The 57,671-nt window shown below is 49.4% G+C and carries 53 protein-coding genes (2 of these 53 cut by a window edge); 20 read left to right on the forward strand and 33 right to left on the reverse strand.

Translation table 11 applies throughout. The features are described from left to right. From AAHB90_RS14830 to surE, 3 genes are all read right to left on the reverse strand, one after another. Positions 1–1,613 carry the 5' portion of a DUF7133 domain-containing protein gene (locus AAHB90_RS14830; protein WP_342085990.1) on the reverse strand. 706 nt of this gene lie to the left of the window's left edge, so the window shows 1,613 of its 2,319 coding nt (coding positions 1–1,613); the start codon lies at positions 1,611–1,613; its stop codon lies off the left edge, out of view. 50 nt (positions 1,614–1,663) lie between these two features. Continuing rightward, positions 1,664–2,962, reverse strand: coding sequence for an MFS transporter (locus AAHB90_RS14835; RefSeq protein WP_342085991.1), 1,299 nt, complete (start codon positions 2,960–2,962; stop codon positions 1,664–1,666). Positions 2,963–3,133: 171 nt separating this feature from the next. After that, positions 3,134–3,868, reverse strand: coding sequence for a 5'/3'-nucleotidase SurE (gene surE, locus AAHB90_RS14840; RefSeq protein ID WP_342085992.1), 735 nt, complete (start codon positions 3,866–3,868; stop codon positions 3,134–3,136). A gap of 85 nt (positions 3,869–3,953) precedes the next feature. Here surE and AAHB90_RS14845 point away from each other — a divergent pair, with 85 nt between their 5' ends. The 3 genes from AAHB90_RS14845 to AAHB90_RS14855 all read left to right on the forward strand — a co-directional run bounded on the left by AAHB90_RS14845 (position 3,954) and on the right by AAHB90_RS14855 (position 6,297). Continuing rightward, entirely contained in the window at positions 3,954–4,856 is a 903-nt protein-coding gene (locus AAHB90_RS14845) for a diacylglycerol/lipid kinase family protein (RefSeq protein WP_342085993.1), read from the forward strand. A gap of 110 nt (positions 4,857–4,966) precedes the next feature. Further along, entirely contained in the window at positions 4,967–5,971 is a 1,005-nt protein-coding gene (locus AAHB90_RS14850; protein ID WP_342085994.1) for an NAD(P)/FAD-dependent oxidoreductase, read from the forward strand. 2 nt (positions 5,972–5,973) lie between these two features. Continuing rightward, positions 5,974–6,297 carry a 2Fe-2S iron-sulfur cluster-binding protein gene (locus AAHB90_RS14855; RefSeq protein WP_342085995.1) on the forward strand — a complete coding sequence of 108 codons (324 nt, stop codon included), beginning with the start codon at positions 5,974–5,976 and terminating at the stop codon, positions 6,295–6,297. A 74-nt stretch (positions 6,298–6,371) separates the two neighbouring features. Here the strand turns inward: AAHB90_RS14855 and AAHB90_RS14860 are convergent, their stop codons facing one another. Then, positions 6,372–7,064 (reverse strand): SGNH/GDSL hydrolase family protein, encoded by a 693-nt coding sequence (locus AAHB90_RS14860; RefSeq protein WP_342085996.1) that lies wholly within the window; start codon positions 7,062–7,064, stop codon positions 6,372–6,374. A gap of 53 nt (positions 7,065–7,117) precedes the next feature. Continuing rightward, entirely contained in the window at positions 7,118–7,951 is an 834-nt protein-coding gene (locus tag AAHB90_RS14865; RefSeq protein ID WP_342085997.1) for a maleylpyruvate isomerase N-terminal domain-containing protein, read from the reverse strand. 104 nt (positions 7,952–8,055) lie between these two features. On the opposite strand from AAHB90_RS14865, the gene AAHB90_RS14870 reads away from it, so the two are divergent. Next, the gene (locus AAHB90_RS14870) at positions 8,056–8,778 is read left to right on the forward strand and encodes a peptidase (protein WP_342085998.1); all 723 of its coding nucleotides are present in this window, start codon (positions 8,056–8,058) and stop codon (positions 8,776–8,778) included. A gap of 28 nt (positions 8,779–8,806) precedes the next feature. Here AAHB90_RS14870 and AAHB90_RS14875 read toward each other — a convergent pair whose 3' ends face one another. The 7 genes from AAHB90_RS14875 to pdxA form a co-directional block, all read right to left on the reverse strand. Next, the gene (locus tag AAHB90_RS14875) at positions 8,807–10,189 is read right to left on the reverse strand and encodes a M28 family peptidase (RefSeq protein ID WP_342085999.1); all 1,383 of its coding nucleotides are present in this window, start codon (positions 10,187–10,189) and stop codon (positions 8,807–8,809) included. Positions 10,190–10,278: 89 nt separating this feature from the next. Then, a complete protein-coding gene (locus AAHB90_RS14880) occupies positions 10,279–12,600 on the reverse strand; it encodes an efflux RND transporter permease subunit (RefSeq protein ID WP_342086000.1) in 2,322 nt (773 codons plus the stop codon). A 71-nt stretch (positions 12,601–12,671) separates the two neighbouring features. Next, on the reverse strand, positions 12,672–13,856 hold the full coding sequence (locus AAHB90_RS14885; RefSeq protein WP_342086001.1) for a class I SAM-dependent methyltransferase: 1,185 nt from the start codon (positions 13,854–13,856) through the stop codon (positions 12,672–12,674). 72 nt (positions 13,857–13,928) lie between these two features. Then, positions 13,929–15,731 (reverse strand): tetratricopeptide repeat-containing sensor histidine kinase, encoded by a 1,803-nt coding sequence (locus AAHB90_RS14890; protein WP_342086002.1) that lies wholly within the window; start codon positions 15,729–15,731, stop codon positions 13,929–13,931. Between the two features lie 70 nt (positions 15,732–15,801). Next, positions 15,802–16,425 carry a DNA-3-methyladenine glycosylase gene (locus AAHB90_RS14895; RefSeq protein ID WP_342086003.1) on the reverse strand — a complete coding sequence of 208 codons (624 nt, stop codon included), beginning with the start codon at positions 16,423–16,425 and terminating at the stop codon, positions 15,802–15,804. Next, entirely contained in the window at positions 16,425–17,312 is an 888-nt protein-coding gene (locus AAHB90_RS14900) for a YicC/YloC family endoribonuclease (protein WP_342086004.1), read from the reverse strand. The genes AAHB90_RS14895 and AAHB90_RS14900 overlap by 1 nt, the downstream gene beginning before the upstream one ends. A gap of 33 nt (positions 17,313–17,345) precedes the next feature. Then, positions 17,346–18,452 (reverse strand): 4-hydroxythreonine-4-phosphate dehydrogenase PdxA, encoded by a 1,107-nt coding sequence (pdxA, locus tag AAHB90_RS14905; RefSeq protein WP_342086005.1) that lies wholly within the window; start codon positions 18,450–18,452, stop codon positions 17,346–17,348. 8 nt (positions 18,453–18,460) lie between these two features. Between pdxA and AAHB90_RS14910 the strand changes: the two genes are divergently transcribed. Next, complete coding sequence (locus tag AAHB90_RS14910; protein ID WP_342086006.1) at positions 18,461–19,474, forward strand: 2-hydroxyacid dehydrogenase; 1,014 nt, start codon at positions 18,461–18,463, stop codon at positions 19,472–19,474. Positions 19,475–19,534: 60 nt separating this feature from the next. Here AAHB90_RS14910 and AAHB90_RS14915 read toward each other — a convergent pair whose 3' ends face one another. Genes AAHB90_RS14915 through AAHB90_RS14935 form a run of 5 tightly spaced genes read right to left on the reverse strand, consistent with a single transcriptional unit; the run spans position 19,535 to position 23,050 of the window. Continuing rightward, complete coding sequence (locus AAHB90_RS14915) at positions 19,535–20,101, reverse strand: 50S ribosomal protein L25/general stress protein Ctc (RefSeq protein WP_342086007.1); 567 nt, start codon at positions 20,099–20,101, stop codon at positions 19,535–19,537. Positions 20,102–20,136: 35 nt separating this feature from the next. Beyond that, positions 20,137–21,081, reverse strand: a complete 945-nt coding sequence (locus AAHB90_RS14920; protein WP_342086008.1) for a ribose-phosphate pyrophosphokinase — start codon at positions 21,079–21,081, stop codon at positions 20,137–20,139. 38 nt (positions 21,082–21,119) lie between these two features. Then, positions 21,120–21,698: a phosphatase PAP2 family protein gene (locus AAHB90_RS14925; RefSeq protein ID WP_342086009.1), complete on the reverse strand. Its 579-nt coding sequence runs from the start codon at positions 21,696–21,698 to the stop codon at positions 21,120–21,122. Further along, positions 21,695–22,672 (reverse strand): tryptophan--tRNA ligase, encoded by a 978-nt coding sequence (gene trpS, locus AAHB90_RS14930; protein WP_342086010.1) that lies wholly within the window; start codon positions 22,670–22,672, stop codon positions 21,695–21,697. Before trpS ends, AAHB90_RS14925 begins: the two co-directional genes overlap by 4 nt. A 42-nt stretch (positions 22,673–22,714) precedes the next feature. Next, positions 22,715–23,050 (reverse strand): hypothetical protein, encoded by a 336-nt coding sequence (locus AAHB90_RS14935; protein WP_342086011.1) that lies wholly within the window; start codon positions 23,048–23,050, stop codon positions 22,715–22,717. Positions 23,051–23,166: 116 nt separating this feature from the next. Between AAHB90_RS14935 and AAHB90_RS14940 the strand changes: the two genes are divergently transcribed. The 5 genes from AAHB90_RS14940 (at position 23,167) to AAHB90_RS14955 (ending at position 28,622) form a co-directional block, all read left to right on the forward strand. Further along, entirely contained in the window at positions 23,167–23,838 is a 672-nt protein-coding gene (locus AAHB90_RS14940; protein WP_342086012.1) for a DUF2461 domain-containing protein, read from the forward strand. 29 nt (positions 23,839–23,867) lie between these two features. Further along, positions 23,868–27,518, forward strand: coding sequence for a DNA polymerase III subunit alpha (gene dnaE, locus AAHB90_RS14945; RefSeq protein WP_342086013.1), 3,651 nt, complete (start codon positions 23,868–23,870; stop codon positions 27,516–27,518). An 85-nt stretch (positions 27,519–27,603) separates the two neighbouring features. After that, positions 27,604–27,936 (forward strand): thioredoxin, encoded by a 333-nt coding sequence (trxA, locus tag AAHB90_RS14950; RefSeq protein ID WP_090157505.1) that lies wholly within the window; start codon positions 27,604–27,606, stop codon positions 27,934–27,936. A gap of 108 nt (positions 27,937–28,044) precedes the next feature. Then, on the forward strand, positions 28,045–28,230 hold the full coding sequence (locus AAHB90_RS32805; protein ID WP_446717905.1) for a type II toxin-antitoxin system HicA family toxin: 186 nt from the start codon (positions 28,045–28,047) through the stop codon (positions 28,228–28,230). After that, positions 28,227–28,622 (forward strand): helix-turn-helix domain-containing protein, encoded by a 396-nt coding sequence (locus tag AAHB90_RS14955; protein ID WP_342086014.1) that lies wholly within the window; start codon positions 28,227–28,229, stop codon positions 28,620–28,622. The genes AAHB90_RS32805 and AAHB90_RS14955 overlap by 4 nt, the downstream gene beginning before the upstream one ends. A gap of 15 nt (positions 28,623–28,637) precedes the next feature. Here the strand turns inward: AAHB90_RS14955 and AAHB90_RS14960 are convergent, their stop codons facing one another. The 7 genes from AAHB90_RS14960 to AAHB90_RS14990 all read right to left on the reverse strand — a co-directional run bounded on the left by AAHB90_RS14960 (position 28,638) and on the right by AAHB90_RS14990 (position 36,054). Next, positions 28,638–29,516: an aldose 1-epimerase family protein gene (locus AAHB90_RS14960; protein WP_342086015.1), complete on the reverse strand. Its 879-nt coding sequence runs from the start codon at positions 29,514–29,516 to the stop codon at positions 28,638–28,640. Between the two features lie 5 nt (positions 29,517–29,521). Then, complete coding sequence (locus tag AAHB90_RS14965; RefSeq protein ID WP_342086016.1) at positions 29,522–30,733, reverse strand: aspartate aminotransferase family protein; 1,212 nt, start codon at positions 30,731–30,733, stop codon at positions 29,522–29,524. Between the two features lies 1 nt (position 30,734). Next, positions 30,735–31,928, reverse strand: coding sequence for a hypothetical protein (locus AAHB90_RS14970; protein ID WP_342086017.1), 1,194 nt, complete (start codon positions 31,926–31,928; stop codon positions 30,735–30,737). Further along, a complete protein-coding gene (locus tag AAHB90_RS14975; RefSeq protein WP_342086018.1) occupies positions 31,921–32,763 on the reverse strand; it encodes a type 1 glutamine amidotransferase in 843 nt (280 codons plus the stop codon). Before AAHB90_RS14975 ends, AAHB90_RS14970 begins: the two co-directional genes overlap by 8 nt. 123 nt (positions 32,764–32,886) lie before the next feature. Further along, entirely contained in the window at positions 32,887–33,984 is a 1,098-nt protein-coding gene (locus tag AAHB90_RS14980) for a carboxylate-amine ligase (RefSeq protein WP_342086019.1), read from the reverse strand. A gap of 28 nt (positions 33,985–34,012) precedes the next feature. Next, entirely contained in the window at positions 34,013–35,314 is a 1,302-nt protein-coding gene (locus AAHB90_RS14985; RefSeq protein ID WP_342086020.1) for an ATP-grasp domain-containing protein, read from the reverse strand. Positions 35,315–35,340: 26 nt separating this feature from the next. Next, positions 35,341–36,054 carry an esterase family protein gene (locus AAHB90_RS14990; protein ID WP_342086021.1) on the reverse strand — a complete coding sequence of 238 codons (714 nt, stop codon included), beginning with the start codon at positions 36,052–36,054 and terminating at the stop codon, positions 35,341–35,343. A gap of 133 nt (positions 36,055–36,187) precedes the next feature. Between AAHB90_RS14990 and AAHB90_RS14995 the strand changes: the two genes are divergently transcribed. Further along, entirely contained in the window at positions 36,188–36,976 is a 789-nt protein-coding gene (locus tag AAHB90_RS14995) for an alpha/beta hydrolase (protein ID WP_342086022.1), read from the forward strand. On the opposite strand, the gene AAHB90_RS15000 is transcribed toward AAHB90_RS14995, so the two are convergent. Beyond that, the gene (locus tag AAHB90_RS15000) at positions 36,973–37,998 is read right to left on the reverse strand and encodes an acyl-CoA reductase (protein ID WP_342086023.1); all 1,026 of its coding nucleotides are present in this window, start codon (positions 37,996–37,998) and stop codon (positions 36,973–36,975) included. The two genes, AAHB90_RS14995 and AAHB90_RS15000, sit on opposite strands and share 4 nt — an antisense overlap. Positions 37,999–38,127: 129 nt before the next feature. On the opposite strand from AAHB90_RS15000, the gene AAHB90_RS15005 reads away from it, so the two are divergent. The 3 genes from AAHB90_RS15005 (at position 38,128) to AAHB90_RS15015 (ending at position 41,401) form a co-directional block, all read left to right on the forward strand. After that, positions 38,128–38,475 (forward strand): 4Fe-4S binding protein, encoded by a 348-nt coding sequence (locus AAHB90_RS15005; RefSeq protein ID WP_083769031.1) that lies wholly within the window; start codon positions 38,128–38,130, stop codon positions 38,473–38,475. Between the two features lie 346 nt (positions 38,476–38,821). Then, a complete protein-coding gene (locus tag AAHB90_RS15010) occupies positions 38,822–40,021 on the forward strand; it encodes a porin (protein ID WP_342086024.1) in 1,200 nt (399 codons plus the stop codon). A gap of 60 nt (positions 40,022–40,081) precedes the next feature. Continuing rightward, on the forward strand, positions 40,082–41,401 hold the full coding sequence (locus AAHB90_RS15015) for an ammonium transporter (protein ID WP_342086025.1): 1,320 nt from the start codon (positions 40,082–40,084) through the stop codon (positions 41,399–41,401). Positions 41,402–41,902: 501 nt separating this feature from the next. Here AAHB90_RS15015 and mtaB read toward each other — a convergent pair. Both mtaB and AAHB90_RS15025 read right to left on the reverse strand, forming a co-directional pair. Then, positions 41,903–43,231, reverse strand: coding sequence for a tRNA (N(6)-L-threonylcarbamoyladenosine(37)-C(2))-methylthiotransferase MtaB (gene mtaB, locus AAHB90_RS15020; RefSeq protein WP_342086026.1), 1,329 nt, complete (start codon positions 43,229–43,231; stop codon positions 41,903–41,905). A gap of 36 nt (positions 43,232–43,267) precedes the next feature. After that, positions 43,268–45,103 (reverse strand): LTA synthase family protein, encoded by a 1,836-nt coding sequence (locus tag AAHB90_RS15025; RefSeq protein WP_342086027.1) that lies wholly within the window; start codon positions 45,101–45,103, stop codon positions 43,268–43,270. Positions 45,104–45,251: 148 nt separating this feature from the next. On the opposite strand from AAHB90_RS15025, the gene AAHB90_RS15030 reads away from it, so the two are divergent. After that, positions 45,252–47,438: a glutamine synthetase III family protein gene (locus AAHB90_RS15030; RefSeq protein WP_342086028.1), complete on the forward strand. Its 2,187-nt coding sequence runs from the start codon at positions 45,252–45,254 to the stop codon at positions 47,436–47,438. A gap of 29 nt (positions 47,439–47,467) precedes the next feature. Then, on the forward strand, positions 47,468–48,019 hold the full coding sequence (locus AAHB90_RS15035) for a hypothetical protein (protein ID WP_342086029.1): 552 nt from the start codon (positions 47,468–47,470) through the stop codon (positions 48,017–48,019). A gap of 132 nt (positions 48,020–48,151) precedes the next feature. On the opposite strand, the gene AAHB90_RS15040 is transcribed toward AAHB90_RS15035, so the two are convergent. Further along, positions 48,152–49,162, reverse strand: coding sequence for a glutamine synthetase beta-grasp domain-containing protein (locus AAHB90_RS15040; RefSeq protein WP_342086030.1), 1,011 nt, complete (start codon positions 49,160–49,162; stop codon positions 48,152–48,154). 394 nt (positions 49,163–49,556) lie between these two features. Here AAHB90_RS15040 and AAHB90_RS15045 point away from each other — a divergent pair, with 394 nt between their 5' ends. The 3 genes from AAHB90_RS15045 (at position 49,557) to AAHB90_RS15055 (ending at position 51,863) form a co-directional block, all read left to right on the forward strand. Then, positions 49,557–50,267, forward strand: coding sequence for an RsmE family RNA methyltransferase (locus AAHB90_RS15045; RefSeq protein ID WP_342086031.1), 711 nt, complete (start codon positions 49,557–49,559; stop codon positions 50,265–50,267). 56 nt (positions 50,268–50,323) lie between these two features. After that, positions 50,324–50,983: a DUF4159 domain-containing protein gene (locus tag AAHB90_RS15050; protein ID WP_342086032.1), complete on the forward strand. Its 660-nt coding sequence runs from the start codon at positions 50,324–50,326 to the stop codon at positions 50,981–50,983. 133 nt (positions 50,984–51,116) lie between these two features. Continuing rightward, positions 51,117–51,863: an acyl-CoA desaturase gene (locus AAHB90_RS15055; RefSeq protein WP_342086033.1), complete on the forward strand. Its 747-nt coding sequence runs from the start codon at positions 51,117–51,119 to the stop codon at positions 51,861–51,863. A 372-nt stretch (positions 51,864–52,235) separates the two neighbouring features. Here AAHB90_RS15055 and AAHB90_RS15060 read toward each other — a convergent pair whose 3' ends face one another. The 5 genes from AAHB90_RS15060 to AAHB90_RS15080 form a co-directional block, all read right to left on the reverse strand. Then, positions 52,236–53,618: a sensor histidine kinase gene (locus AAHB90_RS15060; RefSeq protein WP_342086034.1), complete on the reverse strand. Its 1,383-nt coding sequence runs from the start codon at positions 53,616–53,618 to the stop codon at positions 52,236–52,238. 3 nt (positions 53,619–53,621) lie between these two features. Continuing rightward, on the reverse strand, positions 53,622–54,299 hold the full coding sequence (locus tag AAHB90_RS15065) for a response regulator transcription factor (RefSeq protein ID WP_342086035.1): 678 nt from the start codon (positions 54,297–54,299) through the stop codon (positions 53,622–53,624). Next, entirely contained in the window at positions 54,296–54,829 is a 534-nt protein-coding gene (locus tag AAHB90_RS15070) for a 5' nucleotidase, NT5C type (protein WP_342086036.1), read from the reverse strand. The genes AAHB90_RS15065 and AAHB90_RS15070 overlap by 4 nt, the downstream gene beginning before the upstream one ends. Continuing rightward, a complete protein-coding gene (locus AAHB90_RS15075; protein WP_342086037.1) occupies positions 54,829–56,136 on the reverse strand; it encodes a dihydrolipoamide acetyltransferase family protein in 1,308 nt (435 codons plus the stop codon). Before AAHB90_RS15075 ends, AAHB90_RS15070 begins: the two co-directional genes overlap by 1 nt. 65 nt (positions 56,137–56,201) lie before the next feature. Next, positions 56,202–57,473, reverse strand: coding sequence for a competence/damage-inducible protein A (locus AAHB90_RS15080; RefSeq protein ID WP_342086038.1), 1,272 nt, complete (start codon positions 57,471–57,473; stop codon positions 56,202–56,204). 107 nt (positions 57,474–57,580) lie between these two features. Here AAHB90_RS15080 and AAHB90_RS15085 point away from each other — a divergent pair, with 107 nt between their 5' ends. Further along, positions 57,581–57,671, forward strand: partial view of a DUF4197 domain-containing protein gene (locus AAHB90_RS15085; RefSeq protein ID WP_342086039.1) — the start only. It continues 635 nt past the right edge of the window; only the first 91 of its 726 coding nucleotides appear in the window; its start codon is at positions 57,581–57,583; the stop codon falls past the right edge of the window.

Consider the following 57,671-nt stretch of genomic DNA (forward strand, 5'->3'; position numbering starts at 1 on the left):
GCGGTCGCAAACTGCTGGTAAGTGCTTGGCGTGATTACGGCTGTGGACGCGTAAAGCCCCTGTGAGCGGAAAGGCCAGGCCGTTTGCCGGATCCAGCTCAGTGCCTCTTCGGGTTTCAGCGAGTTCAGTCCTTCGAGCGTCCATAATGCGTGGATGGCCAGCAATGGATCGGCTGTTTGTTTTATGGCCTCACGGAGTGCGGGCACTGTCTGGTTGTATTTCCCGTCGATCAGTTTTTGTTGCGCGCGATCGCGTACCCAGCCGTTGGGGTGCCCGAGCAGTTTCACCAGTTCCTGTGCGCCGTCAGGAATCATCACCGGCTTGGATTGTGAACCTTTGGGAACGATCTTGTAAATACGGCCGGCCGAAAGGGGTTGGGTAAGGTCCCGTTTACCGATCTGATCTTTCAGGTAAGGCGTCAGGTAAGTTTTGTGCTGGATAATGCCGCGGTACATGTCGAGTACGATCATACTGCCGTCGGGAGCATTGTAAAGGCTTACCGGACGAAAACGCTCGTCGGTACTGGCGAGGAACTCCTTGCCTTTGTAAGCAATATCGCCTTTTACAACATAGCCTTTTTCATTAAGGAAATCGCGTTTGATCAGGTTCGCCGAAGGCTCCGGTACAAATGCGTTGAAATCATAGTTCTTTCCAAACAGATCGCCACGGTAAATGACCGGCGCAGCGGCTGCTGTAAACTCATTCAGGCGAAGGCTGTCGTCGAGGACATTCTTCATGTAGCCGCGGTTGACACCCGGAGTAGGGTGCAACGGGTATACTTTGTTATTTGCCACCGACTTTTCGTTGTAGCCGGCCACGCCTCTCTGGTTTTTATTCCATGCTCCAAGGCCGGCCGGGAAGTAATCGCCAAGCAGGTTCTGGGAGTTGTTGTTGTAATAAAGCCGGCCATAGTTGTCCTGGCAAATCCCCCATTGTCCGCGGAAATGGGTATGCTCGATCACCCACTTGCCACCCACATGGCGGTAGCGTTTGTCGGATTTCGCATTGTAGATCCAGTTGTCCATCGCGCGGAGCAAACCATTTGGCTGGTGCTCCACATTGCCGCCTTCGGTGTATTTGGGATCGACGAGTGTCTTTTTGACGACCCGGTCATTTTTCAGTTCATAAAACCAAAGGTTGGTGGGCTCTGCCACCAGGATGCCGTTTTCGATCAGGCAAATCGCGCGTGGGAGCACGAGCGAGTCGATCACCACTTTGCGGTCGTCGTAAACGCCGTCTTTATTTTTATCATCGAGGATCACGATGTTACCATTGCGAATATCCTCGCCGGTGCCGACGGTGTCGGGCATGTAGCCTACCATTTCTACGACCCACATTCTGGCTTTGTCGTCAAACTGCATGGCCACAGGCGCGCTGACGAGCGGCTCGGCAGCAATAAGTTTTACCTCAAATCCATCTTCGATCACCATTTTGCCAATGGTTTCAGAAGCCGGTATAAAAGGCGATTTGCCGGTTGCCTGAGTGGGTTTCTCCTCTTTTGCGACGGTTGTGGCAGTAGAGGCAGTTTGCTGGCTGGTTTGTTTATTGGTTTTACAATACACCAATAAAAACGAAACCGCCAGGATAAAAAGAGGATAACGGTACTTCTTCATCAGAATGCTATGCTAGCAGTTGTTAACGGCTTTAATGATTTTTTACGAGATCAGTTTTTTAACGATTCTTCCACCGGTTTCATGCGGCTGGTCAGGAAATGGATGATCAGCCAGGCGATAATGTAGGCCAGTCCACAGATAATGAACAGGATATTATAACCCGCACCGATTTTTCCCAAACCCTTGTAATAATCCAGCAGTGCGCCTACCAGCAGCGGGAAGAAGGTTGAGCCCAGCGAACCGGCCATTCCCCCGATGCCCACGACGGAGCTTACCGCCCGTTTTGGGAAAATATCGGATACGATGGTGAAAATATTGGCGCTCCATGCCTGGTGAGCAGCGGTAGCGATGGCTATAATGCCCACGACCGTCCAGATGTCAGTCGCGAATTGGGCCAGGATGATCGGCATCACGGCGAATGCCATCAGCAGCAAAGTAGTTTTACGTGCCCTGAGGGGCGCCCAGCCTTTTTTGATCAGGTAGGACGACAAATACCCGCCGCCAATGCTTCCGAATGTAGTGGCCGTATAAACGATGGCCAAATGCAGGCTCGGTTTCTTCAAATCCAATGCAAATGTGGTGGCAAAGTAGGAGGGTAGCCAGAAGAGGAAGAACCACCATACAGGGTCTGTCAGGAATTTACCTACAATAAAAACCCAGGTTTGTGGCAATGTAACCAGTTTGGTCCAGTGAATGGGCTGCTGGTTTTCGCCATCGCCCGCTTCGTTGTCGCTGTGGATGAACTCGTATTCCTCGGCTTTTAACTTTTTATGGCGGGAAGGGATTTCGTACATCAGCCACCAGAATATCAGCCAGATAAAGCCGAGCGCACCGGTGATCAGGAACGCGCCTTGCCAGCTGTAAGTAGCCAGCAGCCAAGGTACCAGGATAGGCGCGGCCACAGCACCTATACTCGTTCCGGAGTTGAAAATACCAGTTGCCAGCGCGCGTTCGCGTTTGGGGAACCATTCGGCTGTCGCTTTTACTGCCGCAGGGAAGTTACCGGCCTCGCCAAGTCCCAGAACCGCACGCACGGCACCAAAACCAATAGTGCTTTTTACAAATGCGTGGGCGACAGCCGCCACACTCCAAATAATAATGGACACGGCGTAACCCAGCTTCGAGCCAATTTTATCGATGATATTTCCGAAGACAATATAGCCTGCCGCATAACAGCCGGCGAACACCATCACGATGTTGGCGTAGTCAGTTTCTGTCCAGTTGAATTCTGTTTCTAAGGTCGGTTTTAGTAATCCAAGAATCTGTCTGTCGATGTAGTTGATGGTAGTTGCAAAGAAGAGTAACGCGCAAATAACCCAGCGATAATTGCCAATATTGGTTTGTTTCATGATGGGGAATAACTGATTTCTTGGATTCAGGAATTTAGTAAAAATACGTCTGTCTTGGAGATAAGACTGCATTTTAGCCATTCTACCCCTTAATGTATTTGTAAAAGACTTTAACAAAAAGAATCCCGCACCTGGCTGGCGCGGGATCAGGAAGTTGTATGCGGGATCAATTTATGTGATCGGATAGGCCAGCTGGGCCTTTATCAGCTCGGCTTCGTTGGTCAGGTCGAGGCGAAGAGGTGTAATGGAAACGAAATTGTTTTCAATGGCCCAGCGGTCGGTGCCTTCCTCGGCGGGCTCCAATGGCACCACGGTGAACCAGTAATGTTTGCGGCCCATGGGGTCAAGGGCGGGTACAATGTTGTTGTCGTAAAGCCGCACCGACTGCCGTGTCCAGCGCACACCTTTGGGATCGTGGGGAAAATTGACGTTCACCAGGTTCAAATGCGGGTTTTTGAACAATAGGTCCAATGCCTTTTCCACAAATGGATCGAGGGCGTTAAAATCGGGTTCGATGTCGGTCGGCGTGCTTAATGCAATGCCTTTAATGCCGAACAGTACGGCCTGCTTGGCTGCGGCGAGTGTGCCCGAATGCCACATCGCATTCCCCAGGTTTGGCCCCAGATTGATCCCGGAAAGTACCACATCGGGTTTGTCCCAGAGGTGCTGCCCCAGTGCCACGCAGTCGGCGGGCGTCCCGTTTACGCGGTAAGCATCGATATCTCCGAAGTCTATCGGCGATTTTTTATAGGAAAGCGGTCGGGATGCCGTAATCGCGTGACCCATAGAGGATTGTTCCACATCCGGGGCCACGATTTTCACTTCCCCGAACCGGGAGGCTATTTTAGCAAGCGCGGCAAGGCCGGGGCTGTATATTCCGTCGTCGTTCGTTACCAGAATTTTCATAACGTATAGCGTTTTCAGGAGGTTGTTAATAAAATTATGCCTGGTATGTTTTTTATAAAACCGAGGGTATGCTACACATCCTGATATGAAAAAAACGACCCTTTTGCACAACCCGACAGCCGGGGATAATGATTTTTCCAAGAAAGAACTGGTCAAACTCATTCGAAAAGAAGGTTTCGAATGCACCTATGCCTCCGTGAAGGAGGAAGGCTGGGATACATTCGACAACAACACCGATTTCCTGATCGTAGCCGGCGGCGACGGCACGGTCCGGCGTGCCGCCAAAGCGCTTATGAAGCGAAAGCGGCTCGATAAGCATTTCCCGCTGGCATTGTTGCCGCACGGGACAGCCAACAACATCGCGACCGCATTGCAGATCGACGGGCATCCGAAGGACATTATCCCGCATTGGCATAAATACCGCCTCCAGCCATTCGATATTGGCCGCGTGCATGGTGTGGGGGAAGATCTTTTTTTCCTGGAAGCATTTGGTTATGGCATCTTCCCCAGATTGATGAAGGTGATGGCTAAAATCGAAGGTGACATTGGTGATACGGCAGAGGAGAAGCTCAAAGCAGCCCGGGCGGTACTGCTCGAAATCGTGCAAACCTATGAAGCCCGGCCTTGCACCATCGTAGCTGACGGCGTAGAACATTCGGGCAATTATATTATGGTCGAAATCATGAACATCCGTTCGATAGGCCCCAACCTGGTGCTTGCCAGTGAGGCGGATCCCGGCGACGGGCTGCTTGATGTCGTGATGGTTTCGGAAGAAAGCCGCAACAAATTCGAATCGTTCCTGCTCAGCCGTATCAACAGCGAGGACAAGGAATTCAGTTTTTCCACCATCCGCGCCAAGAAAGTGAAGGTATTCTGGGACGGAAAAGACGCCCATGCCGACGACGAGCGGTTGAAAATAGAGAAGCCCGTCGAGGTCGAGATTGAAATATTGCCTGATATGCTGCAATTTATGCTCGCCGAAAGTTGATCCCATAACTTTTGGTTATAGCAGATAACCATTTGTGATTGGCACCTGATGTGAATGACCAGTACTTTTGGATCATCAAAGTATTCCAAAATTCTCATTCACATCAGGTTATGATTCATACAGACATTTGTATTATCGGCGCGGGGCCAGTAGGGCTTTTTGCGGTTTTCGAGGCCGGACTACTCAAAATGCGTTGCCACCTCATCGACGCGCTGCCGGTGGTGGGCGGGCAACTTGCCGAAATTTATCCCCAAAAACCTATTTATGACATTCCTGGCGCTCCGGCCATTATCGCCGAAGACCTGGTGAATAACCTCATGAAGCAGATTGAGGAATTCAAACCCGGTTTCACTTTGGGTGAAAGGGTGGAAGCGCTCGAAAAACAGGACGATGGCAGTTATATTGTCCGTACCAACGAAGGCACCGATGTGCATTGCCAGGTGGTAGTAATCGCTGCTGGGCTGGGCAGCTTCGAACCGCGCAAGCCGGCCGTGGAGCAGCTGGAATATTTTGAAGGGAAAGGTGTGCATTATATGGTGAAAAAGCCGGAGCAATTCCGGGGGCGGAACGTGGTGCTCGCAGGTGGAGGCGACTCGGCGCTGGACTGGACGATTTTCCTGGCCGATATCGCTTCCCGCGTTACGCTTGTGCATAGGGGAGACACTTTCCGCGGTGCACCCGATTCGGCCGAAAAAGTATACGAGCTGGCAGGAAAAGGGAAGATCGACCTCATTCTTCAGGCGCAGGTGAACAAGCTGGGCGGCAATGGCGTGCTCAAAGAGGTTTCTATCCTGGGCAATGATAAATCGCTCACTACCATTCCTACCGACGATTTTATCCCGCTTTTCGGACTCAGCCCCAAGCTCGGCCCAATCGCCGACTGGAACCTCGGCGTGGAAAAATCCGCAGTCGTAGTTGACACTTTCGACTATTCGACAAATGTCGAACGCATTTACGCCATTGGCGACATCAACACCTATCCGGGGAAACTGAAACTCATTTTATGCGGCTTTCACGAGGCGGCGATTATGATGCAGAGCGCATTCAAGTACGTTTATCCCGACCAGAAATTAAGTTTCAAATACACCACTGTTAACGGTGTTAATCCATTTTAGCCATGATCAATATATTCATAGAGAATGATTTAGGTGAGCGTCAACCGCTGGAAGTTCCGACCGACATGGGTTTCAATCTGATGGAGATTCTCAAAGCATACGAATACGACATCCAGGCCACCTGCGGCGGAATGGCGCTCTGCGCGACCTGCCATATCGAGGTGTTGGAAGGAATGAGCAAGCTCCCGGGGTCCAACGATAACGAACTCGATACGCTGGATACATTGCCGAATGCCGATGCCAATAGCCGGTTATCATGCCAGCTCAGGCCATCGGAGGAAATGGACGGCATTGTGATCCGCCTGAAAGCCTTGCAGGAAGCTTGAAATAAGGTTATTAGAATTTTGGAATAATAGTACATAAACCTCCGCTGGTCATGCAGCGGAGGTTTTTAGTTTTATTAAAATAGCTGCTTAACCCTTGAAAGCGCTTGGTTTACCCAAAGCCGGTACATTTTGCCCGAAAAATGCAGTTGGTCGCTGGCGATCATGGTCGGATCGTTCAATGCGGTACGGGATGTGCCGGTAATGTCGATAAAGACGATTTTCAGCTTGTCGCATTCATCCTTTGCAATGGCGTTGAAATTGTCTATTTCGCTGGAAATGTGGTCGCGGTTGCCTTCACCCAGGGCGGTTACTCCCCAGTCGGGGATGGAGAGCACAAACACATTGCCGGCATCGTCGCCGGCATAGGCGATCGCCTTGACGAGCAACTGACGAAATTCGATCCGGTACTCTTCCATATTCCTACCCTGGTACTGATTGTTGACGCCAATCAGTAGCGACACGAGGTCAAAAGTGCCGGTGGGCGGACTTTGCTCCAATGCGTCGAGCAGGTTGCGTGTCGTCCAGCCGGTCCTCGCGATGATTTCCGGTGTCGCGACAGGTTTTCCCGCTTTTTTAAGCTCGTCGGCCAGTATGACGGGCCATCGCTCATCCGGTGCCACGCTTTGCCCGATTGTGTAGGAGTCGCCCAGGGCCAGGTAATGGGGCTTGCCCGTTTCATTGGCAGGATCGGGGCTGGCCGGTGCAGGGCTCTGGCCGCCGTCGCAGGACAGCAAGCAAAGTAGGATCGTAATTTGATACAGTTTCATGCCCTATATACTGTTTTGCAGCCTGTTTCGGATCGAAAGTCTTTCGAGTTTAGCTATGCCATTACCGCAATCAGGTTGAGTGTAATGCCTGCAAGTTCCTTATTACCAGTTAAATGTGCTTTTGTTAGCGCTTCATTTGGTTTGATGGCCTTCGTAAAAAGCTTCCATGCAGTATCGGCATCCAGGGTTACTGAGGCTTCCGGCGAATTTTCGGAAGTTTCATCAATGATCCACCCATTTTCTTTTTTAATCAAAAACCATTCAAATGTCTCGCTGAGCGCGATGCGTATGCGCACGGTTGTGCCCTCGGCTGCGTGGGTGTGCCTGTACGTATGAGGAAGCCCGCGCAGGAAAGTTTCGATGAGCGGGCGGAACAGTCGCGGCGTCATAATGCCGCTTTGCAGATCCGGCCTGCCTGTTGCGTCGCGGATCTGTTGCTGATGGTGCCACTTTTCGGTGTATTCACGGGCGATGTGAAACCAGTTTCTGGAAACGCCTTCTCCGGCCCATGAGACTGGGAAGACCGCATCGGATTCCATGTCCTGCTGCTGCATGATGGTCGTGTATTGCTTGCCGGTCCTTTCGAGGAATTCGGTAAGTAATGCCGGGCTCATCCGTTTGCAGGCCTTAACCCAGTCGGCATTCAACTGGTTTAAGTAGGCGACCAAATCCTCATAGCCATTGATTTCCTGCTCTGGCGCGGTAAAATGACCGTCGCGGTACATGGAAATTACGCGAATGTTGCCGTCGAGCAAATGCGCGGCTACATCGCGAACTTTCCAGCGCCTTGCCACCGTTGGTTTTTCCCAGTCCTCTGGCGAGAGCGATCTGAGTAGCGTAATGAGGTATTCGTCGAGTTCAGCGAAGAGGTGAACGGTGTGAATCATGGCGGTGGCGTAGACTTGTTTACCTTAAATATCGATGAAAAAGCGATTTATTGCGATGTTCAGGATGTGATTTGGTAATTTTGGGCTGGTTCAAAGTGTAGAATATGACTTATTGCTTAGGAATAAAAGTGAAAGAGGGCCTTGTTGCCCTGGCCGATACGCGGATCACCGCAGGCACGAATACCACCACAAAAAAGAAAATGTATGTAACCCAGCAGGACAACTATTCGATGTTCATTATGACCAGCGGGCTGAGGTCGGTGCGGGATAAAGCAGTACATTATTTTGAAGAGCTCATCAGTGAAGGCGTCGTTTACAACAAGCTTTACAAGGCGGTGAATGCATTCGGAGAGCAGATTAAACGAGTGGCCGAGGAAGACAAAGCTAGCCTGGAAAGGTCGGGCCTTAAATTCAATCTCAATACGATCGTGGGAGGCCAGCTCAAAGACGACAAGGACCACAAGCTGTTCCTGCTCTATTCGGAAGGTAACTGGGTGGAGCTCGACGAAGGCTCCCCGTATGTGATCATAGGCAACTCCGGCCAGGGGAAAGCCATACTGAACCGCGTGCTGAACGAAAACTCGACGATGAAACAGGCGCTGAAAGCCGGGTTTTTATCATTCGATTCAACCCGTGTGAGCAATAATGACGTGGATTTTCCGATCGACGTCGTATTGTATAAAAAGGATAGTTTCGCCATCGTCGAGCATCGGTACGAGCAGAAGGATATGGAAGAGATATCCAGGATCTGGGCCGAAAAGCTCAAACAGGCGCTGGACGACATTCCGGAAGAATGGATGGAAAAGACTTTCGAAAAAATGGATTAACAATAAGGGGACCGAAGTCCCCTTATTGTTAAAGGCCATATTTATCAATAAGGTATAGCATGGAGGCCATGGCGGCCGCTCCCAGTTCGAGCTCACGCTTGCTTACCGCCTCAAATTTATCATTCGCGGCATGGTGGTAGTCGAAGTACCGTTGGGTATCGGGGATTAGTCCCAGTAACACGGTGCCCTGCTGCGCCAGCGGGCCAATGTCCGCACCGCCACCGCCCGGGCCCAGCTCGTGAATACCGTAAGCTGCAAAAAGCTTCGTCCATTGCTGGATTTTAGCCTTTTGCGCAGGATTACCCACGATCCCGAAACCACGGGGTGAAAACCCACCATGATCCGATTCAATGGCGGCTATGTGAGTTTCTTGTTTGGATTTCGCCGAATCCGCGTAAGTAATGCCGCCCTTCATGCCATTTTCCTCATTCATAAACATGACGGCGCGTAACGTGTTATTGGGCTGGTAACCCAGTGTTTTCAGGATGCGGACAGCCTCCATGGATTGCACGCAGCCGGAACCATCGTCATGTGCCCCCTGGGCCAAATCCCAGGAGTCCAGATGCCCACCTACGGCGATAAACCTGCCGGGACTGCTCTTGCCTTTCAATTCCCCGATCACATTATGTGAAGGGGCGTCGGGAAGTGTCTCACAATACTGTTCGAAGTAGAATTCGGTGTCAGGATTATCTTTCAATGTTTTGCTGAGCAATTCTGCGCCATTCGTGCTGATCGCTGCCGCCGGAATCATAGGCGCACCCGCTGCATAGCGCATGCTACCCGTGTGCGGGAAATCGTCCAGCCGGGTGGTCATCGAGCGAGTAATGGAGCCTAATGCACCCAGCTTGGCCGCCTCGCTCGCGCCCGCCGCGCGCTGCTCGACTGCACCCGCGTAGGCTTCGAAGGTATTGATTTTGGTAGGATCCATCGGCCGGTTGAAGAACACGATCTTGCCTTTTACTTTCTCGATACCAAGGTCGCGGAGTTGCTGAAAGCTTTTCACCTCTATCACCTTTCCTTTTACACCGCCCTTCGGCGTAGCAATGGAGCCGCCCAGTGCGGCAATCGGAACGTCTATTTTTTGTTTGAAAGTGATGATCTGCGCTTTTTCCTTGGCACCGCGTACCCAATGCGGAACCATTACATTTTGCAGAAACACATTGTCGAAATGCTCGCCTTCCATTACCGATCGTGTGTATTCGACTGCTTTCGCAGCTCCTTCCGAGCCGCTTAGCCTTGGGCCAACCTGCTGGGTAAGGTGCCGCAGCCATTCATAGGGCTTACCTTCGGAAAGGGCAGTGTCGTAGATTTTGCGGATAAAGATAGAGTCGGCCTGAAAGTCGGTTTGTGCCGTAACGGGAAGCGCTATCCCCGTAACTGAAAGGGATAGCGCTGCGAAGAATTTTTTCATGTAGTGACAGGAGTTTGGAGTTTATGAGTTAAAAGTTTATGAGTCTAAAGTAAACATGAAACCCATAAAGTTTTAACTCATAAACTCATTTAGGTCGGTTTTACCTCTTTTCCCTGCCGCTTCGCGATCGAGAGCAGCAATGCGGGCAGCAGGATCAGGTTCGTACACATCGCAACGAGCAGTGTGATAGAGACCATCACGCCCATCGCGGCCGTTCCACCGAAACTAGACGCGGAGAAAATGGAGAAACCACAGAACAGGATCACAGCAGTATAAATCATACTTAACCCCGTACCGAAGATCGAAGCCGTTACGGCTTTGGACGGCGTAAGGCCGTTTTTGTAAAGTTCCTCGCGGTAGCGCGTCAGGAAGTAAACCGTTCCATCGGATGCGATACCGAACGTAATGCTGAAAATCAGGATCGTAGTCGGTTTGAAATAAATGTCGAAGTACCCCATGATACCGGCCGTCAGGGCGAGTGGGATCAGGCAGGGCAGTTTGGATAACAGGATAATGGGGATCGAACGGAACAGCACCATTCCCACAATGGCAATCAGCACGATTGCGATCAGCAGGCTTTCATACAGGTTGCTCAGCAGGTAATCGTTGCTTTTGAGAAATACCAGACTGTGGCCGGTTAGGCTGACCTTGTATTTTTCCGGACTAAAAATCGAATCCACTTTCGGGCGGATACGGTTCATCAATTCCTTGATACGTTCCGAGCCGACGTCTGCCATCTGGAAACTGACCCTGGTAACGCTCTTGTCCTCATTCAGGAACGATGTAAGCTGCTTTGCGGCGCCTTGCTGGCTTTGCAGGTAAGGGGACATTTTGTTCAATTCCAGCACGCCGGGCAGTGCATAGTATTTGGCATCGCCGCCGCGGTAGCCCTGGTAGAGGAATTTGGATGCTTCCACGATGGATACGGGCTTGGAAAATTCCGGAAACTTGGCCATTTCGTTTTGAAATGCCTTGATTTTATAGAGCGTCCTGGCCTGGTCGGCAAAAACACCGTTGGGCTGCCTGGTATTGATCATCACCTCGAACGGCAGCACGCCGTTGAAGTTCTTTTCAAAAAAACGGAGATCGGTATAAACCACATCTTTTTTGGGCAGATCGTCCACCACATAGCCGATGGTTTTGATTTTGGTCATACCAAATGCCGAAACGATGATGAGCACGACCATAGCAATGTAAATCTCTTTCCGGCGGTTGTGCACCAGGTTGTTCACCATCCTGAGGAAGCCGAATGCCCATTTGCCTTCGAGGTGTTTCAAGTGGCGAGGCTTAGGCGTGCTCATGTAATGCAGGGTAATGGGCAGCAATACAAGACAAAGTACGTAGGTTACCATCACGCTGATGGCGGCGACCACGCCGAATTCGACGAGCAGGATGCTGTTTGTAAAGTAAAATACGCCGAAACCGATCGCCGTAGTCATGTTGGCCAGGAATGTTGATAGGCCGATCTGTCGGATCATTTCGGCCAACGCCTCGTCTTTGTTGCTATGTGATACGAGTTCCGTCTGGTATTTGTTGATCAGGAACACACAGTTAGGAACCCCGATAACGATCAGCAGAGGGGGGATAAGGCCGGTTAGTGCCGTGATTTTGTAGTTAAATAAATGCAATATCCCGACCGAAAACACTACACCGATCAACACCACAACAATCGACAGAACAGTAAGCCGGAGTGAGCGGAAAAATGCCCACAAAATGAGCAGCGTCACAAATACAGCCAGGCCCATGAAAAGCTCCATTTCACCGGAGATCTTCTTCATATTGACCGTCCGGATGTAGGGCATTCCCGAGTAATGCAGATCGGTGTTGTATTTAACGGCGAAGGTGTCAGCCATTTTCTCGATGTCGTCGACGATCGTCAAACGGCGCTTCGAGTTAAGTTCCTTGTCGTTGAAAGTAATGACAATGAGCGTCGCATTGGTTTTGCTGTTGAGCACCAGTCCCTCGTAAATAGGAAGATTGGCGATCTGCTTTTTAATGCTATCGGCTTCGGCCTGCGTGTTGGGAATATCGCGGATAACCGGCGAGAAGTCGAAGCGGGTGAGGCTGTCGTTACGAGCTATTTTGTAAACATTGGCAAGTGAAAGCACATTTTTGATCCCCTCGGTCTCTTTGATTTGCTGAGAGAGCTTGCACCAGTCACGGAATTTGTTGATTTCGAAAAGCTGCGGGTCCTGCCATCCGATCACCATCACGCTTCCGTCCTCGCCGAAAAGCTTGCGGAAGTCCTGGTATTCTTTCTCTACGGGATCATTGGAGGGAAGGATGCGGGCGAAATTGTAGGAGAGTTCAATTTTGCTGGCTTCGTAGGCCATAAAGACCGTCGATACTAACACTAGTGCAACCCACAAAAGCCGGTAGCGGATGATGTAAGTTGCTATTTTATTCCACATAATTAGTTATTGAGTTCACAAAAAGTTGCAAATATAGCTACGGGGATGGGAAAAGGGGCATTTTTGAGACTTCAAATGCCCGCCAATCTTTCAAGGTGATGGTATTCAATCCCAAAGAACCGCTTCGCTTCCCGGATTTTTTCGAGCGCGGTGGCCTGTGATTTTTCGTTCCTGTTGCCTCTTGTCCCAACTATGAGAACGTTTTTGGGGGTGTGGGCATCGGAAATAAATTCGAACACCTTCGTTTTGTAGCCAAAATATTCAAGCACCAATGCGCGGATACCATCGGTTACCATTTCCGCCTGTCTTTCCAGGAAAATACCGTGCCGGGTCAGGAAACTGACGTCGTTCTCAGCCTTGTGCTTCTCCATTTGGCGGCGGATTTGCTTATGGCAGCAGGGCGCCACCACGATCAGGTCGGATTCCGCCTCAATTCCCTTAAATATCGCATCATCGGTGGCGGTATCGCAGGCGTGCAGGGCGATGAGGATATTTGTACCCGAAGCGTCGAACTGGTCGATGGTGCCTTCGCGGAAGGATAAGCCTGCAAAGCCCGCATTTTGGGCGATCTGGTTGCATAAGGTCACCAGGTCCTCGCGGAACTCTATGCCTGTCACTTCCGGATCCAGTTTCAATACATTTTTGAGATAATCGTACAGCGCAAATGTCAGGTATCCCTTGCCCGAACCCATGTCGGCAACCTTGACATGATTTCCCGGTTCTATTTCCCGGATCAGGCTACTGAGAATGTCGATGTAATGATTGATCTGCCGGAACTTGTCCTGTGCATTATGGAAGACGTTGCCTTGCTGGTCGGTGATTTTCAGATCAAAGAGGTATCCCTTTTCCGAAGGCGAAATAAGCCGGTTTTTGTTCTTGTCGTGGCTCAGGGAAGGAGCATTGCGGTTGGCGACAGCCTTTTTTTTAAGGGTCGTCTTGCCGCTGGGGTGTATTTCAAAAAGAATATCCGAATCGACCGTTTGCAAAGTCGCCACGCGAAAGTCGCTGCCCAGCCACTGTTTCAACATTTCGATCACCTCTTCAAAGGTGTGGTTTTTGGTAATGTCGCGTGTTTTGTGGCGGTAGGTCAGACTTAGCCGCGGCTCCTTCCTGATCAGGACTTTTTTGATATAGACATTTTTCAGGCTTTCATCCGTACCGTGGTAGTTTCCCAGTGAGAGTTTTACAAATGAGCCATTGCGAAGGCTATTTTCGCTCTCGGTGATGAATTCCTGAGCTTTTTCGGTAACATTCATGAGGGTGCTTCAATCTTTTGTATAAGAAGTAACGACCCGATGTGCCGTTACAGTCTCGATGGGCGGGAATAATCATTTGATGACCACTTTCGGGATCTCGATTTCGACACGAATGCCGTTTTGGTTCTCGCTGTGGATTTGAATTTTACCGTGCAGACTTTCCACACGGCCCTTGATATTTCTTAGCCCGACGCCCTGGCGGTCGGGTTCAATCATTCCCGAGCCGTTGTCGCTGACGATCAGAACGATCGTTTTGAGGTTTTCCGTCAGATCGACAGACGCTTCGCTGGCGCCGGAATGTTTGATAATGTTATTGGTCAATTCGAGCACAATGCTGTACAGCTCAAATTCGATCTTGTTGTTGAGCCGGTTAGTCATTCCTTTCTGTGTGAAAGTGAATGCGATATTCTTGTTTTCGTTGAGCTTGCCAATCAGCCTTTGCAAGGCCATGATCAGTCCGTGTTCTTCGAGTTCGGCGGGCATCAGGTTGTGCGAGAGGCTCCTGACTTCCTTATATGCGGCGCCCACCATCTGGTGTACGCTCTGATAGATCTTTTGTTCTTCTTCGGAGAGCACTTTCTTGTCGATACCATACAAGTACCAGTTCAGCGAGGCCAACGTACCGCCCAAATGGTCATGCAGTTCGGCCGCGACGCGCTTCCGCTCGATTGTCTGCCCCTCGATCAGTGCGGCCTGGATCTCAGCATTTTTCCTGCGAAGTTTCTTGTTATTAAACCAAAGGAAAATAGCGGAAAGGATTACCAGGCAGGAAAAACCGATCAAAAAACGCTGTATAATGCGCTGCTCGTTGATGATTTTCTGCTGGATCTCCGAGTCCATCAGCTTGTTGTCGTACATGAGCTTGTACATCGTATACTGCCGCTTGATCGTTTCGTCATGGACCATCCGGCGAACGTAGTTGACCGCCTGGCTGTAATCCAGCGCGACGTCGTGCATTCCTTTTGCCTTGTAGGAGCGTGAGAGTGTTACGAGCGCCCAGTTGGTTTGCTGGGTTGAGTGGTAAATTTTTGCATAGGTCAAGGCCCGTAGTCCTGCCTGAATGGATTCGTCGTACTTTTTCTGATAATAGTAGGCGTTACTCAGATCGTTGAGGCAGTTAAGTTCCCCGTACCGGTTGCCGATCTTCTGGAATAACGCGATACTTTTCAGAAAATAGCTTTCCGCTCTCAGGTAGTCGCCCGTGCGTACGTACATGTAGCCATGGCTTTGCAGCACCGTAGCCCGCCCCCAGTCGGAGTTCATTTTATCGAACATCTTGTAGGCCCGGTCGTAAAGCGTAGCCGCTACATCGTTCATGTTTTTTTCCCGATAGCAGTTGCCCAGGTTTTCGATGCTCAATGCGAGTGAGCTGTCGGCTTTCAGGCGGGTGAAAATCTTCACGGCATGTTCGTAGTTGATCCGTGAGGAGTCCCATTGACGGTATTCGGAGTAGCTTTCGCCCAGGAACCTGTTGCCGTGGGCGGTGAACATGGGCAGGTTGAGCTGCTTTGACAGGGTGATCGTTTCGTTGGAGAGCTCCCGCAAAACATCGTAGCTGCCATCGAGCAGATAATAGGTGCTCAGCAGATTGTAAGCCAGCAGTTTCCCTTTTCCCCACTGATGTTTTTGGGAAAGTCTCAGCACATTTTTGGAATAAAACATCGACTTTTCCGCATCCTGGAAAAGGTACTCGGAGGCAAGCTTATGGTATTTGAGGATCAGAATCGTGTCTTCGGCAAAGCCTTCCTGTGGCTTGGCTTCGACCACCTCTGTACTGCGGTTGGCCCCCTGGCCCTGTCGGATCGGACTACACTGGGTCGCTGAGAGCACACATCCTAACGAGAAAAGGAGAATTAGTTTGTAGAATTCATTCATATAGTACTGATCTCATGAGAGTTAGGCGCGTAGTGGGTTGCCCAGGGCTGCGTTAATAAGACGTGCCTGGTTAACCTTTACTTACAAAAATATTGTCTTTTATGTAATATCTGTAAGGAAGTTCGCGCCCCACGTTAATGCCGACCCGCGGACCAGCGACGATGGCACCAGGCTCGGCGACCGGCCCGCGCAGGTACAGCACCTCACCGGAAAGCAATGTCGCATTGTGCAGCTCCCTTTCGATACCCATTGCCTGCACGAGCTTGCCCGGCCCGCGACAAAGCTCTTTAAGCGATACTTTGCCGGCAGCCGGGACAATCTGCCTTTTTCCGGCGCGAACAAGCCTTCGCATTTCCATGAGACCGATGCCCGTGACAGGTTGCAACGCACGTATGAGCACTGCTTCCCCGATACCCTCCTCGTTGCTGACGATATTGAAGCACTGGTACATGCCGTAGATAAGGTACACATATGCTGTACCCGCTATACCGTACATCGGTTCGGTGCGTGCAGTACGCCGGTTGAATGCGTGGCATGCGGGATCGTCCTGCAAATAGGCTTCCGTTTCGACGATAATGCCGCTTGTAACGCCATCGGGGCTTTCGTGCACGAGCTCGCAGCCCAGCAATTTTTGGGCGAGCGTACACGTATCATAAGCAGAGAAAAAGGAAAGAGGAAGCTTCTCTCCGGGCATCAGATAATATTCATCGTTTGCTCTTTAATTTTTTCGAGCTCGTCCTTCATACGCACGACCAGGTGCTGAATCGTAGCGTCGTTGGCTTTCGAGCCGATCGTGTTGATCTCCCGGCCGATTTCCTGGGCGATGAAATTGAGCTTTTTGCCGTTACTTTCCGAAGCTTTCATCGTTTCAAGGAAATAAGTAAGGTGATTGGCCAAACGAATTTTTTCCTCCGAAATATCGAATTTCTCGACGTAGTAGATCAGCTCCTGCTCAAAACGGTTAGGGTCGAAATTGTCGTCGGTGAGCAGTTCCCTGACCTGTTTTTCGAGTCGTTCGCGGACAGCAGGAATCCGTGCTTTATCCTGCTCGGCCACCCGTTCCAGCAAATCCTGGATCGTGTTAATGTACTCTACAAATTTGTCGGCGGTCATGCGGCCTTCCTGCTCGCGGAAAACTGAGCATTTGCGGAGCGCTTCCAGCACTGCGACCTTGATCTGAGACCAGTCGTCTTCCTTGCTGGTATCGTCTACGGTTTCGTTGTTGTAGGCATTCGGTAATTGCAGCGCGATGCGCAGCAATTCGGTGCCGTCGGGCGTAAAGCCAAGTTCTGTGGCGGTATCCGCCAAGTCCTGGTAATAGGCATTTACAAGCGCGCGGTTCACCGAGGTGGATGCAACCGTTTTCCCGACCGGCTGGACGGTGAGCGTAAATTCTACCTTACCGCGTTCGAGCGACTGGGTAATGAGATTGCGGATTTCGATTTCCCTTTCGGAGAAGTTCCGGGGAATGCGGCAGTAAATATCCAGGAATTTGGAGTTCAATGTCTTGATTTCCACCGTGACATTGATCGATTCGGACTCGATGTTGGATACACCGTATCCGGTCATTGATTTTAACATAAGGATGTGCGTTGGTTCCGGTCAGGGAACAGGTTAGTTAAACCGCTGCTTCCCACCCGATTTTGCAGGGTGCTGGCTTTCGGATGGTTGTGGTTTTGAGATCAGGGCGTTTTTCTCCATATCGGCGTTGAAAATGCGGAACCTCGATATGTCGCAGGCCAGGTACAGCGCTTGCAGCAACGAGCCGGGTTCTGCCAGGTTTTTTCCTGCAATGTTGTAAGCCGTTCCGTGGTCGGGAGAGGTACGGACGGCCGAAAGTCCTGCCGTGAAATTTACGCCCTCATTGAATGCGAGTGTTTTGAATGGGATCAGGCCCTGATCGTGGTACATGGCCAGTACGGCATCGTACTGGCGGTAAGTGCCAGCTGCGAAGAAACCGTCGGCAGGGAATGGCCCTACCACCAGATGGCCCTTTTCCTTAAACTGCTTGATCACCGGCTGGATGATCTCAATCTCCTCTGATCCGAGCAGACCGTTCTCGCCTGCGTGCGGATTCAGCCCCAGCACAGCCAGTTTAGGTTTTTTTATACCAAAATCTCCTTTCAATGATTGTAAAATCTGCTCGATCTTGGCCGTAAGTTTTTCAGCTGTTACGTGTTCTCGGACGTTTTGTAGCGGCATATGCCCGGTCAGCACGCCCACCCGGAGATCGCCGGCCACCATGAACATCAGGGCGTCATCCTTTCCGAATGCTTCTGCGAGGAACTCGGTATGGCCGGGAAATTTGAAATCCTCACTCTGAATGTTGTCCTTGTTAATGGGACCCGTGACAAGGGCATGTATTTTTCCTTCTTTCAGGTCCTCGACTGCGCGTTTCAACGAGGCGAACGAACCCTGGCCAGCCTCAGCGGTGATCTTTCCGGGCTCAATTTCAGTCTGATGGTCGTGCCAGCAGGTGATTACATTCGTCAGTTTATGGTTGGCCTGCTCAGGTTTCTGGATGCCGTGCAGGTTCCAGTCTTTCATTTCAAGCAGGTTGCGGTACTGGTTCAATACTCTCAGAGAGCCGTAAATGATTGGTGTGCACAATTTCGCTAACTGATTACCCTCTAATGCTTTAAGGATTACTTCCGGGCCAATGCCGTTATAATCGCCTATTGTGATGCCGATAACCGGTTTATCACTCTGTTGTTCGTTCATGTAGGTAAATGCTGTGGTATGTGTTCTGCTGCGTAATTCTGTATTACTTTTGCCGGACGGTTCAACCGGCAAGTTACAAAAAATCCCGTGCTACTATGAAAATCCTGATCGCCGACTCCATGCATGCTTCACTATTCGAGATGCTGGAAGAGCAAAAGTGGGACTATGACTATCATCCTGAATACAAAAGAGAGGACATAAAAAATGCATTGCCCGGCTACGATGGGCTTATGATACGCAGCAAGACGTTCCTTGATCGTGAAATGCTCGAAAATGCCCAAAACCTGCGTTTTATCGCACGGGCCGGTGCCGGCCTTGACCTGATCGACCTGGAAGTGGCCAGGGCGCTGAATATCGAAGTTTTTCACGCAGGCACGGGCAACCGTGACGCGGTGGCGGAACATGCGTTAGGCATGCTGCTGGCCCTGTTTAACAACATCCTGCGCGCCGACCGACAGGTGCGAAACGGCATCTGGGACCGCGAAGGCAACAGGGGAGTGGAGCTGATGGGCAAAACCGTCGGACTGATCGGTTACGGGAACAATGGCTCGGCTACGGCAAAGCGACTGAGCGGCTTTGGCTGTAAAGTGCTTGCGTATGACAAGTACCGTGACCGTTATGGCGACGCATTTGCAACGGAGTCTTCGATTGAAGAAATCCAGCGGGAAGCGGACATTCTCAGTTTGCATATTCCATTGACCGACATCACCCGTTACCTGGTCGACGAGCGGTTCATCGCAGGTTTTGCCAAACCATTTTACCTGTTGAATTTATCCAGAGGCGAGGTGGTGAAATTAAAGGCAGTTACCGAGGCTTTGGAAAGCGGCAAGATCAAAGGAGCATGCCTGGATGTGCTTGAAAACGAAAAGATTACGAAACTTACGCCGGAGCAGCAGCAGGTGTTTGATTATTTGTGCTCGTCGGACCGCGTCGTACTAAGCCCGCACATAGGCGGTTGGACGCATGAAAGTTATGTCCGGATCAATGAAGTGCTGGTGCAGCAAATTCGGAACTGGCTATAAACAAATATGCCGACCAATGGTCGGCACGTTTGCATCTATTAGCCATGAAAAATAAAATACTTACTTGCCAAGTGTACCGCGAAGCGCACGTGGGATTTCAACAGATGCGATCGGATTACTTGTCGCTGTCAATATAACAAAATTTTCAGCTTTCAGTGCACCAACCTTCACAGATTTTCCTAAATCAAGGTCTGTTACATCAACATTTACATAGTCAGGGATGTTCTCCGCAAGACCCTGTACGCGCAATTTACGCAATTTTTGGTTCATTTTACCACCTTTCATTACTCCGGTGGATGTACCTGTCAATTTAACAGGAACTTCTACTTTAATTTCCTTTCCTGGGATGATTTGCAAAAAATCCGCGTGGATCAATGAATCATTTACAGGATGGTATTGTGTTTCCTGAAGAATCGCATTGTACTCGGTACCTTCGATATTCAGGGTAACGTTAAAAATATCCGGTGTGAAAAGCAATTCACGGAACAACATGGACGGTGCATAGAAATGCACTTGTTCGTCACCTCCGTATAGCACAGATGGAACATAACCTTGAGCGCGCAAGTTCTGTGACTCCACCTTGCCGAGATTCGCTCTTTTAAACCCTACAATCTCATGCTTTTTCATAAGAATTTTTATATTAAAGTTAAATAAAAGAAAATTTACTGATAATTTATAAACAATGAACTAATAGATTCGTGGTCACGGATCCGGCCTATTGCCTTTGCAAATATCTCTGCAACCGACAGTACGCGGATTTTTTCATTCTGTTGCTTCAAAGGAATGGTATCGGTTACGATCAACTCTTCCAGTACCGAATTAGCAATATTTTCGTGCGCCTTGCCCGACATGATCGCATGCGTGCTGATCGCACGGACAGAGGACGCTCCCTTTTCCATGATAATCTCGGCGGCTTTACAAAGCGTTCCGCCGGTATCGATCAGGTCATCCACCAGCACCACATCCATTCCTTCCACATCTCCGATCACCTGCATGCTGGCGATCTCGTTGGCACGTTTCCGGTGCTTGTCACAAAGGATCATGTCCGCATTCAGGAACTTGGCGAAATTGCGGGCCCTTGCAGCGCCACCTACGTCCGGTGATGCGATCAGAAGATTTTTGAGGTTCAGGGATTTGATATAAGGAACAAAAATGGAAGTTCCTTCGAGGTGATCGACAGGAAGGTCCAGAAAACCCTGGATCTGCCCGGCGTGTAAATCTATGGTCATCACGCGGTCAACTCCCACCGCGGTGAGGAGGTTGGCAACGACTTTCGCTGCGATAGCCACGCGTGGCTTGTCTTTTCTGTCCTGACGTGCGTAACCGAAATACGGGATTACCACAGTCACATAATGCGCCGAAGCGCGACGGGCCGCGTCCACCATCAGCAGCAATTCCATCAGGTTGTCGGCAGGAGGCATCGTGGATTGGATCAAAAAAACATCGCAACCTCTGATCGATTCCTCGAAACTTGGCGACAATTCGCCGTCGCTGAATTTGCGCAACGTGTAGCCTCCCAGTTCCTTACCATAATACCTGGCAATGTCTTTGGCCAAATATTCGGACTGACTCCCCGAAAATATTTTTACTGTATTGAATGAACCCATGGCCAAACTAAAATTTGCGCAAAATTAAACAAAAGGTGTTAACTATGATAGTATCTTTTTAAAAAAATATAATAAAGCTGCACAAAACTGTACCCGACAAGCAATCCTACCAGCGCTCCGACGAGGATGTCGAGCGGGTAATGCACGCCTACATACACGCGACTGTAAGCGTAAATGGCCGCCCAGAGGAACAAAAAGGCCATTCGAGGGATTTCCCGGCGCAGCAAACTGAACCAGGCGATCGCCAATGCAAAACTAGTCGATGCGTGCGAAGATGCGAAGCCATACATGCCACCGCAGTCGGTGACGTGATGCATTACAACCTGGATCGACGGGTCATGGCAAGGCCTTAACCTTAGGAAATAGGGCTTCATAAACCCGGAAGTGATCTTGTCAGCCGCCGCAACGGCCAGTACAACTGCAATTACGATGAGTCCACCTTTTTTCCAGCCTTCCGCCCGGACAGTCAGCGCGATGAGCAGGATATAGAGGGGGATCCAGGTGTATTTGTAGGTAATCCAGTACATTACCGTGTCGAGCCAGGGAGTGTGAAGGCCATTTAGCCATAAAAATAGCTCCTGATCGGCGCTGACTATGCTATGTACCGCATCTGTCATGAACTGAAACCGAGTACCTTCCTTACTTTACCGATTGTTTCCTGCGCTATTTGGCGGGCTTTTGCCTCACCCTCCACGAGAATGCCTTCCAGCTCGTCGTTGTTCTCCATATAATAATTGAAAATGCGCCTTGGTTCGGCAAACACTTCCATAAAGCATTCGAAAAGCGCTTGCTTGGCGTGGCCGTAGCCATAGCCGCCATTGAGGTAGTTTTGACGCATTGTTTCGACGTCGGCTTCCTTTGCTACCAGGCTGTAAAGCTGGAATGTGATGTCGTTGTCAGGATCTTTGGGCTCTTCGAGTTGTTTCGAATCGGAAAGGATCTTTTTGGTGATCTTTTTCAGCTCGTTTTCCGGCAGGAAAATATCGATGTAATTATGATAGGACTTGCTCATTTTCTGTCCGTCGAGCCCGGGGATCGTCATGATGCGCTCGTCGATTTGCGGCTCGGGCAAAACCAGGATTTCTTCGCCCGCCAGGATATTGAAACGATTGGCGATGTCCTTTGACATTTCCAGATGTTGCTTCTGGTCTTTGCCTACCGGGATGATATTGGCATTATAAAGCAGAATATCAGCCGCTTGCAATACCGGGTAGGTGAAAAGCCCCGCATTTACATCAGCTAGTTTTTCGGATTTATCTTTAAAAGAGGTTGCATTAGCCAGCATCGGGAACGGCGTGAAGCAGTTCAGGTACCAGCTAAGTTCTGTGTGCTCCTGCACCCGCGACTGGCGCCAGAATACGTTTCTTTTGTAATCGAATCCGAATGCGAGCCAGGTGGCTGCAATTGCGCGGACGTATTCGCTGCGTTCCAGGCCGTTTTTCAGCGTAGTGAGCGAATGCAGATCGGCGATAAAGAAAAAAGATTCGTTTTGGGGGTCTTTAGAGAGTTCGATCGCAGGTTTGATAGCTCCCAGGATGTTACCCAGGTGAGGTCGTCCGCTGCTTTGAATGCCTGTTAGGATTCTGGCCATTTATTACTATTGATACTTAGTTACATGGTTGTAAGAAGAATGTCATAAATACTTCACGAATTTCTTCATGACCTCTTCGTGTGGTTTCGTTTGCCCTGCCAGAGATTGTTGTAGCCCGAGATCGATACTTTCTTTAACATGGTCGGGAAGCTCATCCCAAAAATCTCCTGAGATAGGATCGTCGCTATCGTCAAACAATTCATCAATTTCAGGCTCTGGTAGTATGCCTTTCTTCATCAACTTCAATTCCACCAGCGCTTCTGCAAACGAGGTAAGAAAGGCGCCGCGTTTTAGCTTCGCTTGAATGTTTTTCCAGTCTTCGATCGAAATCTGTACAACTCCTTCTCCCTTCTCATTCGACAAATACTGCACGTTCATAGCTCTCAACAGGTTAGCGTTTTCTGGTAAGCATTGGCCTTTTCTTAATCCCAAAATTCGTTAAATTGAACCAGAAAACGTAGTAAATTTGAATTTTATACCTTCACCAACACGATATGGATTCTAAAACGCTGCACTTTCTCAGTCAATTAGCGGAAAACAATAACAGGGAGTGGTTTCAGGAAAACAAGAAACTTTACGAGGCTGCAAAGGCTGATATGGAAAAGCTGGTCGGATACCTGATCAGTGAGGTTGGAAAGTTTGAGGACCTGGGGAACGTACAAGTTAAGGATTGTATGCTCCGCATTTACCGCGATGTCCGTTTCTCCAAAAACAAGGCTCCGTACAAGAATAACCTCGCCGCCGGCATTGGCCCGGGCGGAAAGAGTTCAGGGAAAATAGACTATTACCTGCAAGTCCAGCCGGGCGATCAGACGTTCCTTGGCGGTGGGATGTGGGAGGTAACCACCGAACAGCTGGCCCGGTTTCGTCAGGAAATCGACTATAATGCGGATGAGCTGAAAACGATCATTCAAGAAAAGGAATTTCATAGCTATTTCCCTGAAATCCATGGCGAGAGCCTGAAAACAGTTCCGAAAGGGTATTCCAAAGACCACCCGGAAATTGAGCTGCTGAAACGCAAGCAGCTGTTTTTTATGCATCGCTATACGGATAAAGAGGTGGCTTCCAAAGACTTTGGCGATATGGTACTGAAAGGCATTCAATTGCTGAAACCCTTTACCGATTATATGAATTATGTATTGTACGAAGAGGCGGAAGAGCTGTAATTCGCAACACCCATTACAACCCAACTAATATGCAATTTTCTCATTTGCACTGTCACACACAGTTTTCGCTGCTCGACGGTGCGGCCGATATTAAAAAGCTTTTCAAAAAGGCCAAGGAGGACAACATGCCTGCGGTCGCCATCACCGACCATGGCAATATGTTCGGGGTGTTCGAGTTTGTGGCCGAGGGTAATAAGCAGGGCATCAAGCCTATTGTCGGTTGCGAGTTTTATGTAGTCGAGGACCGGCATGTGCGGCAGTTTACCAAGGACAAAAAGGACGTCCGTTTCCACCAACTGCTTCTTGCAAAGGATGAGATAGGCTATAAAAACCTGGTAAAAATGTGTTCGCTGGGTTTCATGGAGGGCATGTATGGTAAATATCCGCGGATCGATAAGGAGCTGATCGTCAAATATCACCATGGACTGATCGCTACTACCTGCTGTATTGGTGCGATGATCCCGAAAACAATCATTCGTCAGGGCGAAGAGGCCGCAGAGAAGGAGTTCCGCTGGTGGCTGGACCTTTTCGGCGACGATTTCTATGTGGAATTACAGCGTCACGATATTCGTGATCAATACATTGTGAACGAGGTGCTTATCAAGTTTGCCAGGAAATACAATGTGAAGATCATCTGTTCGAACGACTCGCATTATGTCGATCGCGAGGACTGGAATGCGCACGATATCCTGCTGTGTATCAATACCGGCGACAAGCAGAGTACGCCATCTGCCAAAGATTTCGACGATGAGAAGGGTATTCCAAAAGGTTCGCGCTTCGCATTCTATAACGATCAGTTTTATTTCAAAAATACCAGCGAAATGCTGCAACTGTTCAACGACCTGCCGGAGTCGCTGGACAATACCAACGAGATCGTCGACAAGATCAAAACGCTCGACCTCCGTAAGGACATTATGCTACCCAACTTCCCGATTCCGGACGAGTTCAAGACGCATACGCTGTCGGAAATGGTGGGCAAAAAAGAGCTTACCGCCGATGTTTTGAACCAATGGGAATACCTGAGGCACCTGACATTTGAAGGGGCACGTAAAAAATACGAAGTGGTTACGCCGGAAATCGAGGAGCGGCTCAACTTTGAGCTGCAAACGATCCGGAACATGGGTTTTCCCGGTTACTTCCTTATCGTAGCCGATTTTATTGATGCTGGCCGTAAAATGGGTGTATTCATTGGTCCCGGACGGGGTTCGGCGGCGGGCTCGGCTGTTGCGTACGCAATCGGAATTACGAACATCGACCCGATTAAGTACGACCTGCTTTTTGAGCGTTTCCTCAACCCTGACCGTATCTCCATGCCCGATATCGATACGGACTTCGACGACGACGGGCGTCAGAAGGTGATCGATTATGTGGTGAAAAAATATGGTTACAACCAGGTTGCCCAAATTGTGACTTATGGTACGATGGCAGCCAAATCGGCCATCAAGGATGTGGCGCGGGTAATGGATTTGCCATTGCCGGACGCGAACATGCTGGCGAAGCTCGTTCCCGATAAGCCGACTTATAACATGACGCTCAACCGCATTTTCACAGCGCCGTTGGAAGGGGAGGGGAGCCTGATGAAAAAGGAAGGCATTTCGCCCGATGAATTGGAAAATGTGAAGCGCATGCGCTCCATTGCAATGGGTAATGATTTGCAGGCCAGTGTTTTGCAGGAGGCGAGAAGGTTGGAGGGAACGGTGAGGAACACGGGTATCCACGCCGCTGGTATCATCATTGCGCCTAGTGATCTGACAGAGATTATTCCGGTAAGTACTTCCAAGGATTCCGACTTTTTGATTACCCAATACCAGGGAAAAATCATTGAGGACGCGGGTGTAATTAAAATGGACTTTTTGGGGCTTCGAAACTTGTCCATTATCAAGGAAGCGCTTCGGATGATTAAGAATAACCACGGGGTTGACATCGTAATCGACGATGTTCCGCTGGACGATCCGAAGGTTTTCGAATTGTTCCAACGTGGTGAGACCAATGCGATATTCCAGTTCGAATCCGATGGGATGAAAAAGTACATGCGCGACCTCATTCCTGACCGTTTCGAGCACTTGATCGCCATGAACGCATTGTACCGGCCGGGGCCGATCGCGTACATTCCCAACTTTATCCGCCGTAAGAACGGGCAGGAGGAAGTAACCTATGATTTGCCGGAACTGGAAGAGTACCTGGCTGATACTTACGGTATTACAGTTTATCAAGAGCAGGTAATGCTTTTGTCGCAGAAACTGGCAGGCTTTACCAAAGGCCAGGCTGATACCCTTCGGAAAGCGATGGGTAAGAAGCAGATCGAAACGCTGAACAAGCTCAAAGGCGACTTCATGAAAGGCGGTACCGAAAAAGGCCTCGATGCGAAGAAGCTGGAAAAGATCTGGACTGACTGGGAGGCGTTTGCATCCTACGCATTTAACAAGTCCCACTCTACTTGCTACGCATTTGTAGCTTATCAAACAGCCTATCTCAAAGCACATTATCCAGCCGAGTACATGGCGGCGGTTTTGACGAGTTCCCTGGGTAGTATTGATAAGATCACATTCTTCATGGAGGAATGCAAGAGCCTGGGCCTTCCGGTATTGGGGCCGGATATCAATGAATCGGAACGGCAGTTCAGTGTCAACAAAAAAGGGGAAATCCGCTTCGGGTTAGCGGGCGTGAAAGGAAGCGGCGATGCGGCGGTGGAATCCATTATCGAGGAAAGAACGAACAACGGACCTTTCAAGGATATTTTCGATTTTATGACGCGTGTGAATTTACGCACCGTGAATAAGAAAACGCTGGAAAGTCTAGCATACGCCGGCGGTTTCGATTGTTTTACCGATTACCACCGCGCGCAATACTTTACGGCGGAAACCGGTGAAAATGGTACTTTCATAGAGAAACTGATCCGTTATGCCAATAATTACCATGCCGAAAAGTCGTCGGCCCAGGCGTCGCTTTTTGGCATGATGGGCGATGGTGGCTCAACGCTGGCGAAGCCCAAGGCAGCAGATATCGGCCCGTGGGACGATTTGGCGAAGCTACGTTACGAGCAGGAGGTAGTGGGCTTCTACATTTCCGGACACCCGCTCGACACTTTCCGCACAGAGTTGGATAACTTCTGCAACTGCACGGTCGACAAAGTGCTGGAAATCCAGGAGGGCGAGCGGGCACCGCGGTATTATGGTAAAGAAATCAACGTGGGCGGGATTGTCACCAGCGCCCAGGAGAGAATGTCGAAAAATGGGAGCCTTTTTATGATTTTTAAAATCGAGGATTACCAGGGGGCAATGGAAATGCTGATCGGCGGGGAAGATTACATTCGTTTCAAGAATTACCTGCAGGTCGGTCAATTCCTGTACATCAAAGGTAAAGTTCAGAACCGCTGGAAGCAGGAAGACCAGTTCGAGTTCAAGATCTCCCAGATTCAACTGCTGCCGGAGATCATGGAGAAAATGTGCAGGAAAATTAAGATCAACCTTACGCTCGATCAGATCGACGCTCAGTTCATACATGTGCTCAATGAAACCTTCGGAAGTCACCCCGGAGGATGCCAGGTAAGCATGACGGTGAAGGATCCTGAGACGCATTTAGAGGTCGAAATGTTGTCGCGCGGTTACCGTGTAGCGCCTAGTAGTGAGCTGTTTAAGGTGCTACGGGGCTTCCATGGTGTGAATTTCTCTCTAAACTGATTTGTATTGGTTTAAGTAAGGAACTTTTAGATATTAATATTCCTTATTAACGCAGATTGATAAATAACATTTAGACACTTAAAACATGGGAAAAGCACTTGAAATTACCGATAGCACCTTCGACGAACTGATCCAGGGCGACAAACCAGTACTTGTTGACTTCTGGGCTGAGTGGTGTGGGCCTTGTAAAATGATCGGACCGGTTGTGGAGCAACTCGCGGGTGAATATGACGGTAAAGCCGTTATCGGTAAAATGGATGTGGATATGAATTCGTCGGTACCTGCCAAATTTGGCATCCGCAGTATCCCGACGCTGATGATTTTCAAAGGCGGCCAGCTGGTAGATAAAGTAGTAGGCGTTGTTCCAAAAACAACCCTTGAAGATAAATTAAATGCACAGATCGAAGCGACCGTTTGATAATCGCTGATTTCTGAAAGAGTTAAAAGCCCCGGCGACGGGGCTTTTTTTGTTGACTCTACTTTGGAGATAGTATATAATTATCTACCTTTAATATACACACGCTCTATGAAATCATCGGAATTCCACCGCATCATCCAACGGAATGGCTGGATTTGTATTAGAAGCAGCGGTAGCCACCGCGTTTATCAAAAAGGAAATGACATGTATGTCGTCGCATATCACGGTTCCAAAGAGATGGGTGAGGGGATTAGATTGAAAACTATCAAAAGGATGAAGTTGAAAATGTTATGAAAAAGATAAGAGTGATTATCGAACGGAGCAAGGACTTTTTTTGGGCCTATGGTGACAACGTCGATAAAATCAACGGCGGCGGCGAGACGATCGATCAGGTAAAACAATCTGTCCTCGAATGCATTGAAATAGTGAAATCATTCGACGATAAGAATATTCCGGCCGCTTTGAAAGGCGAGTATGAAATAATCTGGAAGTTCGATGTGGAAAGCCTTCTGGAATATTATAAAGGCATATTCAGTCAAACGGGCATTGCCCGGTTGACTGGTATTAATGAAAAACAGCTGAATCACTATGCGTCAGGGCTGAAAAAGCCGAGGCCAGCGCAGGCCAAGAAGATTGAAAATGCATTGCACCGGCTCGCGCAGGATCTGCTTGCTATTGAATTATGAGCACCCGGATAGGTGCTACTCGTTAATTTCAATACTAAAACTTGCCTCGAAACTACCGCCTGCTTCCAATTTCAGAATGCCTTCCTTCGTCTCGAAATTCTGATCCGAATCGGCGCTGTCGGCGATGCCCAGCCAGGGTTCAATGCACACGAAATGGCCGCCGGGTTTGGCCCAGATGCCCAGGTACGGGAAGTCTTTGTAGTAGACGGTGATTACCTGTCCGGATTTAGTACTTCTCAGGCTTACCTGTCTGGATATCAGGTGTTTGAAAATCAGTGCGTCGTTGTCGAACAGGTGCTGGTTTAAATGCAGCACATTGGTGTGTTCCAGGATTGGCTTGGTTTGATTACCTACAAGTCCATTCTTTTCGAGTAGCCAGGTGGAATCGTTTTCTATGGCTTCGAATTCGAGATAATAGTCCTCGTAAACCTCATCCTCGTGAAGCGGGCATTTGAATGCCGGATGGCCGCCCAGGGAGAAAAGCATTTCAGAAGCACCGTGGTTAATGGCTTTATGGTCGACCACCACCTTTTTGCCATCGAGCCGATAGGTAATTTGAAATTCGAATTCGAAAGGGTAAATGGCCAGCGTTTCTTCGCTATATTTTAATGTAAATGTAAGACTATCAGTCGTTTGGTTAGTCAGTTTTACATTGGCATTGTTGCGGACCATTCCATGACGCGGTACCGCGTATTCATTGCCATTATATTTTACAAAACCATTTTTGATGGCCCCGATTACCGGGAACAATACAGGCGCGTAGCTCGGCCAAACGGCGGGATCGGCGTTCCAGAGAAAATCCTTGCCTGTTACGGTCGACTGGATCTGACACAATTCGGCGCCCGTTTCCTGCACCGCAATTTTCAAATGATCGTTTTGGATGGAATAGTTCATATCGTTCAAGAATTCAGCACTTTGATAATGGTTGCGCAAGCTTCCCGGATTTGGGCTTCTGTGATTGTCAGCGGGGGAGCGATGCGCATGGAATTGTCGCAAAACAGGAACCAGTCGGTCACAACGCCCAGTTCGATGCAACGATCGATGGTCGTTTTCAGTTTATCGAACGATTCCATTTCCGCCGCAAGCATAAGGCCTTTTCCCCGGATTTCCTTGATTTCAGGATGAATTAACAGCGATTTAAAAAGCGCCCCTTTCGCAAAGGCTGACTCAGGCAGTTTCTCGTCGATCGTCACTTGTAGTGCTGCCAGAGAGGCCGCGCAGCTAACCGGATGCCCGCCAAAAGTAGTGATATGCCCAAGGATTGGATTGGTTTTAAGCACTTTCATGATCTTTTGCGGTGCCATAAAAGCACCGATAGGCATGCCGCCTCCCATTCCTTTCGCGCTTAACAAAATATCCGGATAGATGCCGTATTGCTCGAATGCCCAAAAGCTGCCAGTCCGGCCAAAACCGGTCTGAATTTCATCGAGTATCAGCAAAGTGCCGGTTTGGGTACATTGTTCGCGCAGCGCAATCAGATAATCTGCCTCAGGCACGCGCACACCCGATTCTCCGCCGATTACTTCGATAACCACCGCCGCAGTTTGCTCGGTAATTTTTTCTAAATCAGGCAGATATCCATGTCGTATGTGCTTGATTCCCGGCAGTAACGGACGGAAATTTTGTTTGAAAAACTCGGCGCCTGCCAGACTTAAAGCCCCCTGAGTCGCTCCGTGATAAGCATTGTAGCACGAAATAAACTCCCGTCGTTTGGTAAACCTTTTTGCCAATTTCATCGCCCCCTCGACCGCCTCGGTACCCGAATTGGTGAAATAGATATTGTCGATGAGGCCAAATGGGGAAGGGGAGGGAGCCTCGAAATGAAGGGTGCCTGCCAGTGCCCTTGCCAGTTGTACCTGTGCGCTCTGTACATACTCGCCATACACGAGCAGGTGCATGTGCTTGTCCAGCTGCGCGTGGATGGCTGCAAGTACCTTCGGGTGCCTGTGGCCGACATTGCTGACGCCGATGCCTGAAATGAGGTCCATATACGACTTGCCGTCCGGACCGTACATATAAACGCCCTCGGCCTTTTCAATTTCAAGGGCAAGCGGGAAATCGGAAGTTTGCGCCAGATGGTCGAAAAAGTGCTGGCGATGTGAAATATGCATTCTATTGTTCAAAAAAACTGGCGCTGCCGCCTACCCAGGTGAAATCCTTGTTGTACCGCACGCCGATCATTTCACCGCGACTTAACCGGCTGAGACTGATCAGTAGTTCGGGCTTTTCGGCATGGTCCGGCCAACCGTACATCATGCGGATCTCGCATTTGACAAGGCCGTCTGGCGCCTGAATCACGGGTTCGTACACAACTTTTCGCTGCAATATATAATTTTCCGGGTCGGCAATGGCTTCCAAACCCCCTTTTGTGAGATGCAGCTGTACTCCCGAGCCGGCGAAAGAGAACAGGGGTTTCAGCACATAATTTTGAAGATCCGCAGGAAAAATACCCCCGTAGTCGCTCAGAAAGCGTGTTTCAGGTACGAATTCTCCGTTTAAAAAAGGCATTGCAAATTTACTGATCCGGAAAAACCAGTTCGGATGTCCCACCCACTGCACATCCACGTCGTCGGTGAAATGATAGCTGGTTTGCAGACCAGGATAGTTGAAAAGATCGTCGAAAATAAGGCGGTTGTAAATGCGTTTAACCTGTATTTTCCGGTCGTCCTCTTCATAAAATAACAGCCGTCCTTCACGGATCAGTTTGGTATAACAAACCGCTTTCACGCCCAGCATGGCCGCGGTAACGGCAAAGTCGATACGTGTTTTCTGTTTTTCGGGGAAGATTTCAAGCAGAATTACATTCTCGGGCTGCTCATCACCGAGGATGAGTGTTTTGAGCCGGGACACATACTCATCGTAAGAACCCGCGTTGAAGAGATATTGGAAGTTTTCCCGAACCTCAAAAAATTTCGTGAACGACTCGGAAAGCAACGCCTGGTAACCGAATATGGAGGGAAATCCCTGTAACTCAATGAGCTGAGGTACAAGATCGCCAGCGGCATTCCGGCAAATGGCATAGTCTATCGCCAGGAAGGAAGTATGCGCGTTTTCACCGGGCACATTTTGGTTAGCAGGTACGGCGCGGTCGGTCTTTGCGCGAAAGTCGGGGGAGGTTATCGTAGCAATAATCTCGTCCGATGCGCGCAAAATGCTGTTTTTTAGATCTTTGGGTACAAAAACGGGCGTTTCGGCTACCCTGAAATCCAGGTGGCCGGGAAACGCTGAACTGAGAGACGCTACGAAGTCCTCGTAACCTTTCTCCGTGAATGAGTTGTTGAACGCTTCCCGGGCTTGCTTATGCATAGGCTGGCTGGAACGTTTTGTTGAACGCGTTTTTCAAAAATGTCGGGATTACAGCAGCTTCGGTCATCGAGATTTTGTCCGGATCGTTCAAGTGCGCGATCATATCATTGTACTTAACCTCACCGTGTGCCTTAATGATCGCCTCTTTTTTATCCTCATCTAAAAAATAGCGAAGCATTCCTTCGGCATCCGCTTCCGGATGGAACTGCGTGCCAACGATCTCGTTCGAAAACCGGATAGCCATCACAGCGCGTTCAAGCGGCACGTGCGGCCGGATCTTTTCCAGACAAAGCAACTTCGCGCCCAGGGAATCGAATGCAAACTGATTGGGTTGGGTAACCTGGAAATCGCGCGAATCGACAATCCAGAAAGGATCGCTCAGTGTATTCAAAAGCGGGTCTTTGCGGCCAGCCGAGGTCTTATGCACCGGAAATGTGCCGAAAGAAGTTTTGCGACGCTTGCTTACCGCCGCCAGGTCCCAGTGAATGCAGGCCATTTGAAACGAATGGCAGATGAGAAACAAATGCTTTTTCAGCCGATTCTGCCTTTTGGCGTTGTAAGCCAGTATTTTATCCAGAAAACCAAAAAATTTCTTTTCCCAGGCTTCGCCCACCGGGGATGGATTCCCGGGGCCGCCCGTAGAAATATAGGCATCGAAGTCCAGCCCTGGTACTTCGAGCTTTTGTCTTACGTCGAAAACAGTGAATTCAAGGGACACGCCTTCCTGCTCTCCGAATGCGGTGATGATTTTCTTAATACATCGCATTCCCTCGTTGGGGTGCCCGGCATACATATCCAGGATTGCGATCCGGAAATGTTTTTCATTAGTGGTCATTGTCAATTGGGCCCGACGTGTCAGCAATCCGGCCGTTAATGTGATAGAATCGGGTAACCTATTTTAAACAAATGTGTTCCTGATTAGTTCGGGTTTTGGGTTAAAACTTTGATTTAGTTCTAACTAAATGCCGATTTTGGTTTCCGAAACAATATAATCTACAACCGCATTCATGCTGCCGGTTTGCTCGAAAACAGCCAGCTGGCGGTCGGCACCGGTGCCCATTTCGAGTATCTGATGGATATATTCGATTTCCTTTCGGCTTCCCAGCTCGTCGAGCACGTCGTCTATAAATTCCAGCAATTCGTGGATCAGGATTTTGTATTCCACTTCTTCCTGCTTCCCGAAATCGATCAGTTTGCTACTGATACCATACCGCGCTGCACGCCATTTGTTTTCATTGATGAGCATCCGGCGATAAGGGCGGAAGCTCAGGTTCAGGCTGTGCAACTTATGTATCTTGGCCACAAGCGCCTGCATGATCGCGGCGAGACATATGGTCTCGTCCGTGCGCATGGGCACGTCACACATGCGGAATTCGATGGTGTTGAAAAAAGGGTGTACCCGGATATCCCACCAGATTTTCTTGCCGTTGTCGATACAATTGGTCTTCACCAGCAATGCAACATATTCGTCGTACTCGGCCGCGCTCGAGAAGAAATCGGGGATGCCCGTTCGGGGGAATTTGTCGAAAACTTTGGAACGGTACGATTTGAAGCCGGTATTGCGGCCGCACCAGAACGGAGAATTGGTCGATAACGCGTAAATGTGGGGCAGAAAATAGCGAACCGCGTTCATAATCTGTATCCCCTCGTTCCGGCTCTCGATCCCCACATGCACGTGCAGCCCGAAAATAAGGTTGCCACGCGCTACGTCCCGCATTTCGTCGATGATCTGATCGTAGCGCGGATCGTCGGTAATGAGTTGGTCCACCCAGTCGGCAAAAGGATGTGTCCCGGCGGCGGCCACCTGCAAGTTTTGCTTTTCTGCAAGGTCCAGGATCATTCTGCGCAGGTAGGTCACCTCTTCCCGTGCTTCCTGAATGTTATGGCAGATGTTCGTTCCCACTTCCACCACCGCCTGATGCATTTCCGCCTTTACACGCTCTTTCAGTGTTATTTTTCCATCCTCAACCAGCTTTGACATATGCGATCGCAGGTTTCGGGTAACCGGATCGATGGTTTGAAATTCCTCTTCAATTCCCAGGGTGAATGTTGCCATAATGCGAAAGCTGCTGAATTTTAGTTTGTCAGGATTTCTTCAATTTGGAGTTTTTAGCGGGCGCTTTTGTTGCGGCCGCTTTGGTAGTAGGTATTTGAGGCTCGGCTTCGGCGATCGGCTCGGCCGCGATGGCACCCAGGGACTTGGCCGGCTTTTTCGGAGTTACGGCCTTTACCTTTACTTCTGTGGCAGATGGTGTTACATCGGGTGTCTTGGCCGGTTTGCCCTTTGGCGCTTTTGCCGGTTCAACTACTTTTTCAGGCGCTTTCGCTTTTGCCGGCGCTTTTTCGGCCGCCTTGATTGGCTTCGCCGAAACTTTTGCTGCTTCGGCGGGTTTAGCGGGCGTCGGAGCCCCGGCGGTCACCGCAGCTGCGGGAATGCTATTGACCGCCTGGTTAACAAATGTGCCCCAGGTCAGGTTAATCTGTCCGGCGACCTGATTTTTGGCTCTTTCGATGGCCATATTCGCCGCAGCTTCCACCACCCACTCAAAATTATCGGGGCCTACCGAGTAAATGTCGGCATCCGGCGCGGGGTTGCAGAAGTCGATTGCATACGGAACGCCGTTGCGCACGGCAAATTCCACCGTATTGAAATCGTAACCCAATGCGATATTCAGTTTTAAGGTATAGTCCTTAATGGTCTCCAAAAGCTTTTCGCGCTCTTCGCCCTGGGCTTTCAAATCGGCAGCGTAGCGCAAATGGTGAGGATTGCGTGGCTCATAAGGCATTATCAGCACGTCTTTCTGGCCAATGCAGTAGCAGCGCACATAGTCGTCGAAGACGATTTCTTCCTGCAACATCATCACCAGCTGCCCTGTTTCTTCATGTTTGATCCACATATCCTGAGGGTTCACGACGCGGTAAACGCTCTTCCAGCCTCCGCCGTCATGAGGTTTCATATACGCAGGGAAACCGACATATTGAAATATTTCCTCCCACGCCATCGGGAATGCAAGGTTACGAAAGGAGGTCTCGGTCGTGTTGTCAGGGCGTTGTTTGGATGGAAGAAGCACGGTTTTCGGTACCGGGATGCCGATTTTCTCCGCCAACGCGTTGTTGAAAAACTTTTCGTCGGCGCTCCACCAGAACGGATTGTTGATCACCGCTGTGCCGGAAAGTGCTGCATTTTTGAGAAAAGAGCGGTAAAATGGCACGTCCTGCGAAATGCGGTCGATGATCACGGCATATTCGCTCGGTGCGGCTTGTATCACTTTATCAATGGTGACGGCCTCCGCTACAATGCCGTCCTCTCCTTTGCTGTTGACTCTTTCGATAAACGCGTTGGGAAAGGTATTTTCCATTCCAAACAGGATTCCAATCTTTTTCATATCAAGGTTTTGAGTTGTGTTTTTGATTATTGCAATACAATACGCGACAGGTAATCGGGAAACATTTTTTTCCAGAGTGGCCAATCGTGTTTTTCCCAGCCGCGAATGTCGAGCCAATGCTCGATGCCATTGTTGTTGAGGATGTTCGACATCAGGATATTGCTGTTCAGGCAAATATCCCAGTCGGAGGTGCCCAGGGCGATTTTCATATGTCCGAAACGCCAGCCCTGCTCGTTAGGCATAAAATCGACGGGGTTGTTGAAATACACCCTGTCATCGTAAAAGCCGTCGAGGAAGCCGCGGATATCGAACATACCGCTCATGCTGATCAGGTAAGCAACCTGCTCGGGGTGGCGGAAGGCGAAATTGGCGGCATGAAAACCGCCGAAACTGCAACCTGCAACGCCGATCTTGCCCACATTGCATTCATTGCTGATGTAAGGTACCAGCTCGTTTTTAAGGAATTTGTCGTATTGAATATGGTTAGCAACCCGGAACTCAGGGTTGAGGTGTTTTCCATACCAGGAATCGGCATCAATGGTGTCTACACAATATATCTTGTATTTGCCCGATTCGACGAGCCACCGTACCGACTCGATCAGCCCCATGTCTTTGGCCTGGTAATACCGGCCCAGGGTCGTTGGAAAAAGCAGGATAGGGTAGCCCCAGTTACCAAAAACAAGCATCTCCACCTCTTTGTCGAGATGATGAGAATAGTATTTAATGTGCTTCTCTTCCAAACAAAGGCCGTTTATAGTTGATAAATGAAATATACAAAACAAATCATAGGAAGCAAATTATTAACTTTCGGGTTTTATTTCCATCCGTAGTCAGGCATTTACCGTGAATCCATCCGTTTACTCCTCCCAGATAGTGTCCATAGAGATTTCCTTGCAGTCCGTTTTTCTGTGCCGGGAAGTGATTGTGACCGTGTTGCTGCCACTGGGGTTTTCGGATGCGGAAAATTATCCGTTGGTGCTTTTCAACGACGGGCAGGATTTCGGAGCGCTGCGAATGGCCGAAACGGCTGCCGCCCTGCAATCGGCAGAGAAGATAGCCCCGTGCGTGATTGTCGGCATACACGCCAACCATGCGCGTATATATGAGTACGGGACCGCGCACCAGCCCGACTACGCAGGCCGTGGCAACAAGGCGGGCCTTACCACATCATTTGTTCTGGAGGAATTGCTGCCCTACCTGGCACATCATTATCACACTGCCGCCCACGACATTACCTATGCCGGCTGCTCGCTGGGAGGCTTAATGGCGCTGGATGCCGTCTGGAACCATCCGGAGGTATTTTCAAAAGCGGGGACCTTCTCGGGCTCGCTATGGTGGCGGCAAAAGGCGCTCGATGAAGGGTATTCAGCGGCGGATCGTATTATGCACCGGCAAATCCGGGATGCCGAAAGGGTTGCTCCGCTGAGTTTCTGGTTTCAATGCGGGACCCGGGACGAGTACGACGATCGCGACGGCGACGGGGTGATCGATTCGATACAGGATACGCTCGAATGTATCGTCGAATTGGAACGCAAAGGCTATGCCTGGGGCCGGGACGTTTGTTATGTGGAAGTGAAAGAAGGGATGCACAATCCCGAAACATGGGCAAAAGTCCTTCCCGACTTCCTTGTGTGGGTGTCAGGAAGGGCAGGGAAGGCTTAATCCATGTTTGATAGAAACGCCATGGTGTCGATGCCGTCGGCGTAATCCGAGAGACCGGGTGTCTGTGCGGCACCAAATGGCAGGGCTTCCGGCAAATGCAGTTCGGGGCTCGCCACAATGCACTGGATCTTCTCCTCCGATTCCCGCAATAATACTTTTAACTCTTCCAGCGAATCATAGGGTTGGTAATGCAGCACGCTGATGGGCGAGACCAATGCCTCGCTTTCGGTAGCAAGCAAAAAGCCATTGTCCGAATGAGCGACGCGGTTTACGAGGTAAATAGATTTGTTGTACTCATAATTGTTGAAATACTTGTGATGATTGATAAAATCGTCCGCCATTTCCTCGATCGATTGGTAAAACCCGGTAAAATCATATCCGGACGGAACAAAGATCTTGGAGACATTGCGGCAGCCCAGTCCAAAATATTGGAGGATATCGGTAGCCAGGTCCCTGAGATCCTCCCGCGTTTCATCGCCTGTGAGCACGGCCACAGAAGTGCGGTTCTTGCGTATAATGTTAGGCTTTTTGGCGAAATAGTAATGGAAGTAGCGGGCCGTATTGTCGCTTCCCGTGGCGATGTAGGCATCGGAATCGTTCAGTCTTTCTACGAAATGAATGTATTTTTCGAATTCCGGTTCAATTTCCGTTAGCTTGTTCAGCAGTGCCCGTATCAGCAGCGGATCGTCGGAACTGGGTTTAGCCAGTAAAGTATGTCCGCTTATGAGTACACACATGGCGTCGTGAAAACCGACCGCGGGAATATTTCCAGCCATTACCACACCTATTTTGCGTGATTGTGCCGGTTCGGGATAGCTTTCAGCCCAGCTTTTCAATTTTTCCCCGTTCAGGTACTGTTCGGTAATCGCATTCAGTGACAATCTCACATTAGCGGGTGTAAACCAGTTGTTGCGGCTCTTGGCGGCTGCAATCCATTCCTCTATCGTTTCCTCGTTGGCCGGGTCGCCGATGAACTGGCCCAGACGGATGAATGCATTTATCCTCCGAATTCTTGATATCATTCTACTCTGACTCTAAAAAGTTAAATGGCAAGTGCCGTTTTTATTTTTCTGATTGTTGGGAAACTATAAATAGTTATATTTGTTACCCTAAACAGAAGAATAGCAACAAATATAAACAATCCGGCGACTATGGCTATAATGATAACCGATGAATGCATAAATTGTGGGGCGTGTGAGCCAGAATGCCCGAATACAGCAATTTATGAGGGAGGTGTAGAATGGACTTGGGGGGATGGAACCAGTTTAGACGAAGTGGACTTTGGAGATGGCACCATCGTAAGCGGCAAGGAAAAGCAGTCCCCTGTTTCAGACGAATTTTATTACATAGTTACAGATAAATGTACAGAGTGCGTTGGTTTTCACGAAGAGCCACAGTGCGCTGCGGTTTGTCCGGTAGATTGCTGCGTGCCGGATCCGGACAACGAGGAAGAAGAAGAAACTTTGCTTGCTAAAAAAGCATGGATGCACGGTGAATAGACCCTGCTAGACATAAAAAATACGAAGCCTGCTCCACAGCGGGCTTTTTTTGTGCCCTTTCGGTTTCGCAAATGGCATTATAATAATAAAAATTCTTAATAATAGCAACCGGTGATTTTAAAGAAAATTCTGTTTTGTCGATGTTATGCAGAATATTCAATTTTTGACTAAAAATGGGTTTTTCATGTTTTTGTGTTTTAAAAACGATAAAAAACATAACAAAAGTCAGAAAATTGGATTTTTTGATATAAATTTTGGCTGTATTATTTGATAAATATAATTTAAATACAATATTTGATCCAGTAATGCAGCCGGAGAGTAATATTAACTTAAACAGAATATAATTATGAAAAAAGTCTATTGTACAGTATTATCTTTGATGGTTCCTTTTTTGGGTTTTGCAAAGGCGGAAGACGATAAAAAGGCGGTGAAGGCGGATACTGCGGTGGTAACGGAGGCTAAGGACGAGGAAGAAGCAAAAGGAGCATTCGCATTCTCGGGTTACCTGGACTCCTATTACATGGCTAATTTCAACAAACCGGCATCCCGCTCCAACATGGGTGCTTCCAACGCACGGGTGTTCGACCAGAAATCGGGTCAGTTCTCACTCGGGTTGGTACAGGCGAAAGTAGCTTACACCAACGCGAAATCAGAAGCGGTGGTTGACCTGACTTTCGGACCCAATGCAAACCTGGGTAACTACGGCAACTCACTATTCAGCACCGCGCTGGCAATCAAGCAAGCATACTTTACATACAAGTTTACCGACAAGTTCTCGATGACAGCAGGGCAGTTCGGTACACATATCGGGTACGAAGTGATCGACGCACCGGCCAACTTCAACTATTCGCTGTCCAACCTGTTCAATAATGGGCCATTCTACCACGCCGGTTTGAAAGCGACTTACGCATTCTCAGACAAGGCGTCTTTGATGGTGGGTGTTGTGAACAACGTCGATGGATTGGGCGATAACAACCGCGCTAAAGGAATCATTAGCCAGTTGTATTTCAAGCCGGTTGAGAACTGGAACGTTTACCTGAACTATATCGGAAGCAACGAGGCAAATACGGATTCTTTGGGCAAGCAGCCGGACGGATTCTACCAGGTATTCGACCTTACTACGAGCTTCCAGATTACCGAAAAATTCCTGTTGGGTCTGAACGCCGCGTACGGATCTCAAAAGGGTGACTATCAAGGTACGGGTGGTCCGGTTGATACTGAATCATGGGGTGGTTTCGCAGTGTATGCCAACACGGCGATCACAGACAACTTCGGAATTGGTGCACGTTACGAGTACTTCAACAACGATAACGGTGTAAGAGGTTTGCTCACAGCCGCAAAGACTGGTACCAAAGTGAATTCGGTAACCCTAACAGGTAATATCAGCCTGGCAGACGGACACATTCTTGTAAAACCTGAGTTCCGCCTCGACGCTTATCCTAAGTTGAGCGGTGCAGGAGAAGCACAGCAATTCGAAGACTCGGACGGCAACTGGACCAAAAATAACCAGACTACGTTCGGATTGGCATTTATTTACAAATTTTAAGCATACAGCATTTCACACGAATACCTTCTTAATCTAATACAATAACAATAATTTACTACAATGGAAAAACGTAACTTTATCCCACTGATTATCCTCCTGGTAATCAGCATCCTCGGTGCCTTCATTCCCAATGTCCCGACGCAGATTGTGACGGAAGGCGTCAATTCCGGCGATACCGCATGGATGCTGGTATCATCCGCGCTGGTACTGCTTATGACTCCCGGTCTGGCATACTTCTACGGAGGAATGGTCAACACCAAAAACGTCATTTCCACGATGCTCCAGAGCTTCATCGCGATGGGTGTAATCAGTGTGGTGTGGGTTGTTTTCGGTTTCAGTCTCGCATTCGGTGAGGATATTGGCGGTTTCGTCGGTAACCCCACTACGCACTTCATGTTCAAAGGCGTATTGGACGGCCCGATCTGGGGTACCATTCCTTTCGCATTGTTCGCAATGTTCCAGTTGAAGTTTGCGGTGATCACTCCTGCGCTTGTTACTGGCTCGATGGCTGAGCGTATCAACTTCCGCTCTTACGTTCTTTTCATTATCCTGTTCTGTGTTTTCATCTACTCGCCATTGGCTCACATGACATGGCATGCAGACGGTATCCTTTTCAAAATGGGTGTGCTTGACTTTGCTGGTGGTACAGTTGTTCACATGTCGGCCGGTTGGGCTGCATTCGCTGGTGCTTTGTACCTGAAACGTCGCAAATCGCTCCTGGAAGACCACGTGCTTCCTCCTGCAAACATTCCATTCGTATTGTTGGGAACAGGTTTGCTCTGGTTCGGATGGTTCGGTTTCAACGCCGGTTCTGCCCTGACGGCTTCTCCATTGGCGGTTTCAGCTTTCGCTACCACCAACACTGCTGCTGGTGCGGCTGGTTTGGCATGGGTTCTTTTTGATGCTGCAAGAGGCAAGAAAGTTTCTGCACTTGGTTTCTGTATCGGTGCTGTGGTTGGTTTGGTTGCTATCACACCTGCTGCCGGTTTCGTAACTGTCCCTGCATCACTTTTCATCGGTACCATTGCTGCGATCACTTCCAACTACATCGCTCACCTGCGTACACGTTCGACATTGGATGATACACTCGACGTATTCCCTTGCCATGGTGTAGGTGGTATGGTAGGTATGCTGATGACCGGTATTTTCGCAACCAGCGGTATCAACTCACTCGTAGTTGACCAGGGTCTTGCATTCGGTGAAACCAAATTGTTCATCAACCACGTAATTGCTCTGGTAGGTGTGTCGGTATTTGCTTTCGCCGGTTCATTACTGTTGCTGAAAATTACTGACCTGATCGTTCCGCTTCGCGTGTCTGAACAAGACGAGAAAGTAGGTCTGGACGTAAGCCAGCACGACGAGTTCCTTGTAGAGGCTTAATCTAAACTAGGTGAATAAATACAAAAGCCCGGCCAATTTGGTCGGGCTTTTTGCTGTTTTGCTTTGGCTGAAGCCGGATAGACTGGGCGTTGAGTCCCCAAGCTGAAGCCAGGGGTTGTGGGCTCGCTATCCTCGGTTGATGTCGGGCAGATTAGCCCTCGCGCGGGCCCCAGGCTGAAGCCTGGGGTTGTGGGCTCGCTATCCTCGATTGATGTCGGACAGATTAGCCCTCGCGCGGGCCCCAGGCTGAAGCCCGGGGTTGTGGGCTCGCTATCCTCGGTTGATGTCGGGCAGATTAGCCTTCGCGCGGGCCCAGGTTGAAGCCCGGGGTTGTGTGTGTCTCCCTAACCTCGGTTGATATCGGACGGATTGGCCATCGCGCCGCCCCAGGCTGAGGCCTTGGGGGGATGAGGCGCTTGGTGGTCGGATGAGATACTCCTCAACCCCGGGCTTCAGCCTGGGGTTCGGCGATCGCCCACAGGTCCGGGCTTTAGCCCAAGGCTAGTGAGCTAAGATCTCTTCGTAGAGTTCTGTCACCTCCATCAAGCCTTCGCCGTTGATGTGATCATAGCGCACCTCCTTGGTCTCGTTGATCAGCAGCGGATCGTACTTCACAGCTACGCGAACGTAGTTGCCTGTAAACCCGAGCATCTGGCCATTTTGAATTTCATCTTCAAAGAGTACTTTGCCTTCCTTGCCGATCTGGCTTTCGTAAAAGAAGCGTTTTTTCTTATCTGAAAGAATATGCAGCATTTTGGAGCGTTCCGCACGTTCGCTTTTCGTAACAATCGGACGAATAGCCAAAGCGGTCGTATTTTCCCGCTCGGAGTAAGTAAATACGTGCAGATAGGAGACTTCCAGCTCATTGAGGAAGTGATAGGTTTCTTCAAAAAGCTCCCTGGTTTCACCCGGGTGGCCTACAATTACGTCAACGCCAATGCAGCAATCCGGCATCAGCGATTTGATCTTCGCAACGCGTTCGGTATAAAGCTCGCGTTTGTAGCGGCGCTTCATCAGGCCCAGAACTTTATTCGAACCGGATTGCAACGGAATATGGAAATGCGGGGCAAAGCGTTTGGATTGCGCTACAAATTCGATGATCTCGTCGGTAAGCAGGTTAGGCTCGATGGATGAAATGCGGAAGCGCTCAATACCTTCCACTTCGTCCAGTGCCTTGACCAAATCCATGAAAGTTTCTTCACGGACGCCATTACGGAGGCCGAAATCACCGATGTTCACACCTGTCAATACGATTTCCTTCACATCCCGCGCTGCGATATCCCGGGCTGCTTTGACGATATTTTCAATACTGTCGGAGCGGCTTTTGCCACGTGCGAGCGGGATCGTGCAGTATGCGCACGGGTAGTCGCAGCCGTCTTGTACTTTCAGGAAGGTACGCGTGCGGTCGTTGAGCGAGTAGGAGGTGTGGTATTCTACGGCGTTGTCGATCGTCGAGGCGATCACTTGTGCAGGTTGGCCCGACGGTGTTTTCTCAAATGTATCGATCAATTCTACCAGCCTGAATTTCTCTGCGGCACCTAAAACCGCATCCACGCCGGGTATTTCGGAGATTTCTTTCGGTTTCAGCTGCGCATAGCAACCGATGATCGCCACGTAGCCGTCTGCGTTGATTTTCTGTGCCTCGCGTACGATTTTGCGGCATTTCTTATCCGCATTTTCGGTAACAGAGCAGGTGTTGATGATAAAAATATCCGGGTTTTCGTTGAACTCCACTTTGGAATAACCCTTTTCCTCGAACATCCGTCCGATAGAAGAGCTTTCTGAGTAATTCAGCTTGCACCCTAATGTATAGAAAGCGACTTTTTTCATTGTTTTAAAATATCCTGCAAAATTACACCTTTATTATCAACGCTTTAAATAATCTCCAAAAGAAGATTGCAGGTAGGCTTTGCCAACGGCTTCTTCCTGTCGAGGCAATGAGCCGTTTTTTTCGATGATATTCCCTCCGATATTGTCCCGCACGATGAACCCATCGGGCCGCATCCAGCCCAGGCCGTTGTTGAAAGCGAAATAGGCAAAATCGTGACGGCCCTTCCTGAAAATGTCGTTACTCCACGCAAAAGTTCCGGATGGAAGGTGCATTTGGTTCAAAATGGTGGCCGCCAGGTCGGTCTGGGATGCGAGCGTGTCTACACGTGCGGGTGCAGCTGTAAGCGCGCCACCGAGCCAGAGCATGGGAATATGGAACTCGGAGGGCTTGTCTTTTCGGGTCTCAGGTAACGGGTGTCCGTGATCGGCGATGATGACGACAAGCGTATTCTTCCACCAGGGTTTTGTTTTGGCTTCCCGCAGGAATGCCCCGAGGGATTCGTCAGTATAATGTAAAGCGTTCAGGAACAGGTGCTCGGGGTCGTTGCCCTGAATCACCGTTTTGACCGGCACTTCAAACGGCTCATGGCTGCTTAAGGTAAATATGGTAGAGAAAAATGGCTGCTTTTCCCGGTCGAGGTCATGCATGAGCTTGTTGAAAACGATATGATCGTGCGCGCCCCATTTGGAATTCATGTCTTTGGAATCGAATTCGTCTTTATCCACGATCCGGTCGAAACCTTGTTGGAGGAAATATGATTTCATATTCGCAAACTCGGTTTCTCCGCCGTAGTAGAAAGACGTTCGCCAACCGCGTTCCCTGAAAATGGTAGGTAGAGAGGGCAGCGAGGCGGTTTTTTTAGGTATTTTAATAATGGAAGTCGTCGGTTGCGCCGGGTAGCCACTCAAAATGGCCACCATCCCTTTATCGCTGCGGTTGCCACTGGCATATACATTGGTAAAAAGCAGTCCTTCTTTCGAAATCCGGTCAAATTGCGGGGTTATCCCCCTTAATCCCCCCAAAGAACCCACGGCTTTAGCCGTGAAGCTCTCCCAAATGATCACCAGTACATTCTTTTTGCCGACGGTATCGATGACCTGCTCGGTTCCGCCGCTTGCATGATATAGATCGGCCACAGTTTGGCCTGCTTCGGCGTCTTCGGTGTATTTGAACGGGTTTTCATTCGAATAACCTTCATTGAGCAATGAGCGCATGTAGTTCCAAGGTACGTTCACGGCCGCATAGTTGGCGAAGCTCTTGTCGCTGAAAAATACCGCGCTCTCGTTCATCGGCGCCAGCTGGAAGCCGCCCCGAATAGGGATGATCAGGCTGGCGGCAATGATCAGAAATGCAGGAATCACATATACATGCGCTGCCCGGCCGAATGAGCCGATTATTCTCCGGATAATCGTTTGCAGAACACGGTTGATCAGAAAAACCAGCCCGATCAGCAGCAATACGAGGGGAAACACGGGCGCTGCACCCATCGATGCCATTGCCTCTGAGGGCGTTGCAAGGTAATGTAGCGAGGTGGCATCGATCCGGAACCCCCAAGCCCGGAACAGCTCGAGGTCGACCACCGATAATAATGTGATGAGCGATACGATAACAACTGTGTAAATGGACATTGTTTTGCGGTACCAGTTCCAGCGTTGGCCGGTGAACGTGATCAACAACGTCGGGATCGCCAGAATATAAGCGGCGAAGGAAATATCCATCGGCAACCCGTGGCTCGCACTCGCCACCCACAGCGAAGAGGGGAGTTCGAGCGCCTTTTTATAGTGGTATGCCAGGAATATGATACGGAAAAACTGGAAGATTACGACCCAGGCCAGCCCGTACAAGGCAACAAATTCAAGTCTCTTACGCATTGGTGTCTATGAACAATTTGCAAAGTTCTTAAAAATGCGCTAACCTGTGGTAACCGTCGGGCAGCTATTGTGAAAATGTAGCAGGGAATTGTTGTTCGTATTGGTAAATAAATAATTTTGGGGAGAATTAATATAAATCAATAAATACATGACTTTTCGTTCCAAAGCTTTTGAGATCGCGCAAGGCCGCATCTCGCCTGTTTTGACCCCTCCCACAGAAAAAGTAGCCGACCTTTATGGTAGCAATACATTCAGTGATGATGTGATGAAGACCCTGCTTTCGGCAGAGGCATATACCAAAATTTCCAATGCGATCCGCTCCGGCTCGACCATCGACCGAGAAGTGGCCGAGGAAGTGGCGGCGGCGATGAAATCGTGGGCCATTTCCAAAGGCGCGACGCACTATACCCACTGGTTCCAGCCGCTCACCGGGACGACTGCCGAAAAGCACGATTCGTTCTTCGACTTGACCATGGACGGGAAGGCGGTAGAGAAATTCAAAGGAAGCGCATTGGTGCAGCAGGAGCCAGATGCTTCCTCGTTTCCGAGCGGGGGGTTGCGCGCGACGTTCGAAGCGCGGGGCTATACCGGCTGGGACCCGAGCTCGCCGGCGTTTCTGATGGATAATGGAGCAGGTGGAAAGACATTGTGCATCCCTTCCGTCTTTATTTCCTACAATGGAGAGGCGCTCGATTATAAGGCACCGCTTTTGCGCTCGCTGATGACGCTTGACAAAGCGGCAACAGGGGTTTGTCAGTTCTTTAACCGTGATGTGGCCAAGGTAACACCTACACTGGGCATCGAGCAGGAGTATTTTTTGGTAGATAAGGCTTTGTACTACGCCCGTCCCGATCTGCTGATGTCCGGCCGGACCGTTTTCGGCCATAACCCCGCCCGCGGACAGCAGCTCGACGACCACTATTTCGGTTCTATTTCACCGCGCGTGAATGCATTTATGGTGGATTTTGAGTTCGAAGCATTGAAGCTCGGCATTCCTGTAAGAACGCGTCACAACGAAGTAGCACCCGGCCAGTTCGAATGCGCGCCTACTTTTGAAGAAGTTAACCTTGCGATAGACCACAATGCATTGTTAATGGATTTGATGCAAAAGATCGGTGACAAGCATAATTTCCAGGTTCTTTTCCATGAAAAGCCATTTGCAGGCATTAACGGGAGCGGAAAGCACAACAACTGGTCGCTCTCGACGGATACGGGCATTAACCTGCTGGCACCGACTTCGAAGCCTAAGGAAAACCTGCGCTTCCTCACGTTTCTGATGAACGTCGTGAAAGCCGTTCACGACCATGCCGATCTGTTGCGCGCTTCCATATCGTCGGCAGGCAACGAGCACCGCCTGGGCGCGAACGAGGCGCCGCCGTCGATCGTTTCGGTGTTTTTGGGTGGTGAACTAACGAGTATGCTGGAAGAACTCGTCAACAAGGGTGAAATCACGCTCGAAAAAGGGGAGAACTTCTACTATAAATTAGGTATAACCCGCATTCCAAATCTGCAACGGGACAATACCGACCGCAACCGTACCTCGCCGTTCTGTTTTACGGGAAACAAATTCGAATACCGCGCGGTAGGAAGCTCACAAAACAGCGCTTCGCCGATGATCATCCTGAACACGATCGTTGCTAACCAGCTGCTCGACTTCAAACGCGAAATGGACGAGCGCCTGGCGGCAGGGGAAGAGAAAAAGGTGGCTACGGTAGAGATACTGAAACGCTATTTCCTGGAATCCAAAAACATTCTTTTTGAAGGAAACGGCTATTCCGAAGAGTGGGTCGAAGAGGCTGCGAAACGAGGGCTTAGCAACATCCGGGAGACTTTCGACGCACTGTATGCCTATAAAACAGAAAAGACCGTGTCGGTTTTTGAAAGGACAGGCGTGCTGAGCTCGCGTGAGCTGCATGCGCGCTATGAGATCGAGCTGGAAAATTATGTAAAGAAATTACAGATCGAATCGCGCGTAATCGGTGACCTGGCTTTGAACCACATTGTTTCGACGGTAGTGAAATATCAATTCAAACTCGCGCAAACAGCCCGCTCGCTGACCGATCTCGAAATGCTGGAGGAAGCCGAGCCGATCAAGGAAATCATCCGCGATATTTCTTCGCACGTGGTGGTGATCAAAAAACTGGTACATGAGATGACCGAAAGCCGCAAAAAAGCGAACAATATCGAAGACCTCTTTGAACGCGCGAAATGCTATGGGTCGGAAGTGAAAGGGTATTTTGATCAGATCCGTTACCATGTCGATAAGCTTGAACTGTTGATCGATGATGAAGACTGGCCACTCGCAAAGTACCGGGAAATGTTATTTTTGGAGTAGTTTTGCAAACGAATCAAACAACAAAGAATATGAATCCCGGATTTGATCCAGAAGAAATCGCTCAGCTTAAAGAGGAATGCAAGGCCGAGAATTCGAACTTTATATATGTAGAGGACGAGTTTGAGGATAGCGACGATAACAATGAGCACGCGCATGTGCAGTTTGTAGGCACCTACAAAGATCAGGAGGTTATTTACGACGCATTGATCTTCACATTGCGCCTGCACCACTCGACGCTCGTGTACGATGAGGCGCTGGAAAGGTTGAAAAAGGAGATGCCGAACTATATTTCACCCGATGAGCGGCCTGCAAACTATAAGATCAGCGACGAGCAAGAAGATGAGGCAGAGCTTTTGTTGACCGAATTCATAGAGGAGATCGAGGAAAACGAAGAGATCACCGTCCGCGAGCATATCGAAATTGATGACCAGTTTGAATACGGTGTGGGACTGGAAGTAGGCTTGAACAAAACGGAGATCAACGATAAGATCATCAGTGATTTCATTAACGCTTTCACCACCGGCCATGTACAGCTCGATCCGACATTGTACTCATTCACCGGCAGCGAAGACGAAGATTGATCAAATGTAAATTTCATACGAAAGCGCCTTTTTCATCGAAGGCGCTTTTTTTATGCCGGTAATTTGAGGCAATAAAACAAAAACGACCACCTTTTGGGGTGGTCGTTTTGCAAAATATGTTCGCTCTGCGGATTAGATAGCAGATTTAACAGTCTTGATAATACGAGCTGCCACTTTGTAAGGATCAGCAGCAGAGTTTGGACGACGATCTTCCAGGTATCCGTTCCATCCTTTTGCAGGAACAGTAACAGGGATACGGATAGAAGCACCACGGTCAGAAACGCCGTAGCTGAAATCGTGGATAGAAGCAGTTTCGTGCTTTCCAGTCAGACGGAGGTGGTTATCAGCACCGTAAACTTCGATGTGTTCTTTTACCACCGGACGGAATGCTTCGCAGATTTTGTCGAAAGTGTCTTTGCTTCCGGCAGTTCTCAAAGTAGAGTTTGAGAAGTTAGCGTGCATACCGCTTCCGTTCCAGTCAAGCGCGCCCAGAGGCTTGCAGTGCCAGTTGATAGAAACACCGTATTTCTCGCCAATTCTTTCGAGGAGGTAACGGCCAAGCCAGATCTGGTCACCAGCTTCCTGCGCACCTTTTGCGAAGATCTGGAATTCCCACTGTCCTGCTGCTACTTCTGCATTGATACCTTCTACGTTCAGACCTGCTTCGAGGCAAGCGTCAAGGTGCTCTTCTACGATCTCACGACCGTATGCGTTAGCTGCGCCAACAGAGCAGTAGTATGGTCCTTGTGGAGCTGGGTAACCGCCCGCAGGGAAGCCAAGAGGTTTGTTGGTTTCGTTATCCCAAAGGAAATATTCTTGTTCAAATCCGAACCAGAAGTCGTTGTCACCATCTTCAATAGTAGCACGGCCGTTTGATTCGTGAGGAGTTCCGTCAGCGTTCAATACCTCGCACATTACCAGGTAGCCATTTTTGCGCTGCGGATCAGGAATAATGTAAACCGGTTTCAGCAAACAGTCGGAAGAACCGCCAGGAGCCTGCTCAGTCGAGGAACCATCAAACGACCACATTGCGCAATCTTCCAGTTTTCCACTAAAATCGTTTTCAATTTTGGTTTTGCTGCGTAAACTTTGGGTCGGCTTGTAGCCATCCAACCAAATATATTCCAGCTTGGACTTTGACATAATAGTACTAGATAAAGTGGTGACGAATAATTATAACGGCACAATATTAATGCAAAAATGTATTTACAAAAAATAAATGCTAGGAAAAATTAACCTTACACAAAATATTATTGCGTTCGTGGTAGTATTGTCAGTAAAAAATGTACTATTCTAATAAATAAGCCCTGTTTCGAAAAAAGCGGTTTTGGTAGATTTTTTTACTAAAAACTCTGAAAAAGGTTAAAAATATGCCTTTGAATACATAAAATAGCAGGAATATCCTATAAACTCGGATTTTTTCATCCTCAGGAAGATAGAATTCTGCGGGGATTCTAAATTTTGTGCTGTTGCCGATATTTTGTATATTTTTGAAGGCTTCAGCGGTATTGGGCCGCATCACTACAATATTAGAAAAATGCATTTGTTTTACCAGCCTGACCCTCACGTTTTTGAACTCGATGAAGAGGAAGCAAGGCATAGTTCGAAGGTTTTAAGGCTTGGTTCCGGCGACATGATTTACGTCACCAATGGCAAAGGCCTCTTGCAAAAATGCCGGCTCAACATTCAGGGACGGAAAGTAGGTTATGAAGTCGTCGAATCCAAAATGACGGAGCGGAGAGATTTTGCCGTCAACATGGCGATCGCGCCTACGCGGAAGGCCGAGCGGAATGAATGGATGGTGGAAAAGATGACCGAAATAGGGGTGGAGCGCATTGATTTCGTCGTAACCGAGCATACGAATCCCGAAACGCTGAACCGGGTCGTGAACCTTACCAGGCTGAACCGCATCGCCGCCGCTGCCATGAAGCAGTCGCAACAATATTATATGCCAGTTATTACAGTAAATAACAAGTACGAGCCGTTTATTAAAAATGTAAGCGACGCCGTCCGCCTGATTGCATACGTTCCCGAACAAAATACGGTAGAACACGTTTTTAGCAAAATAATTAAAGGCAGCGACACGACCCTACTGATCGGACCGGAAGGCGATTTCAGCCCGAAAGAAGTGGAACTGGCGCTTGAAAACGGTTTTCAGACAGTATCGCTGGGGCCGACGCGGCTCAGGACCGAAACCGCCGCCGTCGCAGGATGTCACGCCGTTAACCTGGCGCAGGTTTTGTCATGAGAGGATAGATGCCTCTCATTCAATCATTCAGTCATTCAATCATTCAAAACTCACCCATGCGCGCCCATCTTATCGTTATCACGTTCTTGCTCAGTGCCGCCGTCACGTCGTACGGGCAGTCGTCTTTAAAGATCGCTAAGCTCAAATATGGGGGCGGGGGCGACTGGTATGCCAATAAAACGTCGTTGCCGAACCTGATCAAGTTCTGTAATGCGGAGCTCAAAATGAACATTAACCCGGTGGAGGATGTGGTGGAAGTGGGTAGTCCGGATATTTTCTCGTACCCGTTTGTGCATATGACCGGGCACGGAAATGTAGTTTTCAGCGATGCCGAGGCGCAGAATCTAAGAAATTACCTGCTTTCGGGCGGTTTTCTGCATGTGGACGACAACTATGGCCTCGATCAGTTTATCCGCCGCGAGATGAAGAAAGTTTTTCCCGAGCTTTCATTCGTAGAGCTTCCTTACGACCACCAGGTTTACCATATGAAATACAATTTTCCCGACGGTCTGCCGAAAGTACACGAACACGACGGGAAGCAGCCACAAGGCTTCGGGTTGATCTGGCAGGGGCGACTGATTTGCTATTATAGCTACGAAACGGATTTGGGAAATGGCTGGGAAGATCAGAGCGTATATAATGATCCCGAGGAAATGCGCCGCAAAGCCCTGCAAATGGGGGCCAATCTGCTGAGCTATGCTTTTATGATCGAATAGGCCATGCCGAGGCTCGCGGGAGCCTCGGCGACCTATGGCTATATTCCAAATTTAGTTTTGGAAATTTCGGTTTTCTAACCTTTGGCACTTACTTTTGTACAAAGTTTAGTATATTATTTTTTTCCGCCGTTCCATGTATATAGTCCTGATTGTATTTGTTGTACATTGGTATTTGTCACTATTCTGTCAAACCTTTTTTCTGCACCGCTACTCTGCTCATAAAATGTTCATTATGAGCAAGCCATGGGAACGGTTCTTCTATTTACTCACTTATCTGTCACAAGGTTCCTCGTATCTGAGCCCGCGCGCTTACGCGATTCTGCACCGGATGCACCACGCATTTAGCGATACTGAAAAAGATCCCCATTCTCCGCATCATACCAAAAATGTTTTCACGATGATGTGGGAAACGAAAAATATTTATAATGCAGTTTTGAACCGCAAACGCGCCATCGAGTCGCAGTTTGAAAGGAATTATCCCGAATGGAATTTCGTGGAAAAACTGGGTGATTCCTGGATTTCCCGCGTTGGCTGGGGGGTTATTTACCTTTCATTTTATGTGCTGGCCTACATTTACCTGGATATGCACTGGGCATTCTTCTTTCTGTTGCCGATCCACTTCCTGATGGGCCCGATCCATGGCGCGATCGTCAACTGGAGCGGACATAAGTACGGCTATCAGAACTTTGACAACGACGATAAATCCAAAAACTCGTTGATTTTTGACTTCCTGATGATGGGAGAGCTTTTCCAGAACAACCACCACAAACGGCCGAACTCAATCAACTTTGGTTCAAAGTGGTTTGAAGTCGATCCGACTTACCCGGTGATCAAGCTGCTGAACAGATTGAAGATTATTGAGATTCGAAAGAAGAACTAACGTGCGACAATGTCTGGTCAGGTGTTGTCATTGATGGTCAGGCCGTAGTCGGGGCTTGTCATTGATAGAAATAGAAAGGGAGGAGAAATTGGTCGGTCGGCCAGTTGTCCTCCCTTTTTTCGCATCTACACCTGGCAACATTTGACTATCAATGACCTCACCTGACAACTCACGGCCACACTCGACCCTCGATCCGGCAAAAAAATTGGCAGACGTGAGAGACGCCTGCCAATCTGCTTATTAACACCACAAAAAATGAAATCCTTTGAATTTGCGACCTACGCGGCCCGACCGGCGATTGTTTCGCCCTGTCGACAATACAAATAAGATCAACAATACTTAGAAAGGCGTTAATAATAAGTTAGAATTTGCTTAGAGGCGTAAAAAAGTTAAACGAAAAGTCGTGCCCTTGGGAATGTTCGATTGAATGCTGATGCTCCCGTTGTGAAGCTTTACAATGCGCTCCACCAGGGAAAGACCGATGCCGTACCCTTTGATGCTCGCGGTGTTATCGCTGCGGTAAAAGGGCTGGAAAACCAGGCTCTTGTCCTTCTCGGGAATTCCCTTTCCATTATCTGAAAAAGTCAGCCCCAGTTGCCCCCGCGACGGATGCAGGCAGATGTTCACCGTGTTGTCGTCGGAGAATTTGCAGGCATTGTCCATCAGGTTGAGGAAGGCGGTTTTCAGCAGCGTCGTATTGCCGGTGATTTCCAGCCAGGTGTCGTCTTCGGGCAGCTCGTCAAAGTTGAGTTGAATATTGTAGGCCGGATTCGCCTCCGCGAGGTTCATGCGGCAGTCGAGCAGGAGATCGTCCACGCGGATAAGTTCGGTAAGCAGGTCGCGCTGATCTTCGCTTACTTTGGCAAGTTCCAGCAATGTGTTGGAAAGCTGGCCGAGTTCCTGAATATCTTCCAGTACGGAGCGGATTGTCATTTGATATTCGTACGGGCTCCGTTCTTTCAACATGATCACTTCCAATTGCGATTTGATCTTCGTGAGCGGGTTTTTCAACTCATGCGAGACGTTGGCAACGAAAATCTTCTGCATCTGAAACGCCGTTTCGATCCGGTCGAGCAGCTTGTTGAAGGTCACCGTCAATCGTCCGATCTCGTCTTTCTGGTTAGGCACATTCAACCGCGTATCGAGTTTTTGAGGCAGGATGCCTTCTACGGCATTCATGACCTTCGAAATGGGCCTTAATGCACGTTTTGAGAATATCCAACCGACGATCGCTACCACGAATGTCACGATCAGGTACAGGACGGTCAGCAGCGTTTTCAGGTTCGAAAGGTTAGCTTGTCCGTACAAATCCTTCGCGCCGAGCATGACCACCGCCTTGTTGAAGGGATATTTGTAATAAAGGCCTACCACTTTGTAATCGCCGTCGTCATACCGGATCTGGCCGGCTTTACGGATTTCATCGAGCCAGTAATTGGAGACGTGCAATGCTTTGAGCTGCGGGGTGGTGGAGTTGCTGTAAATGAGGCGGTTCTTTTCGTCGAAAATGAAGATGTTCTCGTCGTAGATCAGGTCGCGGTTGGTCTCGTCCAGGGCTTTCAATACTTCCGCATTGATGAGCGGCACCTGTACTTTCAGCAAAAGCTCCGCCTGCGACTTCGCTTTTGAGCGCAACCGGTCGTAAAAATCCTCGGTAACATTGTAATAGGTAAAAAAGTAAACGGCCAAAAAAGTGACCAGCAAAATACCGCTTACCAGCAGGGAAAACTGAACCGTAAGTCGGGTGCGGATTTGCATAGCTTATTCTACTTTGAGCACGTAACCCATTCCAAATTGCGTGTGGATGAGCTTGACGGGGTAATCTTTATCGATCTTCTTGCGAAGGTAATTTACATATACTTCAATTACATTGGTACCCGTGTCAAAACCGATGTCCCAGACCTGCTCGGCGATTTCCACCTTTGAAATAACCCTTCCCTGATTACGGATCAAGTACACGAGCAGATTGAATTCTCTTGCCGTCAGGTTAATCTTATTGCCGGAACGGTAGACAGTTTTGGCGTCCAGAGACACTTCCAGGTCAGCAAATTTCAAAACCTGCGCGGTATGAGAAATCGTAGACCCGCGCTTGGTGAGCGCACGTACACGCGCGAGGAGCTCTTTAAATTCAAATGGTTTGACCAGGTAATCATCCGCGCCGGCATCCAGCCCCGTGACTTTGTCGTCGGTGGTACCAAGGGCGGTCAGCATCAGGATAGGCGTCTCGTCGCCCCAACTGCGTATCTCGCGGCAAAGCTCTATACCGTTAATGCCGGGAATGATAATGTCGCTGATGATCAGTTGGTAAACGTTGCTGCGTGCAAGTTGTTTACCGATCAGCCCATCATAGGCAATATCGACCTCATAGCCATTCTCTTCCAACCCTTGCCGTATCGACTGCAATGTTTTGGGCTCGTCCTCAATCAGTAACAGTTTCATAGGCTATGTAAAAATAGTTCAGACACTTCCTTCCAGCTCGAAACGCGTTTGTATGCTGTTTCCCTGAGGTTGTGCGGGGATGAAAATAGAATGCCCTTGCCCTTGAATGCCGCCAGGTTACGTACATGATCGTCGATCAGGTAGTCAGAGTGGATAATGCTTTTATATCCACAGAAAACTACATTCGTCCAAGGGATAAACGGAAAGTGCTTTTTTAGCCAATCGAATTTATCACGGAAGGAGTTTGGAAACTCCATACAGGCCGTAGCTACAAACAGCTCGTAATACCTGGAAAGCTTGTGCACGGTTTCGACCGCGCCTTCCTTAACTGCGATATCTGCAAAAAAACCAGGAGTATCCATGATTTTGTGCAGCTTCGACAGCTGTTTCGGGTGCAGCAATTCCCTTAATCCCTTGGTCTGGAAATCCTCCCGGTTCAGTGTGGTCGAAAAGTCGGCGAGGACAATGTCGACGAGCTTTTCGTGGGTGTTCGCCAGCACATCGTCCATGTCCAGGGTCAATCTTAGCATCAGATTATGGTTCGGCTAATGTCGAAGTTTTCGAGGTGATCGTTGACGCGTTTCAGGAATAGACCTCCCAGTGAGCCGTCCACTACGCGGTGATCGTAGGAGTGCGAGACGAACATCATGCTGCGGATACCGATCAGATCGCCCTGCGCGGTTTCAATAACGGCAGGTTTCTTTTTAATTGCCCCGAATGCCATAATGGCTACCTGCGGCTGCACGATGATCGGCGTTCCCATCAGGTTCGCAAATGCACCGATATTTGAAACGGTATAAGTGCCGCCGGCCAGATCGTCCGCTTTTAATCGGTTCTCCCGCGCGCGCTTGGCCAGGTCGTTCACCTTGCGTGCAAGGCCCGGAAGATCGTAGCGATCGGCATTGTGAATGACCGGTACGATCAGGTTACCGTCTGGCAACGCTACAGCCATTCCTATATTAATGTCTTTCTTTTTGATGATCTTGTCGCCCTCCACCGATATATTGATCATCGGATAATCCTTGATGGCTTTGACAACCGCTTCGATCAGGATAGGGGTGAACGTAATGCTGTCGCCGGTTTTCTTGCGATACTCGGCCTTAACGTGCTCCCGCCAGCCTACCACCGGCGTCATGTCCGTTTCGATGAATGAGGTAACATGGGCTGAAATCCTTTTCGATTCGACCATCCGTTGAGAGATCATCTTGCGCATGCGGTCCATTTCGATGATCTCGTTACTGCCGTTGAGCGAGGTGGCGGGGCTGGCAGCAGCGGCAGCAACCGATGATTTTTTGCGCCGGTGCGCTACGTAGGAAAGGATATCGTCCTTGGTAACCCTGTTTTCGAGCCCCGTTCCTTTGATCACTTTCAGCTCATCTACAGGGATTTGTTCTTCACGCGCAATGCTTAACACCAGCGGGGAATAAAAATCGTTGACCGCCGCATTGACGGGGGCAAATTCGTAGGCCAGCTCCGGCGTTCTGCTCACTGCTGTTTGAAAGCCTTTTTCAAGCGCGGCTACTGTTTCAGCAACGTGCGCCTCTTCTTCCACTGCCACCAATAATGGCGTGCCGGCGTCCTGCGCAACAACGTCGTCGGCGACTTCAATCTGCGCGACGGCGCTACCGATCGGCACTACGTCGTCAACCTTGACGAGCCATTTGGTAAGTGTTCCCTCGTAAGGACAGGGGACTTCGGTATCTACTTTATCGGTCGCAACTTCCAGGATAGAGTCATCGATCCGCACTTTTGCACCTTCTTCTGCAAGCAGGTGGAGTACGGTACATTCCATGATGCTTTCCCCCATCGGAGGCATTACCATTTCAACTATTTTCATAAATGGTGTTTTTTCGAAGGTAATGAAAACATGCTTTCGTTACCTTTTTTGATTCTGATCTTCGTTTACCCTTTTACCGCGAGAGAAGTCTTTAAAATGGTTTTTCTCAACAGATTGAGTGCGTAAGAGCAGGTTAGTTCTATATTGATTTTTCTATTGTTCCTTAGTGTCAGCAATTGGGTAAATGTCTCCTCAGGCGTCGCGCAGGCAATCCACACGGTGCCAACTGGTTTTTCTGCTGTGCCACCGTCGGGTCCTGCGATACCGGTAGTTGAGATGGCAAATGTGGTATTCAACAAGCGGCGCGCGCCTTCTGCCATTTCCCGGGCCGTCTGCTCGCTCACCGCGCCGTAGGCTTCAAGCGTTTCACGGGATACGCCTAGTACACCCATTTTAACATCATTACTATAACTTACTACCGAACCCTCGTAATAGCGCGATGAGCCTGGAATGCTCGTGATCTGGTTGGCCACATAGCCTCCCGTACAACTTTCCGCTGTACTTATTGTGGCATTGCTGTTTATCAGAAGGCTACCGATCACCGTTTCAAGCTCGTCTGAGTCGTAACCGAAAACGTGTTCTTCAATCAAAGGCAATACCAGCGCGACCTGTTCGGCCAGTTCCCGTTCGAGCACCTGCTGATCCGTGCCGGTACCTGTAAGCCTTAACCGGACCTGCCCGAAATGCGGCAAGTAGGCCAGTTTAATGTGTTCGGGCAATGCATCTTCCCAGCCGGCAATTTTCTCGGCCAGAAAAGATTCACCAATACCGATGGTACGGATAGATTTATGCTGGATAATGTGAGTCGAAAAACGTGCTTTGAGCCGCGGCAGGATTTCAAACTCCATTAAGCTCTTCATTTCATAGGGGACACCAGGCAGCGAGACGTAAATCACTCCGTCCTTTTCGAACCACATTCCGGGAGCTGTCCCCCAGAGGTTCGGAATGTAGGTACAGTTTTTGGGAAGTGCTGCCTGCTGAATGTTAAGCTCGGTCATGGCACGGCCCCGTTTTGCGAAAAACTCGGTAATGAGCGCCAGGGCTTCCTGATTGATTTCGAGCTCAGTACCGAAGTATTCGCAGAAGGTGTGCTTTGTTATATCGTCGCGCGTGGGCCCGAGGCCGCCTGTTACGATCACCACGTCCACTCGCTGGGCGGCTTGCGCAAAAGCATCCAGGATGTCCTGACGGTTGTCGCCAACGGATGTTTTCCTTGCCGGACGGATACCGATGTCAGTCAGTTGGGTGCCAATCCATTGCGTATTCGTATCGATGATCTGACCAAAAAGTATCTCGTCACCGATCGTGATTATTTCAGCCCTGACGGAGGAAATCATAGGTTTGGAACAGGTTAAATGGGACCGTTATTTTCCCAAAAATAAGTAAAATTAATCGTTATTGAGTACGTTTGAACCGTAGTGAAATAATAACAAACTCTATTGTAATGAAATACAAAATCCTTTCGTTAACGCTGTTTTGGCTCATTTTAGGACACACTTCACAGGCACAATTCAATCTCGGCAAGCTACTCGGAA

This window comes from Dyadobacter sp. OTU695, from assembly GCF_038440355.1.
Taxonomy (GTDB): Bacteria; Bacteroidota; Bacteroidia; order Cytophagales; family Spirosomataceae; genus Dyadobacter.

Excerpts from the sequence above, each read along its gene's own strand:
- AAHB90_RS14835 (WP_342085991.1), bottom strand. The coding sequence starts at position 2,962 with ATGAAACAAACCAATATTGGCAATTATCGCTGGGTTATTTGCGCGTTA.
- surE (WP_342085992.1), bottom strand. The coding sequence starts at position 3,868 with ATGAAAATTCTGGTAACGAACGACGACGGAATATACAGCCCCGGCCTT.
- AAHB90_RS14845 (WP_342085993.1), top strand. The coding sequence starts at position 3,954 with ATGAAAAAAACGACCCTTTTGCACAACCCGACAGCCGGGGATAATGAT.
- AAHB90_RS14850 (WP_342085994.1), top strand. The coding sequence starts at position 4,967 with ATGATTCATACAGACATTTGTATTATCGGCGCGGGGCCAGTAGGGCTT.
- AAHB90_RS14855 (WP_342085995.1), top strand. The coding sequence starts at position 5,974 with ATGATCAATATATTCATAGAGAATGATTTAGGTGAGCGTCAACCGCTG.
- AAHB90_RS14860 (WP_342085996.1), bottom strand. The coding sequence starts at position 7,064 with ATGAAACTGTATCAAATTACGATCCTACTTTGCTTGCTGTCCTGCGAC.
- AAHB90_RS14865 (WP_342085997.1), bottom strand. The coding sequence starts at position 7,951 with ATGATTCACACCGTTCACCTCTTCGCTGAACTCGACGAATACCTCATT.
- AAHB90_RS14870 (WP_342085998.1), top strand. The coding sequence starts at position 8,056 with ATGACTTATTGCTTAGGAATAAAAGTGAAAGAGGGCCTTGTTGCCCTG.
- AAHB90_RS14875 (WP_342085999.1), bottom strand. The coding sequence starts at position 10,189 with ATGAAAAAATTCTTCGCAGCGCTATCCCTTTCAGTTACGGGGATAGCG.
- AAHB90_RS14880 (WP_342086000.1), bottom strand. The coding sequence starts at position 12,600 with ATGTGGAATAAAATAGCAACTTACATCATCCGCTACCGGCTTTTGTGG.
- AAHB90_RS14885 (WP_342086001.1), bottom strand. The coding sequence starts at position 13,856 with ATGAATGTTACCGAAAAAGCTCAGGAATTCATCACCGAGAGCGAAAAT.
- AAHB90_RS14890 (WP_342086002.1), bottom strand. The coding sequence starts at position 15,731 with ATGAATGAATTCTACAAACTAATTCTCCTTTTCTCGTTAGGATGTGTG.
- AAHB90_RS14895 (WP_342086003.1), bottom strand. The coding sequence starts at position 16,425 with ATGCCCGGAGAGAAGCTTCCTCTTTCCTTTTTCTCTGCTTATGATACG.
- AAHB90_RS14900 (WP_342086004.1), bottom strand. The coding sequence starts at position 17,312 with ATGTTAAAATCAATGACCGGATACGGTGTATCCAACATCGAGTCCGAA.
- pdxA (WP_342086005.1), bottom strand. The coding sequence starts at position 18,452 with ATGAACGAACAACAGAGTGATAAACCGGTTATCGGCATCACAATAGGC.
- AAHB90_RS14910 (WP_342086006.1), top strand. The coding sequence starts at position 18,461 with ATGCTGTGGTATGTGTTCTGCTGCGTAATTCTGTATTACTTTTGCCGG.
- AAHB90_RS14915 (WP_342086007.1), bottom strand. The coding sequence starts at position 20,101 with ATGAAAAAGCATGAGATTGTAGGGTTTAAAAGAGCGAATCTCGGCAAG.
- AAHB90_RS14920 (WP_342086008.1), bottom strand. The coding sequence starts at position 21,081 with ATGGGTTCATTCAATACAGTAAAAATATTTTCGGGGAGTCAGTCCGAA.
- AAHB90_RS14925 (WP_342086009.1), bottom strand. The coding sequence starts at position 21,698 with ATGACAGATGCGGTACATAGCATAGTCAGCGCCGATCAGGAGCTATTT.
- trpS (WP_342086010.1), bottom strand. The coding sequence starts at position 22,672 with ATGGCCAGAATCCTAACAGGCATTCAAAGCAGCGGACGACCTCACCTG.
- AAHB90_RS14935 (WP_342086011.1), bottom strand. The coding sequence starts at position 23,050 with ATGAACGTGCAGTATTTGTCGAATGAGAAGGGAGAAGGAGTTGTACAG.
- AAHB90_RS14940 (WP_342086012.1), top strand. The coding sequence starts at position 23,167 with ATGGATTCTAAAACGCTGCACTTTCTCAGTCAATTAGCGGAAAACAAT.
- dnaE (WP_342086013.1), top strand. The coding sequence starts at position 23,868 with ATGCAATTTTCTCATTTGCACTGTCACACACAGTTTTCGCTGCTCGAC.
- trxA (WP_090157505.1), top strand. The coding sequence starts at position 27,604 with ATGGGAAAAGCACTTGAAATTACCGATAGCACCTTCGACGAACTGATC.
- AAHB90_RS32805 (WP_446717905.1), top strand. The coding sequence starts at position 28,045 with ATGAAATCATCGGAATTCCACCGCATCATCCAACGGAATGGCTGGATT.
- AAHB90_RS14955 (WP_342086014.1), top strand. The coding sequence starts at position 28,227 with ATGAAAAAGATAAGAGTGATTATCGAACGGAGCAAGGACTTTTTTTGG.
- AAHB90_RS14960 (WP_342086015.1), bottom strand. The coding sequence starts at position 29,516 with ATGAACTATTCCATCCAAAACGATCATTTGAAAATTGCGGTGCAGGAA.
- AAHB90_RS14965 (WP_342086016.1), bottom strand. The coding sequence starts at position 30,733 with ATGCATATTTCACATCGCCAGCACTTTTTCGACCATCTGGCGCAAACT.
- AAHB90_RS14970 (WP_342086017.1), bottom strand. The coding sequence starts at position 31,928 with ATGCATAAGCAAGCCCGGGAAGCGTTCAACAACTCATTCACGGAGAAA.
- AAHB90_RS14975 (WP_342086018.1), bottom strand. The coding sequence starts at position 32,763 with ATGACCACTAATGAAAAACATTTCCGGATCGCAATCCTGGATATGTAT.
- AAHB90_RS14980 (WP_342086019.1), bottom strand. The coding sequence starts at position 33,984 with ATGGCAACATTCACCCTGGGAATTGAAGAGGAATTTCAAACCATCGAT.
- AAHB90_RS14985 (WP_342086020.1), bottom strand. The coding sequence starts at position 35,314 with ATGAAAAAGATTGGAATCCTGTTTGGAATGGAAAATACCTTTCCCAAC.
- AAHB90_RS15000 (WP_342086023.1), bottom strand. The coding sequence starts at position 37,998 with ATGATATCAAGAATTCGGAGGATAAATGCATTCATCCGTCTGGGCCAG.
- AAHB90_RS15005 (WP_083769031.1), top strand. The coding sequence starts at position 38,128 with ATGGCTATAATGATAACCGATGAATGCATAAATTGTGGGGCGTGTGAG.
- AAHB90_RS15010 (WP_342086024.1), top strand. The coding sequence starts at position 38,822 with ATGAAAAAAGTCTATTGTACAGTATTATCTTTGATGGTTCCTTTTTTG.
- AAHB90_RS15015 (WP_342086025.1), top strand. The coding sequence starts at position 40,082 with ATGGAAAAACGTAACTTTATCCCACTGATTATCCTCCTGGTAATCAGC.
- mtaB (WP_342086026.1), bottom strand. The coding sequence starts at position 43,231 with ATGAAAAAAGTCGCTTTCTATACATTAGGGTGCAAGCTGAATTACTCA.
- AAHB90_RS15025 (WP_342086027.1), bottom strand. The coding sequence starts at position 45,103 with ATGCGTAAGAGACTTGAATTTGTTGCCTTGTACGGGCTGGCCTGGGTC.
- AAHB90_RS15030 (WP_342086028.1), top strand. The coding sequence starts at position 45,252 with ATGACTTTTCGTTCCAAAGCTTTTGAGATCGCGCAAGGCCGCATCTCG.
- AAHB90_RS15035 (WP_342086029.1), top strand. The coding sequence starts at position 47,468 with ATGAATCCCGGATTTGATCCAGAAGAAATCGCTCAGCTTAAAGAGGAA.
- AAHB90_RS15040 (WP_342086030.1), bottom strand. The coding sequence starts at position 49,162 with ATGTCAAAGTCCAAGCTGGAATATATTTGGTTGGATGGCTACAAGCCG.
- AAHB90_RS15045 (WP_342086031.1), top strand. The coding sequence starts at position 49,557 with ATGCATTTGTTTTACCAGCCTGACCCTCACGTTTTTGAACTCGATGAA.
- AAHB90_RS15050 (WP_342086032.1), top strand. The coding sequence starts at position 50,324 with ATGCGCGCCCATCTTATCGTTATCACGTTCTTGCTCAGTGCCGCCGTC.
- AAHB90_RS15055 (WP_342086033.1), top strand. The coding sequence starts at position 51,117 with ATGTATATAGTCCTGATTGTATTTGTTGTACATTGGTATTTGTCACTA.
- AAHB90_RS15060 (WP_342086034.1), bottom strand. The coding sequence starts at position 53,618 with ATGCAAATCCGCACCCGACTTACGGTTCAGTTTTCCCTGCTGGTAAGC.
- AAHB90_RS15065 (WP_342086035.1), bottom strand. The coding sequence starts at position 54,299 with ATGAAACTGTTACTGATTGAGGACGAGCCCAAAACATTGCAGTCGATA.
- AAHB90_RS15070 (WP_342086036.1), bottom strand. The coding sequence starts at position 54,829 with ATGCTAAGATTGACCCTGGACATGGACGATGTGCTGGCGAACACCCAC.
- AAHB90_RS15075 (WP_342086037.1), bottom strand. The coding sequence starts at position 56,136 with ATGAAAATAGTTGAAATGGTAATGCCTCCGATGGGGGAAAGCATCATG.
- AAHB90_RS15080 (WP_342086038.1), bottom strand. The coding sequence starts at position 57,473 with ATGATTTCCTCCGTCAGGGCTGAAATAATCACGATCGGTGACGAGATA.